Genomic DNA, 56,155 nt, shown 5'->3' on the forward strand with positions numbered 1-56,155 from the left:
TCCACCGCCAGGCGGCCCAGGCAGATCACGTCCAGCGCGCGGCCCTGGGCAAATTCAGTCGTATTCTTCATGGCATTGTTTCCTTATGACAGTTGCACGATGCGCTGCTCGCGCCACGACACGGTGGCCGCTTCGGCCAGTTCCAGGGCTTTCAAGCCATCGTGGACGGTGGTGCGCAGCGCTGCGCCATGGGCAAAGGCGTCGAAAAAGTGCGCCATTTCGCTGGCGTAGGCGGCGCGGTAGCGTTCCAGGAAAAAGTCTTCCGGCTTGTCCACGCTGACGTTGACGGCACCATAGGCCGTCACTTCCGTCGGTTTGTGGTTGCCTGCCTGCAGCATGCCGGCGCTGCCCAGCACTTCGAAACGCTGGTCGTAGCCGTAGGCGGCGCGGCGCGTGGTGTTGATCTGGCACAAACGTCCCTTTGCCGTGCGGATGGTCACAGCCGTGCAGTCGAGATCGCCCGCCGCGCCGATGGCCGGGTCGACGAGGCAGCTGCCCGTGGCATGCACGCTGACGGCTTCATCGTCGAGTATCCAGCGGAAGATGTCGAAATCGTGGATCAGCATATCCTTGAAGATGCCGCCCGACACCTGGATGTAGCTGACGGGCGGCGGGCCCGGATCGCGGCTGGTGACGATGAGCATCTCCGGCGTGCCGATCTCGCCCGCCGCGATGCGCTGCTTGACGGCGGCAAACGTGGGGTCGTAGCGGCGCTGGAAGCCGATCATGCACAGCACTTTTGCCTCCTTGACGGCGGCGGCGGCGGCGCGCGCGCGCTCCAGGGTCAGGTCGACGGGCTTTTCGCAAAAGATGGCCTTGCCGGCGGCGGCCGCGCGCACGATCAGGTCCGCATGCGTATCCGTGCTCGACGCGATCAGCACGGCCTTGACTGCCGGGTCGGCCAGCACAGTGTCCACGCTGGCGACGCTGGCGCCATGCAGGGCCGCCACTTCCGCCGCCGCGCCCGCATGCACGTCGACCACGTATTTCAGGCGCACGCCGGGCTGGCGTACCAGATTGCCGGCGTGAATGCGGCCGATGCGCCCGGCGCCGAACAATGCCACTTGAATCATTTCCATCTCCTTGATAGTCGGTATCGCTTGACCCGGAAATGCACACGTGTGCAAATCCGGGTTAAAAAAGTTAAAACAGGTGGATGACGCCCAGCATTACGCCGCTGAGCTTGGCACCCTTCTTGGTGGCGGCGAAGGCATTGCCGCCAAACGTGTAGTTGGCGTTCTTGTCGTTATTGGTTTGCGTGTAGTAGGCGTAGACGGTGCTGCGCTTGGACAAGTAATATTCGTAGCCCAAAGTCGCCTGCTTGGCGCCGCTGTCGTCGCCGCGCACCAGGGTGGTGGCCTTGATGGTTACGCTGCTGCCGTTGGGCGCGCTGCCCGACACGTCGCCTGCCACGCCGAAACGGCCGATGAAGGCACCGCCGCCCGCCTTGTAGGCGCCCGTGATGGTGAAGTAGTCGCGCTGCAAGTCGCCGCCGGCCACGTCATACACCATGCGGTTCCAGGCCACGCCCACGTCGCCGCCGCCGAAGTTGTAATTGCCCACGGCGCGGAACATCTTTTCGCTGAAGCCGGGACGCAAGTCCTTGTGCTTTTCATAGCCGACGGCGCCCTTCACGGGACCGTTTGCGTATTGCACGATGCCCGAATAGATGCGGTCGCCGTTCGATGCCTCGTTTTCGCTGGCGCGGTAAATCGTGGCGCTGAATCCCTGTACCACGGGCGTGCGATAGCTGACGGCATTCGAACTGCGGCGGTTGAAGCCTTCGCCGCCCAGCTGCGAAATGTTGGCGTCATCCTGGATGCCTTCGCCCACGAAACGGTTGGTGTAGCCGTTGATCTGGCGGATCGGCGTGGCGAAGCGGCCCAGCGCGATGCGGCCATAGGCGGGGTTTTCCAGCCCGACAAAGGTATCCTTGCTATTGATGGCGCCCGTGCCATCGTCGAGCTTGGCATTGCCCTCGATCTGGAAGAAGGCCGTGTTGCCATTGCCCAAGTCTTCGCGTCCACGGAAGCCGATCTTCGAGGAATTGTCCGATACGCGCGATACCGACTCGCCATTCGGCGCCGTGGCCGAGCTCGACGTTTCGATACGGTCGAAGCCCGCGTGGATGCGGCCGTACACGACGACGCTCGATTCGGCCAGCACGCAACCTGGTGCGACCAGCAACAATACGGCGGCGATCTTGTTCAACTGCATGGTGCTCTTTTTCATCCCGTTTTTCATTTTGTCTCCTGCTTGTTTTTATGGTGGTGGATTACTCATGATGCTCAACAGCGTGTTGCCACTACATGCGTCCCTCGCCGGACGCCTGTCCTCCCTTTCAGTCAATGTGTTCAGGTACAGCGCGGCAAGGCCAGCGCCGCCAGTTGCGGATACAAGCGGGGGCCGCCCACCAGGATGGGGTTGCCCTTTTCCAGGCCGTTATCGGCCAGGAAATCATTGCAGCGCCCGCCCGCCTCGTTGACGAGCACGATGCCCGCCAGGCAATCCCAGGAATTGATGTGCGGCTCGAAATAGCCGATCAGGCGCCCGGCCGCCACGTAGGCGATCATCAGCGCGCCGGAACCGTTGCGGATGAACATGCCGCCCTCTTCCAGCACGTCGAGCAGGAAGGGCAAAAAGGTATCGGTGCCCACGCGGTGCGAAAAGCCCACGCCCAGCACGCCGCCCTGCAGGCTGGCCACGTCGTTGACGCGCAGCCGCGTTTCGCCCGCCTTCGCCGTCACATGCGCGCCTTGCCCCAGGCAGGCGTGGAACAGCTCGTCCGCATTCGGGTCGTATACGGCGCCGATGGCGGGCTGGCCGTCGACCAGTACGCCGATCGACACGCACCAGGCCAGCATGCCATTGACGAAACAGGCCGTGCCGTCGATGGGATCGATGACCCACACGCAGCGCGCGTCGGACGCGCCGCCGCCCCGCTCCTCGCCCACCACGGCGTCTTCCGGGAAGCGCTCGGCGATCTGCGCGCGCAGGAAATCCTCGACCATGCGGTCGGCGATGCTGACCATGTCCTGCAAGCCCTTTTCCTCGATCACCAGTTCCGTGCGGCGCTGGAACATGCCCAGCGCGATCTCGCCCGCCTGGCCGATGATGTGCCGGGCGTAGGCATAGCGTTCCAGGGTCGCCGCGTCGGCCAGTACCGCTGCCTGTGTCATATCTGTCATGCTTGTCCTCCAATGATGGCTGCGCCATGTTCGTGTACGGTCATGGCGACCGATGTGCCTTGCGTGAAAACCTGGCTCAAGTCGTGCGAGACGGCAAACAGTTCGCCGACCGGCGTCTCGAGCGTGTATTGCATTTCGCGTCCCAGGTAAGTGGCGCGCGCCACGCGCACCACCATGGCGCTGTCGGGCTGCGCGGGCGACAGCAGGATCGCTTCCGGACGCACGGCGAAACTCGCTTCGCCGCTGCGCTGGCTGCGGCATGGCAGGCGCAGCCGCAGCTTGCCCATGACGCAGACGGCCTTGCCGTCGGCCACCGACTCGATCACGCCATCGACGATGTTGGCATTGCAGATGAAATCGGCGACAAACTTGTCGGCCGGCGACTCGAACAGCTCGTGCGGCGTGCCCTTTTGCGCGATCACCTGGCGGTTCATGACGATGATCTGGTCGGAAATGGCCAGCGCCTCTTCCTGGTCATGCGTGACGTACACGGCCGTCAAGCCCAGCTTGACCTGGATGTCGCGGATCTCGTCGCGCACGCGGCGGCGCAGTTTCGTGTCGAGGTTCGACAGCGGCTCATCCAGCAGCAAGACCTTGGGCTGCAGCACTAGCGAACGGGCCACGGCCACGCGCTGCTGCTGGCCGCCCGACAACTCGTTGGGGAAGCGCGCGGCAAAGTCGGCCAGGCCCACCAGGCGCAGGCTTTCCTGCGCCCGTTCGATGGCGCGCGGCTTGGTCTCGCCCGAGACGGTCAAGCCGTAGCACACGTTGTCGAGCACCGTCATGTGCGGAAACAGCGCATACGACTGGAACACCATGCTGACGTCGCGCTCGGCGGCGGAAGTCAAGGTGACGTCCTCGCCGGCCAGCAGGATGCGCCCGGCGCTGACGCGTTCCAGGCCCGCGATCAGGCGCAGGGTGGACGTCTTGCCGCAGCCGCTGGGACCCAGCAGGGTGACCATGGTGCGCGGCGCGATCGTGAACGACACATCGTTCACGGCCAGGGCCTTGCCGTAGCGCTTGGTAACACCATCGAATTCCAGCGCGGCAAGCTCTGTTGCTTGGGTAGTAAAGTGGTTCATGCGTAGCTCTTTTCCAGGTTGGGAACGGCGGCCGGCAGCGTTTTTTCGGCGCTGATGCGGCGAAGGCGGCGCTTGCCGACCAGCAAATGGATCAATTGGATGCACAGCAGGATGATGACGATCAGCACCGTGGCATAGGCGATGGCCGTGCCGTAGTTGCCGTTCGACACCAGGCCGATGATGTAGGACGTGGCCATGTCGTAATCGGCGCTGACGAGGAAGACGACGGCCGAGATCGACGTGATCGAACGCACGAAGCCATACACGAGGGCCGAGGCGATGGCCGGGCGCAGCAGCGGCAGGATGACCTTGCGCATGGTGGTCCAGCTGCTGGCGCCCAGGGTGATCGACGCCTCGTCCAGGCTGCCGTCGAGCTGGCGCATGGCGGCGATGCCCGTGCGCAATCCCATCGGCATGTTGCGGAAGACAAAGCACAGGATCAGAATCGTCGCCGTGCCCGTCAATTCGATCGGCGCCGAGTTGAACGCCAGGATGTAGCTGATGCCGATGACGGTGCCGGGAATGGCAAAGCTGAGCATGGTGCCGAACTCGAACGCGCTCTTCAGGGCGAATTGCTGGCGCACCAGCAGCCAGGCCGACAGGATGCCGACAAAGGCCGTCAAGGGCGCGGCGATGGCCGAAATCGTCAGGGTGGTGAACAGCGACGGCCAGGCCTGGCCCGTCCAGTGCCAGCCGGAAGCGCCCGCCGTGATGCCGAAGGCGTCGATGTAATGGCGCAAGGTGAAGGCATTGTCCTGGCCCCAGTTATTCACGAAGCCGCCCGCCACCACGGTGCCGTAGATCAGGGCCGTGAAGGCGAACCATGGCAGGGCGATGGTCCACAAAGTGGTTTTCAGGCGCGGGTTGAGCGAAGCGTGGCCGCCGTGGTCGGCCTTGCCCGTCACCGTCACATACGATTTCTTGCCCAGCCACAGGTTCTGAATGAAGAAGGCGCCCACGGCAAACGTCAGCAGCACGATGGCCAAAGTCGCCGCGCGGCCCTGGTCGTTCGAGGCGCCCACCACGGAAAAGAAGATCTCCGTCGACAGCACGTGGAAGTTGCCGCCCAAGACCATCGGGTTGCCGAAGTCGGCCATGCTTTCGATAAAGCACAGCAAGAAGGCATTGGCGATGCCGGGACGCATCAAGGGCAAGGAGACCTTGACGAAGGTTTGCCAACTGCTCGCGCCCAGGGTACCCGACGCTTCTTCCAGCGAGGGGCTGACGCCTTCGACCACACCGATCAATGTCATGAAGGCGATCGGCGCAAAGGCCAGCATCTGCGACAGCCACACGCCCGTCATGCCGTACAGCCAGCGGCTTTGCTCGATGCCAAACAACTCGCCGACGAGGCCCGTGATGGCGCCGTTGCGGCCGAACAGCAAAATCAGGGCCAGGCCCAGCACGAACGGCGGTGTGACGATCGGCAAGATGGTGATGGCGCGCATGGGGCGTACCCAGCGGCCATTGGTGCGCGTCACCAGCAGGGCGAACACGAGACCGAGGAAGGTGGCCGAGACGCCCGTCAGCAGGGCCAGCGCCAGGGTGTTCCAGGCCACGCCGCAGCGGCCGGGACCGGCCACGCAATTGAGGCTCCAGATGCCGGGGTCCGCCAGGCGGCGCGCCAGGGCGGCGGCGCCCGTGCCGCCATCGTCCAGGGGCTGGCCGGCGCTGACGAGGATCAGCGCGACGGGGAACAGCACGAACAGGGAAATGAGGCAGATGATGAGGCCGATGGCGCCGGCCACGAAGGCGTCGCCGCGGCACACGCCGCAGGCGGCGGCGCCCGAGGTGAGCAGGAACAGCAGGCACAGCGCCAGCAGCAGCGCGCCGAAACCGAGGCCGGTGCCGGCGGCCAGCGGCCCCCAGCCCAGCCATGCCAGCCACAGCAAGCCGGCGCCGCCGAGGGCGATCTGGCCCAGGCCCAGGGTCTTGCGGTGGGGATTGGCGGCCACCAGCGCGGCGCTGGCGGCGATCAGGGCAAAGAACACGCCCAGCGGCCAGGCGCCGAACGACAGCACGTGCAGCACGGCCGGCGCGCCACGTTCACTGAAGAACTGGCCGTCGCGCAGCCATTCGCCGGCGAACAGTCCCGCTTCCTGCTGCTGCCAGGGCAACAGGCACAACGCTGCCAAAGCGGCCAGCAGCCAGCCGTAAAATATCTTTTTCATGAGTTTCATCCAACTATGAACGTCTGAAATTCTGTTGCGCGGTGCGCCCTGTTTTCCAGACGTTTTGAACAATTGATATAGGTTTAACGCCTGCCAAAACTGTAGCGAGCGGCAGTGAGTTGCGGCCGAGACGCGCAGCTGTGCGCTAGCACAGTGAGCATCGCAGGCTGCAAATCGCGACGCGCAGTAAGTTTTGGCGCGCGTTAATTGCCGGCAGAATAAATCTGCGTGGTCCAGCGTTGCAGCAGGCGCTTGCGCGTGTCCGACGCGCCATACTTGGCGAAGTCGTAGTTGATGGTCTTGATGTTTTCCAGGCGCGGCGAGGCGGCGGGAATGGTGGCGGCCGCGTTGGACGGGATCTGGAAAGCCAGCGCCTTGACGGCTTCGCTCTGCACGTCGGGACGCAGGGCGAATTCATAGAATTTCTTTGCCTGTTCCATGTTTTTCGCGCCCTTGACGATGCTCATCGAGCCGATCTCGTAGCCCGTGCCTTCGCAGGGCGGCAAGACCTTCACGGGAAAGCCGGCCACGGTGAGTTTCATCAGGTCATGCATGAAGCCGATGGCCACGCCCGCTTCGCCGCGCCCCACGTCCTCGCCCGGCGCCACGCCCGCGTTCGGGTATTTGCTGACGTTCTGGCCCATTTTCGCCAGGAAATCGAAGGCTTCCTCTTCGCCGAACAGCTGCACCACGGTGGCCAGCGCGTTGTAGGCGGCGCCCGAGGAGTTCGGGTTGGCCATCTCGATCTCGCCCTTGTAGGCGGGCTTGACGAGGTCTTTCCAGCATTGAGGCGGCGGCAGGTTTTTCTTCTTCAGCACGTTTTCATTGTAGGCCAGGCCCAGGATGCCGATATAGATGCCGACGGTGCGGTACTTGGCCGTCTCGGCCTGCTTGAGCGCCCACGGCTGCAGCTTGGGCAGGGTGGGCGACTTGTATTCTTCCGTATAGCCTTCGGCGGCGGCCTGCAGGTGCGGGTCGCCCGTGCCGCCCCACCAGATGTCCGATTTCGGGTTCGACGCTTCGGCGCGGATCTTCGCGTAGGCTTCCCCGGCGCTCTTCCTGATCATCGATACCTTGATCTTGCTTTCCGCCTCGAAGCGGTTCTTCATCAACTGGCACCATTCCATGTCGGCCGAGCACAGCACGGACAGGCGTTCCTCGGCGGCCATGGCCGTCATCGGCAGGGCCAGGCTTATAGCAATCGCAACATTGCGCATCTTCATCGTCTCACTCCAAGTTCGTTGTCGTTGTGGTACTTCAGACCGCACCGCTATCTTGCGGTGTCACTGTCCCGGGATGTGCTTTGTAAGGCCTTGCACTGCATTGCACACGTGTGCACACCTTACCACCAGCCGATTTTGACTGTCAACAAGAATCTCGGCAGGCGTGCGGCGTGGCGTTTTACCGACAAAAAAAGCCGCCAGCTGGTTGCAGCTGGCGGCTTTCGGATGCTCCGGGATCAGAGGTGTGTTACTGCCAGGCTTCCTTGCCCGCGCGCGGCTTGCCCACCATCAGCAAGGCGCCCAGGGTCAGCACGGCCGCCAGCGACAGGTAATAGCCCACGTACTGCAGACCATAGTTGGTGGCCAGCCAGGTGGCGATGTACGGCGCCAGCGAGGCACCGAGGATGCCCGCCAGGTTGAACGTCAACGAGGCGCCCGTGTAGCGCACTTCGGGCGGGAACAGCTCGGACAACATCGTGCCCAGCGGTCCGTAGGTCATGCCCATCAAGCCCAGGCCGACAGCCATGAAGACGGTCACTTCCCACGTCACGCCCGAACCGAACATCGGCGCGAGCACCAGGCCGAAAATGGCGATGGCGACGGAGACCCAGATCAGGGTGGCGCGGCGGCCGCGGCGGTCGGCCAGCACGGCCGAAAACGGAATCGTCAGGGCGAAGAACAGCACGGCAAACAGCTGCACGACGAGGAATTCCTTGCGCGTGAAGCCCAGCTTGGTCGTACCCCAGCTCAGCGCGAACACCGTCATCAGGTAGAACAGCACGAAGGTGGCCAGGGCGATGATGGTGCCCAGGAACAGCATGCGGCCATGCTGGCGGAACACGGTGGCCACGGGCAGCTTGACGACTTCGTTCTTGTCGATGACTTTCTGGAAGTCCGGCGTTTCCGTGATCTTCAGGCGCACGTACAGGCCGACGATGACCAGCAGCGCGCTGGCCAGGAACGGGATGCGCCAGCCGTAGCTGAAGAACTGCTCATCGGTCATGGTTTCGCTCAGCAGCAGGAAGATGCCGCCCGACAGGAAGAAGCCGATCGGCGCGCCCAGCTGCGGGAACATGCCGTACCAGGCGCGTTTGCCCGGTGGCGCGTTCTCGGTTGCCAGCAGCACCGCGCCGCCCCACTCGCCGCCCAGGCCCAGGCCCTGGCCGAAACGGCACAGCGCCAGCAGCAGCGGCGCCAGGGTGCCGATGGCGGCATACGTCGGCAGCAAGCCGATGATGACGGTGGAGATACCCATGGTCAGCAAGGCCGCCACGAGAGTGGCCTTGCGGCCGATGCGGTCGCCGAAGTGGCCGAACACGGCCGAACCGATGGGGCGGGCGAAGAAGGCGATGGCGAACGTGGCCAGCGACTGCAGCACGGCGGCCGACGGGTCGCCGGCGGGGAAGAACAGTTTCGGGAACACCAGCACGGCGGCGGTGGCGTAGATATAAAAGTCAAAGAACTCGATGGTGGTGCCGATCAGGCTGGCGAACAGCACCGTGCCGGGGGAATTTTTCTTGGGGGGGGTGCTCATTTACTGCGCTCCTTGGGGAGGGTGTCTAAAGGCCATTCTCTGGATGTTTTTTCAGGCAGCAGCACAGCACGTTGTCTAGGCGCGCGGTTCACATATCATAGCTGTGCGCGGGCGTATTTGCTGCGAAATTGCTATTAAATTCGCAAACAAATTCCACGCCACAACACGCCGTTGTTAACGGCAGACAACGGTGTACCAACGCGCGCTAACGCGCCGTGATCAGTGCTGATTTAGAGAAACAACGGTCGTGCGCCATCCGGTTACCCGGGGCACGGCAGGAAAGGCGTCAGGGGATGGGCGACGTGTATCAGGCCCGGCGTATCGCCAGGCATTCCGTACCAGACCCGCGCGTCGGCATCGCGGCATCGGTCATTTGTGGTGAATCCTTGCCTGCGGCCCCTCCGGGTGGAGCGGGCCGGCGATGATCGCGCTGCATCACGAAGGATGCGGTTGATCTTGCTGTAAGCGGCTTATCATACGCGCAGTGCTGCGGTGCGGCAAGAAGTTGTGATGGAGCATGTACGGTGGTGTCGGCTTACGCTGCGCTAAGCCGACCTACGCCCACCTATACTGACCTACGCATCGATCAATGCAAAAGTCTGCTCGATCTCGCGGCTGTCGAGCGGACGCACCAGGCGCGCCACTTCCTGGCCATCTTTCAGGAAAATCAGGGTCGGCCACAGTTTCACGCGGAATGAGCGCCCCAGCGCGCGGCCGGGGCCGTCTTCCACGCGAATATGCGCTACCGCGGGGTGCTGCGCCAACGCGGCGGCCAGCGGCGCCTCGGTGGCGCGGCAGTGGCCGCACCAGCCCGTGCCGAATTCCAGCAGGGCCGGCCCCGCCAGGGCGTCGATCTCGGCGCGCGTCGGTTGTGCTACGGAATATGTGTCGTTCATCATGCCGCCCTCCTTGTCCGCTCAGACCACTTTCACGCGCAGTTCGCCCAGGCCATCGATGGCGCCCACCAGCTCGTCGCCGCGCTGCACGGCCGCCACGCCGGCCGGCGTACCCGTGTAGATCAGGTCGCCCGGTTGCAAGGTGAAATAGGTCGACAGGTCGGCGATGGTTTCGGCCACGTTCCAGATCAGCATATCGATGCTGCTGCTTTGACGCAGCTCGCCATTCACGTGCAGGGTGATGGCGGCATGCTGGACGTCACCTGCCTGCGCGGCCGGCGAGATGGGGCCGATGGGCGCCGAGTGTTCGAAGGCCTTGCCCGTGTCCCATGGACGGCCCAGTTTTTTCGCTGCGCCCTGCACGTCACGGCGCGTCATGTCCAGGCCGATCGCATAACCCCACACGTGGCTCAGCGCATCGGCCGCGCCGATATCGCTACCGCCCTTGCCGATGGCCACCACCAGTTCCATCTCGTGCTGGAAATCCTGCGTCTGCGCCGGATACGGCAGCTCGCCCGTCGTGCCGGCTGGCACGGGCAGCACGGCGTCAGCCGGCTTCATGAAGAAAAACGGCGCCTCGCGGCCCGTGTGGCCCATTTCCTTGGCGTGCTCGACATAGTTGCGGCCTACGCAATAGATGCGGTGGACGGGGAAAGTATCAACGCTGCCGATGACGGGAACGCTGGGCTGGATCGGTGCGGGAATGACATACGACATGAAAACTCCTGATCGGCACGATAAAAGGCGGCAATGAAAAAGGGACACCGCAGTGTCCCCCACGCAGTGTCCCCCATTTTACGACAACGTTACTTCAGCAGTCCCGAGCGGCTCGGGTCCGGCATGCGGATGGCGACGATGAAGGAAATCAGGCACATGACGGTCACGTACCAATAGAAATACTCTTCCACGTGCCAGGCCTTGAACTGCAGCGCCACGTATTCGGCCGAACCGCCGAACATCGCGTTGGCGACCGCATACGACAGGCCCACGCCCAGCGCGCGCACTTCGACAGGGAACATTTCCGCCTTGATCAGGCCGCTGATCGACGTGTAGAAGCTGATGATGGCCAGCGCGATGATAATCAGGCCGAACGCCGCGTACGGGCTGGAAATATCCTTCAAGGCATGCATGATGGGCAGCACGCACAGGGTGGCCAGGCCGCCGAAGAACAGCATCGAGGTGCGGCGGCCGATGCGGTCGGACAAGACGCCGAACACGGGCTGCAGAATCATGTAGACGAGCAAGGCGCAGGTCATGACGGCGCTGGCCGTCTTGGTATCCATGCCGGCCGTGTTCACCAGGTATTTCTGCATGTAGGTGGTGAACGTGTAGAACACGAGCGAACCGCCGGCCGTAAAGCCGAGCACCGTGATGAAGGCGCGCTTATGCTTGAGCAAGCCGCGCAGGCTGCCCGCGTCCTTGTCCTTGCGCTCGCTGGCGGTGGTCGTTTCCGTCAGGGATTTACGCAGGTTCAGCGAGACGAGGGCCGCCAGGGCGCCAAACACGAACGGGATGCGCCAGCCCCAGGCGCGCAATTCTTCCAGGGTCAGCAGTTGCTGCAAGACCACCAGCACCAGCAAGGCCAGCAGCTGGCCGCCGATCAGGGTCACGTACTGGAACGAGGCGAAGAAGCCGCGCTTGCCCGATTCCGACACTTCGCTCATGTAGGTGGCGCTGGTGCCGTATTCGCCGCCCACGGACAGGCCCTGGAACAGGCGCGCCACGAGCAGCAGGAACGGCGCGAAGGCGCCGATGGTGTCATACGTCGGCAGGACGGCGATCATCAGGGAGCCGCCGCACATCATCAGCACGGAAATCATCATCGACTGGCGCCGGCCGTATTTGTCGGCGATGCGGCCGAACAGCCAGCCGCCCACGGGGCGCATCAGGAAGCCGGCGGCAAAGATGCCGGCCGTCTGCAGCAGCTGCGTGGTCGAGTTACCGGAAGGGAAGAAGGCGTGCGAGAAATACAGCGCGCAGAACGAGTAAATGTAGAAGTCGAACCATTCGACCAGGTTACCGGAAGAAGCGCCAATGATGGCCTTGATGCGCTGCTGGGAAGTCAGCTGCGCAACGTCATGCGGAGTATCGTGGGATGTCATATCAATCTTCTTGTTCGTGTGAAAAAGCCAACGCCAGCCAGGTTGCCCGGGCTGGTTTTGCATCATACGCCCTTGATCAGGGTCAAAAAGCCGGCCGGCATACGGGTTAATACGTATCGCCGGCAACTATTTTTCGCCATCAGGCGCATGGAATCAGACCCGTTCCAGCACCAGCGCGATGCCCTGGCCCACGCCGATGCACATCGTACAGAGCGCATAGCGCCCGCCCGTGCGATGCAGCTGGTTGACGGCCGTCATGGCCAGGCGCGCACCGGACGCGCCCAGCGGGTGACCGAGGGCGATGGCGCCGCCGTTCGGGTTGACGCGCGGATCGTCGTCGGGCACACCCAGCTGGCGCAGCACGGCCAGGCCCTGGGCGGCAAACGCTTCGTTGAGTTCGATGACGTCGAAGTCGGCCAGGCTCAAACCCGTCATGGCCAGCACTTTCAGGGTGGCGGGCGCGGGGCCGATGCCCATGATGCGCGGCGCCACGCCGGCCGTGGCCATGGCCACGACACGGGCGCGCGGCGTCAAGCCAAAGCGGGCCGCGTTTGCCTCGTCGGCCAGCAGCAGGGCCGCCGCGCCATCGTTGACGCCGGATGCGTTGCCGGCCGTAATCGTACCGTCCGCGCGCACGACGGGTTTCAGTTTGGCCAGGGTGTCCAGCGTGGTGGCGCGCGGATGCTCGTCGCGGGCGACGACGATGGGATCGCCCTTCTTCTGTGCAATGCTGACGGGGCAGATTTCGCTGTCGAACACGCCAGCCTGCTGCGCCGCCAGGGCCTTGACCTGGCTGGCCAGGGCAAACGCATCCTGGTCCGCGCGGCTGATGCCGAAGTCGCTGGCCACGTTTTCCGCCGTTTCCGGCATCGAATCGACGCCGTACTGCGCCTTCATCAGCGGATTGATGAAGCGCCAGCCGATGGTCGTGTCCTCCATTTTCATGCCGCGCGAAAAGGCGCTGTCGGCCTTGCCCATGACGAACGGCGCGCGGCTCATGCTTTCCACGCCGCCGGCGACCAGCAAGCCCGCTTCGCCGCTCTTGATGAAACGGGCAGCGCTGCCGATGGCGTCCAGGCCCGAGCCGCACAGGCGGTTCAGGGTGGCGCCCGGCACGCTGTCGGGCAATCCCGCCAGCAAGGCGGCCATACGCGCCACGTTGCGGTTGTCCTCGCCCGCCTGGTTGGCGCAGCCGTACAGCACGTCCGTGACGGCCGTCCAGTCCACATTGGGGTTGCGCGCCATCAAGGCGCGGATGGGCACGGCGCCCAGGTCGTCGGCGCGCACGCCGGACAGGCCGCCGCCGTAGCGGCCGAAGGGCGTACGCTGGGCGTCGCAGATGTATGCGTGGGTCATGTTCTTTCCTCCAAGAAAGTGTATTGATGGTGAGTTAGCGCGCGTCCGTCAGCGGCACGGCCGTCAAGGCTTGTAACTGTTCAAAACTCAGGCCATCGGCCAGTTCGACGACGGTGGCGCCGGCGGGTCCCAGGTCGAACACGGCCAAGTCGCTGTAGATGCGGCTCACGCACCCGATGCCCGTCAGCGGATAGCTGCAGGCCTGCACCAGCTTGCTTTCACCGCCCTTGGTCAGCAATTCCATCATGACCCAGGTTTTTTTCGCGCCGATGGCCAGGTCCATGGCCCCGCCCACGGCGGGGATGGCGTCGGGCGCGCCCGTGTGCCAGTTGGCCAGGTCGCCCGTGGCGGACACTTGAAACGCGCCCAGCACGCAGATGTCCAGGTGGCCGCCGCGCATCATGGCGAAGCTGTCGGCGTGGTGAAAATAGCTGCCGCCCGCCAGCAGGGTGACGGGCTGCTTGCCCGCGTTGATCAGGTCGTAATCTTCCTCGCCCGGTGCGGGCGCGGGGCCCATGCCGATCACCCCGTTTTCGCTGTGCAGGATGATCTCCGCGCCGGCCGGCAAGTGGTTCGCCACCAGGGTCGGCAAGCCGATGCCCAGGTTCACGACGGCGCCTTCATGGATGTCGGCCGCCACGCGGGCCGCCATTTGATCTCGATTCCATTTATTCATGTTGATTTTCCTCAGGCTGCTTTGAAGCCGGCGGGGCCGGTGGCCGTGCGCGGCACTTGCACGATGCGCTGCACGAACAGGCCCGGCGTGATGACGTGTTCGGGGTCGATGCTGCCCAAGTCAAGCACCTCGTGCACGGAAGCAATGCTGACCTTGGCGGCCATGGCCATGATGGGACCGAAGTTACGCGCCGTCTTGCGGTAGGTCAGGTTGCCCCAGCGGTCGCCCTGCTCCGCCTTGATCAGGGCGAAGTCGGCGTGGATGGGCGACTCGAACACATACATGCGCCCGTCGATCTCGCGCGTTTCCTTGCCCTTGGCCAAGTCCGTGCCATAACCGGTGGGCGTAAAAAAGCCGCCGATGCCGGCGCCGGCGGCGCGGATGCGCTCGGCCAGGTTGCCCTGCGGCACCAATTCCAGCTCCAGCTTGCCCGCGCGGTACAGGGCGTCGAAGACGTGGGAATCGGCCTGGCGCGGGAACGAGCAGATGATCTTGCGCACCTGCCCGTTTTTCAGCAGGGCAGCCAGGCCCGTGTCGCCATTGCCCGCATTGTTGTTGACGATGACGAGATCGCGCGCGCCCTGGGCGATCAGGCCGTCGATCAGCTCGGCCGGCTGGCCCGCGCCGCCGAAGCCGCCAATCATGACGGTGGCGCCATCGTGGATATCGGCCAGCGCATATAGGACGCTGGAACGCAGTTTGTCGATCATTGCGGTCTCCTCCCAATCAAACTCATTAGTCATTTGTTCGTATATCGAACAAATATTCGCATTTAGAACTTATTCGTGAGAATATGCCTGATCGGGGCGCTTGTCAATTTGCCGTTTTCGCCAGCGCCATGGCTATAATTGCCACCTTGCCCCATTGGAATTGCCATGACCGCACGCAGCCGCACCTCCCTTTCCACCGAAGAAACCGTCGATGCCGACGGCGCGCCGCGTCCCGGCGACAGCTATGTGCAATCGTTCGCGCGGGGCCTGGCCGTGCTGCGCAGCTTTGGCGCGGAGGCGCCGCAACAGACCTTGAGCGAAGTGGCGGAACGGGCGCAGCTGACGCGCGCGGGCGCGCGGCGCATCCTGCACACCTTGCTGCATCTCGGTTACGTGGAAGCGGATGGACGGCTGTTCCGTTTGACGCCCAAGGTGCTCGACCTCGGTTACGCCTATCTGTCATCCTTGCCCGTGTGGACGCAGGCACAGCCGCTGCTGGAAGAATTGATGCAGACCTTGCGCCAGTCGTGCTCGGCCACCGTGCTCGACGGCGACGACATCGTGTATGTCGTGCGCCTGTCCGCGCACCGCACCATGTCGATCAACCTGGGCATCGGCAGCCGCCTGCCCGCCTACTGCACCTCGATGGGCAGAGTGTTGCTGTCGGGCCTGGCGCCCGACGCGTTGCGCGAACGGCTGTCGAAGATGGCGCTGCTGAAGATCACGCCGGCGACCAAGGTCGATATCGATGTCTTGATGGAAGAGATTGCGCAAGTGCGGCGCCAGGGCTGGTGCCTGGTGCAGGAAGAGCTGGAACAGGGCCTGATCGCCCTGGCCGCGCCCGTGTTCGACCGGGCCGGCAAGGTGGTGGCGGCGATCAACGTCAGCGGCCAGACGGCGGGGCCGTCCGTGGCGCACCTGCTGGAACACAGCCTGCCGAAACTGCTCGACACGGCCCGCCGGGTCAGCGCCCTGGTGCGGGTGCAGCAGTGATTATTTCCTGAATTTGGCGCACAAGTCCGGGCGCGGCTGCGCCGGCATCGTTTGCGTCAGGTCGAACGTGCCCTGGTAGCCGGCGACGCCCTGTTCCAGGTAGCCGATGCTGCGCAGGTTCAGTTGCGGGTCGGCCAGCTTCAGCCAGCGGGGCACGCCGATATCCTTGCGCACATGCGCATTGCCGGCGATCAACACCACGTCGCGCGGCGCCTGGTCGCGGATCAGCTTGGCCATCCAGATATCGCGCGCCACCTGGGCGTTGACGACACCGTTGATCATCATGTCGGGCAGCATATTGCAGCGGGCCGCCTGGGCTTCCTTCTTTTGCCCTTCCAGAATATCGGCCGGCACGGGCGCGGCCAGGTACGTGGCGACCATGGCGGGCGGCATGGACCACTGGATACCGTCGCGCACGATGCGCGAGGCATCGGCCGGCGACAGGTTGCCGGCGACCAGGGTCAGCTGGTAGCTGATGACGAGGTCCAGCACGGGCCGGTACAAGCTCCAGTCCCAGCGCGGCTGTTCCATCACGCGGATGATGCAGTCGGGGTCGGCGCATTCGCGCGCGGCGCGCGTCAGCAAGGCCTGGTTTTCGCGGTCGAACTGCTCCATGACGATCACGGGACGCCAGCCGGCCGCCAGCCGGCGCTGCAATTCCGCGACCCTCAGGCGATGGCCTTGCGCATTGTCATGCACTTCGCCGAGCAGCAGCACTTGCGGATTGGGCAAGGTGTCGGCCACGGGCGCGGGAGGGGGCGGGGCTTCCTTCTTCAGCAAGCCGCCGCAGGCGGACAGCGCCAGCACGCTGCACAGCAGGGCGGCGCGCGCGCCGGCGCGGAAAATCACGGTCTTCATGTAAGCAGTATCCAGAGTGGCGATGCGCCAGATTGTACCGTCTCAGGCCGGCGCGGGTGCCTTGCGCCGCTCCAGCACTTCAAAGAGAAGCATGCCGGCCAGCATGGCGCCGGCAAACAACCACGCCTTCGGCTGGCCGGCCAGCAACGACACGAGGGCGGGACCGGGACAGAAACCGGCGAGGCCCCAGCCCGCGCCAAAGGCCAGGCTGCCCAGCAGCAAACGCCGGTCGATCCGGCGCGCCGCGGGCAATTGCATGGGCTCGCCCAGCAATGACTTGCTGCGCCGCCGCGCCAGCCAGAAGGCCGGCAAGGCCACGCCGATGGCGCCGCCCATCACCAGCGCCAGCGATGGGTCCCAGGCACCGGCCAGGTCGAGGAAACCGAGCACCTTGGCCGGGTTGGCCATGCCGGAGACGATCAGGCCCAGTCCAAAGACGAGGCCGCTCAACAGGGAAAGGATGAGCTTGCTCATAGGTGACGCAACAGATACACGGTGAGGAAACCGGCCGCCATGAAGGCACACGTGGCCGCCAATGAACGCGGTGACAGACGCGACAGGCCGCACACGCCGTGGCCGCTGGTGCAGCCGGCGCCGTAGCGCACGCCCACGCCCACCAGCAAGCCCGCCGCGATCAGGGCCGGCGTACCGCCGTCGATCTGCACGGGCGGCAAGGCTCGCCACAACTGCCACAGCAGGGGCGTGCCGATCAGGCCGGCGAGAAAGGCGATGCGCCAGCCCAGGTCGCCACTGCGCGGGCGCAGCAAGCCGCCGACGATGCCGCTGATGCCGGCGATGCGGCCATTGAACAAGATCAATAGTGCCGCCGCCAGACCGATCAGCATGCCGCCGGCCAGCGCGGCCCATGGCGTGAAGTGCGGCCAGTCGATAGTCATGGCAGGATCAGTCGGCTTCGTCGTTGAACGGGGCGCGCGGCGCGCAAAATTGCGCGTACAGCACTTGCAGCACGGCCAGCACGGGCGCGCTGGCGACGCGGTAATAGATCTGCTTGCCGTCGCGCCGCGTGGCCACCAGCATCTCTTCGCGCAGCACGCCCAGCTGCTGCGACAGGGTCGGCTGGCCGATGCCCACTTTTTGCTCGAGGTCGCTGACGCAATGCTCGCCCTGCGATAGCTGGCACAGCAGCATCAACCGGTCGGCATTGCCCATGGCCTTGAGCAGCGAGCTGGCCTTGTAGGCCGAACCCCGCATGGCGTCGAGGTTGTATTCGGCGTGTTGTGTTGCGACTGTCTCCATCGTGCCCTCCCACAGGCGGTCATATTGAATAGCGTGCGATAAACAATATACTAATCAATATATTGTTTTCCTGCTGGCGATTCGCACAAAAAAACAACAGTGTTTTTCGGCGATAGCGTGCTTATGCAAAGTGTGCGGCAGCGATCATGCTTACGCTATCAAAATGACAAATATTCGTAATAAAGAGGAAATAAGCGTATCAAAAATGTCACGATCTATGCTGTAATGGGAGAACAGCAGAAAAATCATGATACGCCCCCGTACAGGCGAATTGTCCGTCCATGCGCTAGCCGGTTTCGGCTGCGCCGCGCGGTGAACAACAGGGAGAGCACGATGAGAATCTATCAGCCGTTATGCGTGGCCTTGCTGGCGCTGTCGGCCAGCACGGGGAGCATGGCGGCAGTCAGCGACACGACGGCCGGCAAGCAGGAAGCCGGCGAACGCGTGACGATCGATGAAAGCATCAGCTTGAATAACAATCCTGGCTGGGAAACGCCGGACTTGCCGTATGCACGCCTGCTGGCCAGCAGCACCACGACGGCGGCACCGCACTGGAGCAGCAGTGGCGCGCGCCATGCGGCCCTGGCACCGCCCAGGCCCATGACGGCCGCGACCGCACAGCAAACCAGCGTACCGGCCGCCGTGCCGGAAGCGAGCATGTACTCGATGCTGCTGGTGGGATTGGGCCTGGTGGCCTTGAGCCTGCACGGCGAAAAACAGGAAAAATTCGACAACTGACGGCGCCTGCGCTGGCAAGTGCGCTGCTGCAAAACATTCCGCCTGGTGCGGAATGTTTTTTGATGGCGTCCTCATTTATCGAGCAGGCGGCAGACCCGTTCGATATTCCCCACCGGAATGCCCGACTTCAGGGCGCGCGCGATGCAGCCCGCCTTGTCCGGGCCCGAGGCGGAAATGAGCACGAAGGCCGTCACCACCGCGCTGATGGCGACGAGCACGATCAAGACGCCCTTGACGATATCCCAGTTCATGGCGTCTCAACAATGTCATACGTAAAATCATAATAATGCTTGTCCTCCTCGATGCGGATGACCAGGCTGCCGGTGAGTCCTTGCAACTGGCCCGTGCCCGTATCGGGCACCACCGTCACGGACAAGGCGGGCGCGCCGCGCGTCATGCTGCCGCTGTGCTGCAAATAAAAACTGCCGTGGCGCCCGTCCAAAGTGCCTTCCACCCGTTCCAGCGCCACATAGCCTGCCGAACCGGTCACGCTGGCACGCGCGCTGAGCATCTCGCCCTGCGCGCTGGCGTCGAGGGCGCCGTGGTAGCGCTTGGCTAGCGACAAGCGTCCCAGCCCCGACTGCGTGGCCGTGTCAGACAAGGCTTCCGGACGGATGATGACGTCGAATGTCCCTGAAATGCAAGGCATCAGTGCTCCTTGGTAAATGAGGATATGGCTGCCGCATCCGCTCCGTTCAGCAGCGCATATAATTTTTGCATGGTGGCCCAGTTGCGCGAGGTGACGCCGTCGCCCAGCAGCACACCCAGCGCCGCCACCACCTTGCTGGCCAGCACGCCATCGGGACACCAGGCATACGCGGCCCAGCGGCCCAGCGCCAGCGCTTCGGGCTGCCACGACTGCTGCAGGAGCGGCGTCAGGCGCTGCACGTCGGCCGGATTGTTCAGCACCAAGGTCAGCAGGCGTGCCGCATCGGTCGCCGGCGCCAGGGTGTTTTGTTCGACCAGTTCGGCAAACTGGCTGGCCGACAGCACCGTCACCCTGGCCGCCACGCCCAGTTTCAGCACCAGCGCTTCCTCGATGCGGGCAGCGGCCTCGGCCGGCGCCACCGCCCCCCCGTCATACACGACGTTGCCGCTGTTGAGTACCGTACGCACCTGCGCAAAACCGAGGTCGCCCAGCAGCTTGCGCAGGTCGGCCATGGCCACGCGCTTGGCGCGACCCACATTGATCCCGCGCAAAAGCGCCACTTGCTGACTGTTTTCTATCTGTGCCATGTCATCTCCTTGACTATGCCTGGCTGCTGGTGCTTTCCGGCAACGGCGTCACCGTGGGCAAGCGCAGCAGGAACGTCGCGCCCTGCCCCAAGGTGCTGCTGACCGTGATGGTGCCGCCAAACTGCTTGGCAATCAAGTTGAACACGATATTCAAGCCCAGTCCCGTGCCGCCCTGCCCGCGCCGCGTGGTGACAAACGGATCGAACACGCGGTCGAGCATGTCGGGCGCGATGCCGCGGCCGTTGTCGCGCACCTGCATGGCGATCGCGTCGCCGTCGCGGCGCACGCCGATATGGATATTGCCCGCCGTGTCCGCATCGAAGGCGTGCTCGACGCAGTTCAAGACCAGGTTGGTCAGCACCTGCGCCAGCGCACCCGGATAGCTGTCGAGCATGATGTCAGGCGGGCAATCGATATCGATGCTGATGCGCGTCTTTTTCAGGGTCGGCTGCAGGCTCGAGATCACCTCGCCGATATAGTCGCGCAATTCAAACAAACGGCGCGCCTCGCTGACCTGGTCGACGGCGATCTGCTTGAAGCTGTGGATCAGGTGTGCGGCCCGGTAGGCATTGTTCATGATCAGCCGCGCGCTTTCGCCGGCCGTTTCCAGGTAGCGCACGATGTCGGTCTTCTTCACGCTGCCGCCAGCCACCGCCGCGCTGATGTTATCGGTGGCTTCCTTCAGCACCGAAGCGCTGGTCAGCGCGATGCCGACCGGGGTGTTGATTTCATGCGCCACGCCGGCCACCAGGCTGCCCAGCGAGGCCAGGCGTTCCGACTGCAGCAACGATTCCTGCGCGCGGCGCAGCTCGTCCATGGCCTGCGCCGTTGCCTGCTGCGAACGGCGCGCCATGTCTTCCGCCTCGCGGCTGCCTTCGATGATGGACTTGAGCTTGCGCTGCACGGCATTGAAGCCGCGGATCACGTCGCCCAGTTCGTCGCGCCGGCTTTCCGGCAGCTCTTCGACCTCGTCGCTGCCGCGCGTGGCCAGGTCGAACAAGCCGTCGCGTAACTGCTTCAGGGGGTCGAAGACGATGCGCAGGCTCAGCGCCAGGGCGCCCACGAGGATGATGTCAAGCAGCAACACTTCCAGTACCTTGCGCCGCACTTCGCTGCGCAAGGCCGCATCGATCTGCGCGCGGCTGAAATTGACGATGACCTTGCCGACGATCACCGGCTTGCCGCCCGAGGCCGCCGCCACGGCGTCGCGGAACACCAGCGGCGCCTCGACGGGCGTGCCGCCCATGGCCACGTCCGCCTCAAGCGGCACCAGCGTGCCGGCCGCGTCGCGCACTTCGCCGGCGAACAAACCGACCGAGGCGTCATAGACGCGGATGCCGACCAGTTCCGGCGGCAGCATTTCGGCCGCCACGATGCTGTCGACCTTGGATTTGTCGAGGTCCCACAGGGCGGACGGCAAGCTGGTCTGCAAGCGCGTGAGCACGCCGCTGCGCAGGCGCGCGCTGCCCGATTCGAGTTCCTTGCTCAAGGTATATTGGGTATAGCTGCCGGAAATGCCCAGCACCAAGGTGACGATCACGACAAAAAGCAGGGTCAGCCGGACTTGGATACTCACCATCAATCAACACTCCCCGGGCCAGGCCAGCCGCCAGCCCGCGGCGCGGGCGCAGATACGTCAGCAATGCAAGGGCCTGATTCAAATGTACGGTATGACATGCTTATTGGCAAGATTTACAGCATTCCCAGTTTCGATAGAGACTTTGATGCAGGTTGAGACATTGCGTCATGGCAATGGTAATATCCCGCAATCATCTAAGGAGTCGTCATGGCGGTCACGCATCAACATCTACCCCTGGAACAAGTTCGTCCCGGCATGATCTTGTCGGATGTCTTGCTCGATGCGCATGGACAAGTGCTGTTGCCGCAAGGCGCGGTATTGACGGAAAACATGCTGGCTCTGATGCCCCGCCACAACATCGACATGCTGCCGATCCAGGCGCCGCCCCCGTCGCCGGAAGAAATCGCCGCGCAGCAGGCGGCCGACAGCGAACGGCTGGCCTACCTGTTCCGCAAGCATGACCCGGACGATCCCCTCGATGCGGCCACCACCTTGCTGCGCAACTATGTCACGGCTTACCGCCTGGGCACGGGAGAGGCCGCATGAGCATCCAGCTGACGCTCGACGATATCGTCGCCCACCTCGATGACCTGCCTTCGCTGCCCGCCGTCGTCATGGAACTGCTCAACAGCATAGACCAGGAAGACGTCGATATTTCCGTGCTGGCCAAAAAAGTGTCGTATGACCAGGCGCTGACGGCAAAAACCCTGCGCCTGGCCAACTCATCGCACTATGGCCTGCAAGTGAAGGCCACCACCATCCAGCAGGCGATCACTTACCTGGGCTTCCAGACCACGCGCAGCCTGATCACCTCGGCCGCCATCACGGGCTGCTTCCCGGAAGGCCGCTGCCCCGGTTTCGACGACAAGGCCTTCTGGCGCCATTCGGTGGCGACGGCCGCCTGCGCCAAAGTGCTGGCGCGGCAGATCCGTTTCAACCAGGATTACGCATTCACGGCTGGCTTGCTGCACAACATCGGACGGCTGGTGCTGGTCAGCAGCTTTCCCGCGCACTACGCGCAAGTCATCGCACACCAGGCCGCGCACGATTGCAGCCTGCTCGAAGCGGAGCAGGCCGTGCTGGGCGTGGACCACGTGCAGGCGGCCGTGGCCCTGGCCGAACACTGGAATTTTTCCGACACCATGCGCCTGGCGCTGGGCAACTACCTGCAGCCGGAAGCGCCGGGGGCAGGCTTTCTCGCGTCGCTGATCCACGTGGCCCATGCGATTGTCTGCGCGCTCGACCTGGCGCAGGCAGGCGACGACATGGTGCCGCGCGTCTCGCCGGTGGCCTGGGATGCGCTGGGCCTGGGCGAAGACGCGTATCTGCAGCTGTTCCGCGAAACGGAACTGCGCTACGACGAAATCACCTCGGCACTGCTGAGCTAATCAAGATCCTCACAAGGCCACAAACGCAAACGGCTCTCGCTGCGAAGCGAAAGCCGTTATCGGTACTGCGATACATCCATGTTACCCGGTCCATGCTGCCCGGTCCACGCCAGCCTGTTGCCGCCAGCAGCTACGCAAGCGGCACAGTCAGCGCGCAACCGCCACATCAGTGCGCGTAATTCGATTCTTGCGCATCACCGCGGTCTTCCGCTTTTGGACGGCCCTGGGCGTCGGACAGACGATACTTGGTGCGGCGGTCGCCCATCAAGTCGCGCAGGTCGCGGATGCTCATGCCCGTCACTTCGTGCATGCGGATCAGCAGCGAGGCGCCGACCGGCAAGCGGTGGTGGCGGATCTTGCTGATGACCGGTGGCGCCACTTCAAGCAGGCGCGACAGGGCTGCATCATTCTTCAGCTGCATCTTGCTCAGCAGAATATCCAGCAGGTGGTTCGGGTTGTAACTCTCTTGCGATGCTAATGCATGATGTGCCATGATTTTTCCTCGTCTGGTGAATGTAGAAAATAATGCCGATATGAACTTAAGGCTGGCTTAGAGTGTTTAAATAAACGTCCTTCCAACTGATTCAGCCTTCCCCGCCTTTTTCCTTATCGCACTGCCCGCACAGGACTCGCACAGCCACGCCCGGCCAACGTACGCAACTTGCCGCGTGAGTAAAAGCACTGCAACCCACCAAAATGAATTGCATATAAGACAATATACTAGTCCAAACACGCAGCATCTGCGCCTCGCGCAAACTTCCTGATTGTTAAATATCAATCAATCTGCTGGTTGGCTTGGCAACGATGCTATTTCAACACATTAGGATGCCAGCGGGCGCACACAAGGCTTTGCAGCAACTTGTTACAAATCAATGGTGCCGTACAGCAATAAATGCTTTTCAGCATCGCCGTTCCGGGCGCCTTGTTCACACCGCAACCTTGCCGGCAAGATCAGCACGACATGGCCCGTGCCGGCGATTTACGCTAAACTATGGCCTGAACTTGCAGCGAGCCTGCCACCGGGCAGCCAGAGGCGCCCGGCCGGTCATCCACCGCGCCCAACCCTGAGCGGCCCCCTGCGCCGCAGCATCCTGCCCACCCATCTTGTTTGCCGCCACATTTACCGATAAGCGCCCGACTCCATGCAGAAAAAAGTATTCATTAAAACCTTCGGCTGCCAGATGAACGAGTATGACTCGGACAAGATGGCCGACGTGCTGGGCGCCTCCGATGGCCTGGTGCGCACCGACACGCCGGAAGACGCCGACGTCATCCTGCTCAACACCTGCTCCGTGCGCGAAAAGGCGCAGGAAAAAGTGTTTTCCGACCTGGGCCGTCTGCGCGAGCTGAAACTGGCCAAGCCGCACCTCCTGATCGGCGTGGGCGGCTGCGTGGCCTCGCAGGAAGGCGACGCCATCGTCAAGCGCGCGCCGTATGTCGACATGGTGTTCGGCCCGCAAACCCTGCACCGCCTGCCGCAGATGATCGAACTGCGCCGCGCCAGCGGCGATGCGCAAGTGGACATCAGCTTCCCGGAAATCGAAAAGTTCGACCACATGCCGCCGGCCAAGGTGGAAGGCGCTTCGGCGTTCGTCTCCATCATGGAAGGCTGCAGCAAATATTGCAGCTACTGCGTCGTGCCCTACACGCGCGGCGAGGAAGTGTCGCGCCGCTTCGAGGACGTGCTGACGGAGGTGGCGGGCCTGGCCGCCCAGGGCGTCAAGGAAATCACCCTGCTGGGGCAAAACGTGAATGCCTACCGGGGCGCGATGGAAGGCGGCGAGATCGCCGACTTCGCCCTGCTGCTCGAATACGTGGCCGACATTCCCGGCATCGAACGCATGCGCTTCGTCACCAGCCACCCGAAGGAATTCACGCAGCGCCTGATCGACGCCTACGCGAAGATCCCGCAACTGGTCGACCACCTGTACCTGCCCGCGCAGCACGGTTCCGACAAGATCCTCGGCGCCATGAAGCGCGGCTACACGGGCCTCGAATACAAGTCCATCATCCGCCGCATCCGCGCCGTGCGCCCGAACATGGCCATTTCGTCCGACTTCATCGTGGGCTTTCCTGGCGAGACGCAGGCCGACTTCGACGCCATGATGAAGCTGATCGCGGACGTGGGCTTCGACAACAGCTACAGCTTCATCTTCAGCAAGCGCCCCGGCACGCCGGCCGCCAGCCTGGAAGATGACACGCCGCACGAGATCAAGCTGGCCCGGCTGCAGCAGCTGCAGGCGGCCATCGACGCCAATACGCGCAAATACAGCCTGGTCATGGTGGGCACGGTGCAAACCATCGTCGTCGAAGGCCGCTCCAAAAAGGATACAGACGATAGCGAGCTGCAAGGCCGCACCGAGAACAACCGCGTGGTCAATTTCGACGCCGGCCCGGACGGTTTGCAATTGATCGGCCAGCTGGTCGACGTGCGCATCACCGAAAGCCACTCCTACACCCTGCGCGGCGAACTTGTCGCCAGCGCCCCTGCATTGAAAAGAGCCAGTTGAAAACCAAAGCCCCGATACAGCCGCATTACTTCATCCCCGAGCCGCTCGACAACACGCGCCTGGCGCATTTGTGCGGACCGCTCGATGAAAACCTGCGCCAGATTTCCGCCGCCCTCGACGTGACGATTTTCCGCCGCGGCGAGAAATTCATCGTCGGCGGCAGCAACGCCGAGCGCGCCGTGGAAATCCTCGAACAGTTCTACGCCATCGCCAACAAGGTCGTGCCGCTGGAAGAAGTGCAACTGGCCCTGGTGGAACAGCGCGCGGGCCTGTCCGCCGCCTCGGAACACCACGCCAACGCGCCTGCCAGCACTTTTGTGGAACCGGACATCGCCAGCCCCGTGCTGAAAACGCGGCGCTCCGACCTGCGCGGACGCACGCCGCACCAGATCGCCTATTTGCGCGACATCCTCGAGCACGACATCAGCTTCGGCGTGGGTCCGGCCGGCACGGGCAAGACCTACCTGGCCGTCGCCTGCGCCGTCGACGCGCTCGAGCGCGACGCCGTCAAGCGCATCATCCTGACGCGCCCCGCCGTCGAAGCGGGCGAGCGCCTGGGCTTTTTGCCGGGCGACCTGGCGCAAAAGGTCGACCCCTACCTGCGCCCCCTGTACGACGCGCTGTACGATTTGCTGGGCTTTGACCGCACGCAGAAGCTGTTTGAAAAACAGGTGATCGAGATCGCCCCGCTGGCCTACATGCGCGGGCGCACCCTGAACCACGCGTTTGTCATCCTCGACGAGGCGCAAAACACCACCGTCGAACAGATGAAGATGTTTTTGACGCGCATCGGCTTCGGCAGCAAGGCCGTGGTGACGGGCGACGTGACGCAGGTCGACCTGCACAAGAGCCAGACAAGCGGCCTGATCGACGCCGTGCACGTATTGAAAGACGTGCGCGGCATCGGCTTCACGCAATTTAACAGCACCGACGTGGTACGCCATCCGCTTGTCGCGCGCATCGTCGACGCTTATGAAACGGCGCAGGCGGCCAATGCCGACGCCGCCCACCTGCCCTCCTTATTGAAACCAGCCGCCGCCAAAAATGTCCGAAAAAAATAAACTGTCCTTGTCCGTGCAATACCCGGATGCCCGTCTGGAAACCCTGATCACGCGCCCGAAAGTGCGCCGCTGGGTCAAGGCGGCCCTGTTCGCCCCGGCCGAATTCACCATCCGCTTCGTCGACGCAGAAGAAGGCCGCAGCCTGAACCGCGACTACCGCGAAAAGGACTACGCCACCAACGTGCTGACCTTCGCCTACAACGAAGGCGAAGAATTAAGCGACGACGAGCCGACGCGCGCCGACATCATCCTGTGCACGGACGTGCTGGAAAAGGAAGCGGCCGAGCAAAAGAAGAGCGTGGAAGAACACACGGCCCATCTGATCGTGCACGGCGTGCTGCATGCGCAGGGCTACGACCACATGGATGACGAGGAAGCTAGCGAAATGGAAGGGCTGGAGACGGAGATCCTGGCCAAACTCGGCATTGCCGATCCGTACGCGGACCCAAAATAAACCGCGCAGATTGGGGCGGTCGGTAGGTCGGGTAGGTCGGGTTAGCCCGCAGGGCGTAAGCCGACAACATCCGTCAACGTAACCGGAGCACCACAGTGTCAGATTACGCTGCGCTAATCTGACCTACGTACAAATAGCGCCAACGCGCGCACACAAGGACATACTATGGGCACTTGGGCCACTGACGCCTTCGGCAACGACTACGCCATGGATTGGGCGCAGGATTTGCACGAATATAAAACACTGGAACTGGTCGAGACGACGCTCGACAACGTCATCGACAGCACGGAAGCGGAACTGGAAGCGCCGTTCGCCGCCGAGGCGCTGGCCGCGCTGGAAGTGATCGCACGCCTGCTGGGCAAGCCGGGCGAGGACGACCCGGCCACGGCCGAGGTTGACGAATGGGTGGCCGCCTGCAGGAAGAAGGTCACGCCGCCGCTGCTGGAAAAGGCGCGCCTGGCCTTCGACAAGATTACGGCCGAAGCGTCGGAACTGCGCCAGCTGTGGCAGGACAGCGAACACTTTGCCGACTGGCAGGCCGACGTGGCGCACTTGCGCGCGCGCGTGCTGGGCCCGGAAGCGGCGTAAAAGATCGCGCAACGGCGCACTTCAACGTATTAAATTTGCATCAAAAGCGGGGAAATCCGGTATTCCCCCACTTTTGGTGTATCCTATATCCCTTCGCAACAACGGCTCACGCCTCCTATGCCCGAGCACCCTAGTGGCGTCAGAACTGACGTCAAGCCCCACCGGTCACTGTTTGAACGCCTGACCGCACTCATTTCCCCCGAGCCAGAGAACCGTGCAGAATTGCTCGAAGTTCTACACGATGCGCATGAACGCAAGCTGATCGACGCCGACGCCCTGTCGATGATCGAAGGCGTGTTCCAGGTGTCGGATCTCTGTGCGCGCGACATCATGATTCCCCGTTCGCAAATGGATGTCATCGACATCAGCAAGCCGATCGAGGAATGGATGCCGGAAGTCCTGTCCACCGCCCACTCGCGCTTCCCCGCGATCGAAGGCGAGCGCGACAAGGTCATCGGCATCCTGCTGGCGAAAGACTTGCTGCGTTATTACGCAGAAGAAACTTTCGACGTGCGTGACATGCTGCGCCCCGCCATCTTCATCCCCGAATCGAAACGCCTGAATGTGCTGCTGCGCGATTTCCGCGCCAACCACAATCACATGGCCATCGTCGTCGATGAATACAGCGGCGTCGCCGGCCTGATCACCATCGAAGACGTGCTGGAACAGATCGTCGGCGATATCGAGGACGAATACGACTTCGACGAAGCCGAGGACAATATCCTCTCGCTCAAGGAAGGCCAGTTCGGCCCCCGCTGGAGGGTCAAGGCGCTGACCGAGATCGAACAGTTCAACGAAGAAGTGGGCAGCCACCTGGTCGACGACGACGTCGACACCATCGGCGGCCTCGTGTCGAAGTACCTGGGCCGCATGGCGCACAAGGGCGACATCTTCGACTTGGGCAATTTGCGCTTCGAGGTGCTGCGCGCCGATGCGCGCCAGGTGCACGTGCTGCTCGTCGAGCGCCTGCCCAATGTGCCGGAACTGGAACTCTGACATGCGCGTGCTGTAAATGCGTTTCAGACGCGCCGACCCCAACGCCCCCGCCAAACCGCCCCGCAGCACCTGGGCGCGCATGCTGACTGCCGCCGTCGCCGGCGCCGTCGCCGTGCTGGCGTTCGCCCCTTTCGGCTACTGGCCGCTGCAAATCCTCAGCCTGGGCGTGCTGTTCTACCAGGTGCTGCGCGCGGCAAACGTCAAGGCCGGTGCACTGATCGGCTGGGCCTACGGCTTCGGCTGGTGCGCGGCCGGCACGCACTGGCTGTACATCTCGATGCACCGCTATGGCGACATGGCCGCGCCGATCGCCGCCATCGCCGTGGCCTTGCTGGCCCTCTTGATGGCCATCTACGTGGCCCTGGCCATGGGCGTGGCCGCCTGGCTGCGCCAGCGCTGGGTGCTGTCCCTGCCCGCCATGACCTTGCTGGTGCTGCCCGCCACGTGGACCTTGTTCGAATGGACGCGCGGCTGGCTGTTTACGGGTTTCCCGTGGCTGGCCACCGGCTATGCCCACAATACCAGCCCGCTGGGCGGCTTTGCCCCCATCGTCGGATCGTACGGCCTGGGCTGGCTGGCGGCGCTGTCGGCCGGCGCCCTGCTGCTGCTAATCCACCCCTTGCACCGCACGCGCTGGAGCGCGCTGGGCGGCGTCATCGCCCTGTACGCGGCCGGCGTTGGCTTGCAATACGTGAACTGGACCCACCCGGTCGGGCGCCCCATCACCGTGCGCCTGTTGCAGGGCAATGTGCCGCAGCAGCAGAAATTCGACCCCGGCTTCGTGCTGGGCGCCCTGCAGATGTACCAGAGCGCCATCACCAGCGCGCCGGCCGACCTGATCGCCACGCCGGAAACGGCCGTCACCGTGCTGCCGCACCAGCTGCCGCCCGGCTATCTCGATAGCCTGGCGACGTATTCACAGCAGACGGGCAGCACGATCCTGGTCGGCATGCCCGTGCTCGACGAGCAACAGCGCTTCTACAATGCGGCCGTGGGGATTTCCCCCAACGGCGCGGGCGGTCCCTACTACCAGTACCGCAAGCACCATCTGGTGCCGTTCGGCGAATTCGTGCCGCCCGGCCTGCACTGGTTCGTCGCCATGATGGCCATCCCGCTGGGCGACATGGGCCGCGGCGCCGAGGTGCAGGCGCCGCTGCAGGTACGCGACCAGCTGGTGCTGCCGAATATCTGCTACGAAGACTTGTTTGGCGAGGAAATCGCCGGCCAGCTGGCCAGCGCCCACCGCCACGGCAAGCAGTCGGCGTCCGTGCTGCTCAATATCTCGAACCTGGCCTGGTTCGGTGACTCGATCGCCATCCCCCAGCATCTGCAGATTTCGCAGATGCGCAGCCTGGAAACGGGCCGCCCCATGCTGCGCTCGACGAACACGGGCGCCACCGCCGTCATCGACGGCAAGGGCGTGGTGCAAAGCCTGCTGCCGCCGGAACAGCAAGCCACGCTGGCGGCCAAGGTGCAGGGCATGGGCGGCATGACACCATACATTCTGTACGGCAACAAACTGGTGCTGGCCCTGGCCGCGCTGGCCCTGCTGACGGCCTTCCTGCTGTCGCGCGCAGCCCGCCGTGGCCGCGCCGCGCAGCAATAAGCGGCCGATATTGCCCGAAGAGTCACAGTGGGCCCGTAAAAACCGCTAAAATTAGCAAAACCCCGGCCCGGACGCGCTTGTTAGCGGCGTGCGGGCTTCAAGCAAACCTTAACAGCGCGCAGTCTCCCGCGCGGCGAACTCATACGATGCTCACATTTCAACAAATTATCCTGACCTTGCAAACCTATTGGGACAAGCAAGGTTGCGCCCTGCTCCAGCCTTACGACATGGAAGTCGGCGCCGGCACCTTCCACACCGGTACCTTCCTGCGCGCGATCGGCCCGGAACCGTGGCGCGCCGCGTATGTGCAGCCGTCGCGCCGCCCGAAAGATGGCCGCTATGGCGAAAACCCGAACCGCATGCAGCACTACTACCAGTATCAGGTCGTGTTGAAGCCGGCGCCGGAAAACATCCTCGACCTGTATCTGGGTTCGCTGGCCGCGCTGGGCCTGGACCTGAAGCAGAATGACGTGCGCTTCGTCGAAGACGACTGGGAAAGCCCGACCCTGGGCGCCTGGGGCCTGGGCTGGGAAGTCTGGCTGAACGGCATGGAAGTGACCCAATTTACCTACTTCCAGCAAGTGGGCGGCCTCGATTGCAAGCCCGTGCTGGGCGAGATCACCTACGGCATCGAACGCCTGGCCATGTATCTGCAGGGCGTGGAAAACGTGTATGACCTGGTGTGGACAGAGTGGGAAGAAAACGGTATTACGAAAAAACTGACCTACGGCGACGTCTTCCACCAGAACGAGGTGGAGCAATCGACCTACAACTTCGAGCACGCGAACACGGACCTGCTGTTCGAACAGTTCGGCAACTACGAAGCGGAAGCGAAGCGCCTGATCGAACTGCAACTGACCCTGCCCGCCTACGAGAAGATCATGAAGGCCTCGCACAGCTTCAATATGCTCGACGCGCGCGGCGCCATCTCGGTGACGGAACGCGCCGCCTACATCGGCCGCGTGCGCACCCTGTCGCGCCTGGTGGCGCAAGCGTATTACGACTCGCGCGAGCGCCTCGGTTTCCCGATGCTGCCCGCCGCAGACCAAGCCGCCGCCTAATTCGAGCCTCTACACCGCCGTACCTGACAAGAACACCATGAACCAAACACTGCTCATCGAACTGCTGACCGAAGAACTGCCGCCGAAAGCGCTGGCCAAACTGGGCGCCGCCTTCACGGCCGGTATCGTCAACGGCCTGAAATCGCGCGACTTCCTGGAAGCCGACAGCGTCGCCACCAGCTACGCCTCGCCGCGCCGCCTGGCCGTCTCCATTACCAACGTGCGCGAAGTCTCGCCCGACAAATCGATCCGCGAAAAAGTCCTGCCCGTCTCCGTGGCGCTGGACGCGAACGGCAACGGCACGCCGCCGCTGGCCAAGAAACTGGCCGCGCTGGGCTTCCCCGATCTGACGGTGGCCGAGCTGGAACGCGCCGCCGACGGCAAGGCGGAAAGCTTCTTCTACACCTACACGGCGCCGGGCAGCCAGCTCGCCACGGGTGCGCAGGCCGCATTGACGGAATCGGCCGCCAAGCTGCCGATTCCAAAACTGATGAGCTATCAGCGTCCGGACGGCACCACCGTGCAGTTCGTGCGCCCGGCCCACAGCCTGATCGCCCTGCACGGCATCAATATCCTGCCGTTGACCCTGCTGGGCTTGACGGCCGGCCGCACCACCCTGGGCCACCGCTTCCTCACCGACGGCGAACCGATCATCATCGCGCACGCGGAAAACTATGCGCCGTCGCTGATTCTCAACGCCAGCGTCATTGCCAGCAACGAGGAACGCAAGGAGCGCATCCGCGCCCAGCTGCTGGACAAGGCCGGCGCCGACCAGGTGCTGATGCCCGAAGCGCTGCTCGATGAAGTCACGGCCCTGGTCGAATGGCCGGTCGTGTATGAGTGCCACTTCGAGGAAGAATTCCTGGCCGTGCCGCAGGAATGCCTGATCCTCACGATGCAGACGAACCAGAAATACTTCGCGCTGACCGACAGCGAAGGCAAGCTGCGCTCGCGCTTTTTGATCGTCTCGAACATCGAGACGGACACGCCCGAGCACATCATCGGCGGCAACGAGCGCGTCGTGCGCCCGCGCCTGTCCGACGCCAAGTTCTTCTTCGAGCAGGACAAGAAGAAGACCTTGGCATCGCGTCTGCCGCTGCTGGCCAACGTCGTCTACCACAACAAGCTGGGCACGCAAGCGGCCCGCACAGAGCGCGTCAAGTCGCTGGCCGGCGCCATCGCCGCCAAGCTGGGCTACGACGTGGCGCTGGCCGAACGCGGCGCCCTGCTGGCCAAGGCCGATCTGCTGACCGACATGGTGGGCGAATTCCCCGAACTGCAAGGCATCATGGGCACGTACTACGCGCGCCATGACGGCGAACCGGAAGAAGTGGCGCTGGCCGCCTCCGAACACTACCAGCCGCGCTTTGCCGGCGACAGCCTGCCGTCCACCGCCACCGGCACCGCCGTGGCCCTGGCCGACAAGCTCGAAACCCTGGTCGGCATCTGGGCCATCGGCCTGGCGCCGACGGGCGACAAGGACCCGTTCGCGCTGCGCCGCCACGCCCTGGGCGTGCTGCGCATGCTGCTGGAAAAACGCCTGCCATTGTCGATCCAGGGCTTGCTGGCGGACGCCGCCGCGCAGTTCGCGTCGGTGCCCGGCTTCAAGGACCCCGTCGCGGATGTGACCACCTTCATGCTGGACCGCCTGCGCGGCATCCTGCGCGAGCGCGGTTTCTCGCCGAATGAAATCGAAGCCGTCGTGGCGCAGAATCCCGACCGCCTGGACGACATCGTGCAGCGCCTGGAAGCCGTGCAGGCGTTTGCCGCGCTGCCGGAAAGCGCCTCGCTGGCAGCGGCCAACAAGCGCATCACGAACATCCTGAAAAAGAACGAGGAAGCCGTGAGCCAGGTCGCCGCCGGTGGCGTCAACGTGGCGCTGCTGCAGGACGAGGCGGAGAAAAAACTGGCCGCCGCCGTCTCGCGCGTGCAGCCGGAAGTCGACGCGGCCTTTGCCAAGGGCGACTTCACCAGCACCCTGCAAACCCTGGCGCAGCTGCGCGATGACGTCGATGGCTTCTTCAACGACGTGATGGTGATGGCCGAGGATGTCGCCCTGCGCAACAACCGCCTGGCCTTGCTGTCGTCCTTGCACGGCATGATGAACCGCGTGGCCGACATTTCCAAGCTGGCGGCATAATGGGCACTCCGGCGCTGAAACTGATTATTCTCGACCGCGACGGCGTCATTAATCATGACTCGCCGGACTTCATCAAGTCGCCGGCCGAATGGCTGCCCATCCCCGGTTCGCTCGAAGCGATAGCCCGCCTGAACCAGGCCGGCTATCGCGTCGTAGTCGCCTCGAACCAGTCCGGCATCGCGCGCGAATACTTCGACATGACGGTGCTCAACGCGATCCACCAGAAGATGCACACCCTGGCGCAGCAGGTGGGCGCCGATATCGACGCCATCTTCTTTTGCCCGCATGCGGGCGCGGACAATTGCGACTGCCGCAAGCCGAAACCGGGCATGTTCCATGAAATCTCGCAGCGTTACAACACCAGCCTGCGAGGCGTGCCCACCGTTGGCGATTCGCTGCGCGACCTGCAGGCCGGCTTCATCAGCGGCTGCGTGCCCTACCTGGTCTTGACGGGCAAGGGCGAAAAAACCAACGAGACGGGTGGCCTGCCGCCCGGCACCCAGGTCTTCCCCGACCTGGCCGCCGTCGTGAACCACCTGCTCAAGGCGCCCGCCGCACCGGCGCCCACCGTGGCATTCAGTATCTAATCTTCGGAGAACCGCATTGCGTAATATTTCCCTGTTCCTGCGATCACTGCTGTTCATGATCATCATGATCGTGGCCACCATCGTCTGGGCCTGCGTGTGCTTTTTTGCCGCGCCATTGAGCTACAACAAGCGCTATTGGGTCACCTCGCGCTGGAATGTGTTTATCCTGTGGTGCGCCAAGGTCATTTGCGGCATCCGCTATGAAGTCAAGGGCGCCGAGAACTTCCCGGACGCGCCGGCCATCGTGCTGTCGAAGCACCAGTCGGCATGGGAAACCATCTTCTTGCTGCCAAGCCTGCCCCGTCCGCTCGTGTATGTGTTCAAGAAGGAGATCCTGTACATCCCCTTCTTCGGCTGGGCCATGGCGCTGCTGCGCATGATCCCCATCGACCGCAAGCAGGGCAAGCATGCGTTCAAGAGCGTGGTCGCACATGGCAAGCGCCGGCTGGCCGATGGCCAATGGATTATCATGTTCCCTGAAGGTACCCGCATTCCCGTGGGCCAGGCGGGCAAGTACAAGAGCGGCGGCACGCGTCTGGCCATCGCCACGGGCGCCGTGGTGGTGCCGATTGCGCATAATTCAGGCGAGTGCTGGCCCAAGCAGTCATTCCTCAAACGCCCGGGACTGATCACCGTCTCGATAGGCAAACCGATTTCGCCGGAAGGGCAAACCCCGGACAGCATGATGCAACAGGTGGAAAATTGGATAGAATCAGAAATGCGCGTCATTTCGCCTCACGCCTACAACGCTGGCTAGACGGCATCAGCGCGGTCATCCAGGAGCCGACACTGCGCCAGCAGATGAAGACCATCAAGGTCGGCGACCAGCAACTGGATTTGTTCGCGCATGACGTCTCGACCAGCACGCCCCCGGCGGTGCGCCCCACGGCACCGCCAGCGCCGCCCGTGGCCCCACCGGTAGTGGCGCCAGCGCCGCCCATCGTTCGCCCTGCCCCGCCTCCCCTGCCTTCCCCGCCACGCTCCGCCGATGGCCCGCCGCTGCGCCAGCTGCAGCTGGGCAGCCACCTCGTCGAATTCGCCCTGCGCCGCTCCACGCGCCGTTCCATCGGCTTCATGATCGACGATAACGGCTTGCGCGTCACGGCACCCAAGCGCGTCACCTTGGCCGAAATCGACAACGCCATCCGCGCCAAGCAAGGCTGGATCGTCTCGAAACTGCTGGAACGGGGCGAGCGCAAGGTGCAGCGCCAGCAGCGCCCGCCCGTGGCCTGGGTCGATGGCGCCGTGCTGCCCTACCTCGGTGGCGAGATCACCTTGCGATTGCACCAGGCGCCGCGCCACCGCGCCAGCTTTCAGCGCGATACCAATGAACTGCACGTGTGGGTCACGCCCACGGGCAGCGAGCAGCAATTGAAGGAAAAAGTGAAGGGCTGGTTCCAGCACGAGGCGCGCCAGCTGTTCGAAGCACGGCTGGACCTGTATGCGGACAAGCTGGGCGTGCGCTACGATTCGCTGTCGCTGTCGTCGGCCGGCACGCGCTGGGGCAGCTGCACCATCGAGCGCAAGATCCGCCTGAACTGGCGCCTGATCCACTTCGCCCTGCCGCTGATCGATTACGTCGTGGCGCACGAACTGTCGCACCTGCTGGAAATGAACCACAGCCCCCGCTTCTGGGCCACCGTGGAATCGATCTATCCCGATTACGATGGGGCCAAGCAGGCGCTCAGAAAACGCTCGCAGGAGTTGCCGGTGCTGTTCGCGTAAACGATATTGTTGGCCACGACTGTCGGATTACGCGCCCTGCGCTAATCCGACCTACCTTCATCATGGCAGCAGTCGCGTAGGTCGGATTAGCGCTAGCGCGTAATCCGACAACATTCTTGGCCGCGCCGCCGTCACCGCAGCAGCGGTTGAATCGCCGCGATGGTGCGTGGCGTGGCGCCCCGGTGCTGGTTGGCAAAGGCCAGCGCCTTTTGACCCATCGACGATAAACGCGCGGTATCCTGCAGCAAGGCAGATGCCTGCGCCATCAGCGCATCGGCATCCGCCACCAGCGCGGCGCCGCCGGCGGCAATCGCCTGCTCGGTGACCAGCGCGAAATTGAAGGTGTGCGGGCCGATCAGCACGGGCTTGCCCAGGGCCGCCGGTTCGATCAGGTTTTGCCCGCCCAGCGGCAGCAGGCTGCCGCCGACGAAGGCGCAATCGCAGGCAGCGTAATACGCGAACATCTCGCCCATGGTATCGCCCAGCAGCACCTGCGTGCCCGCCGCCACCACATCGTCCTGCGCCAGGCCGGACCTGCGCTGCACGGCCAGGCCGTGCGCCGCGATCAATTTTTCCACCTCGTCGAAGCGCTGCGGGTGGCGCGGCACGATCAGCAGCAGCGCATGCGCCGGCAAGCTGGCGCGGATATACGCATCGAGGATCAGCTGCTCTTCGCCTTCGCGCGTGCTGGCGCACAGCAGCACGGGGCGGGCACCGATGGCGCCGCGCAGCCAAGCCCCCGTCGCCAGGGCCGCCTCGGGCACGACGACGTCGAACTTGATGCTGCCCGTGACCACCACATCCTGCACGCCCAGCTGGCGCACGCGATCGGCATCGTCCTGCGTCTGCGCCGCCACCAGGGTGATACCGCGCGCCGCATCGGCAATCAGCTTGCCCAGACGCTGCGCCTTGCCCAGCGAACGCTGCGACAAGCGCGCGTTGGCCAGCACCACGGGCACTTTGTAGCGAGTGCATTGGTGGATCAGATTCGGCCACACTTCCGTCTCCATCAGGATGCAGATGCGCGGGGTGAAATGGCGGATGAAACGGGCCGGCATGGCGCCCGTGTCGTAGGGCAGATAGCTTTGCACGAGGCGCGCGCCGTGTTTGGCGAACAGCGCCTTGCCCGTCGCACGCCCCGTCGGCGTCATGTGCGTGAGGACGATGCGGCACCTGGGCCAGGCGGCCAGCAGCGCATCGATCAGCGGCTCGGCCGCGCGCGTCTCGCCGACGGAGACGGCGTGCAGCCAGATGGTGTCTGTAGCCGTTGTCGGCTGGCGGCCGTAAAAGCCCAGGCGCTCGCCCCAGTGCTGGCGGTAGCCGGGTTCCTGGCGTCCGCGCAGCCACAGCCGCGCCAGCACCAGGGGCAAGGCCAGCCACCAGGCAAGGGTATAAAGAAGTCGCATGATTGTTGAATGTTAAGGTCAGGCGGTTGAAGTCAGGCGGGAGGATGTTCGGTCAGCAGGCGTTGTGCCGCGGCCAGCACTTCCGGCACGCCGGGCGGCGCACCCTTGTCGCCCAGGTTGATGATGTTCGGCGACCAGTTGCCTTCCGTTTTCCACAGCGGAGAATCGGCATAGATTTCCACCGTCGGGCGCACGAAGGCGGCCGCGATATGCGTCAGGCCCGTGTCGACGCCGATCACCAGCGCCGCGTGGCGCGCCAGCAGGGTGGCGTCGTCCATCGACAGTTTCGGCAGCACGCGGGCGTTCGGCAGACCGGCCGCCAGTTGTTCGGCTTCCGCCTTTTCCCTGGGCGAACCCCAGGGCAGCAAAATCGGCATCGGCGCCAAGGCACGGCCCAGGGCGATCCAGTTTTCCGGCGCCCATTTCTTGGCGTCGCGCGCCGTACCGTGGAAATACACGCAGTAGGGAGCTTCGCCCATCCAGTCCGGGCGCGGCTCGTTGCGCGAGACTTCCGGCAAGCCGAAATCGGCCGGCGTGTCGATCGTGTAGCCGAGTGCAGCGGCAGCGACCAGGCGGCCGCGCGCTACCGCATGCGTGCGCGGGTCGAGCGGAATGCTTTTGGTGTGGAACAGGCGCGAGATGCCTTCGTAGCCGGAGCCTTCGCTGCCATTGGCCAGGCCGACCTTCTGTCCGCCCGGCGCCAGGCGCGCGGCGCCCATGATGATGCCCGTCTTGAGCAAGCCCTGGGTATCGAACACATAATCGTAGCGCGTCTGGCGCAGGCTGCGGAAGAAAGCGGCGATTTCCGCGCGCGTCTCTTTCTTGCCCAGGCTCTTGCGCCAGCGCCGCAGCGCGAACGGGAAAATGGTATTGACGCGCGCGTTCAGGCGCACCAGGCTGGTGTAGCCCTCTTCAACCACCCAGTCGATGGTCGCGTTCGGGAAATGGCGGGCGATGTCTGCCACCATCGGCAGGTTATGCAGCACGTCGCCCAGCGAGGACACGCGCACCAGCAGGATTTTCAAGGGCGCCTGTGCGCCAGGTTGAGCGGCCATGCTGTCAGAACGGCAGCACGGCGTCAGGCTTGGCGGCCAGGATCACGCTCTTGAACTGTCCCTGGATGCGCGCCAGGGCTGCCGGCGTTTCCGCTTCGAAGCGCATGACGATCACTGGCGTGGTGTTCGACGAGCGGGCCAGGCCGAAGCCGTCCGCGTATTCCACGCGCAAGCCGTCGATGGTGATGATCTGTTCATTGCCGGGGAAGACGGCGTCGCGGCGCAGCACGTCCATCAGCGCGACGTTCTCGCCCTCCTTCAGTTCCAGGTGCAGTTCCGGCGTGCTGTCGGACTGCGGCAGGGAATTCAGCAAAGCCGACGGATCCGCTTCGCGCGTGAGGATTTCGAGCAGGCGCGCGGCCGAATACAGGCCGTCGTCGAAACCGTACCAGCGGTCCTTGAAGAAGATATGGCCGCTCATTTCGCCGCCCAGCGGCGCACCCGTCTCGCGCAGCTTGGCTTTCACCAGCGAGTGGCCCGTCTTGTACATCAGCGGCACGCCGCCATGCTTGCTGATCCACGGCGCCAGGTGGCGCGTGCATTTCACGTCGTACAAAATCTGCGCGCCAGGGTGGCGGGTCAGCACGTCGGCCGCGAACAGCATCATCTGGCGGTCAGGGTAGATGATCTGGCCATCCTTGGTGACCACGCCCAGGCGGTCGCCGTCGCCGTCGAAGGCGATGCCGATTTCGGCATCCGTCTCGGCCAGGCAGCGGATCAGGTCCTGCAGGTTTTCCGGGTGCGCCGGGTCCGGATGGTGGTTCGGGAAGTGGCCGTCGACTTCGCAGAACAGTTCGATGACTTCGCAGCCCATGCCGCGGAACAGGTCGTCCGCGAACGCGCCGGCCACGCCATTGCCGCAGTCGACGGCGATCTTGATCGGGCGCGCCAGCTTGACGTCGCCCAGGATGCGCTCCAGGTAGGCGGCGCGGATATCGTGCGTGGCATAGGTGCCCGGCTTGGCACTGGCGCTGCCGTCGTGCGCGACAATGCTGTGGTACAGCGCCTGGATCGCTTCGCCGTGGATCGCCTCGCCGGCCAGCACCATCTTGAAGCCGTTGTAGTCGGGCGGATTGTGGCTGCCCGTGACCATGATGCCGGAGCGCGTGTCGAGCACATTCGTGCCGAAGTAGACCATCGGCGTGGCCACCACGCCCAGGTCGATCACGTCGACGCCCGCCGCTTGCAAGCCCTGCGCCAGCGCCGCCGTCAATTCCGGTCCCGACAGACGGCCATCGCGGCCGATCACGACCCGCTGCTCGCCCTTGGCCAGGGCGGCCTGGCCAAATGCCTGACCGATCTTGTGGGCCACGCCGGCATCGAGGGTTTTAGCGATGATGCCGCGAATATCGTAGGCCTTGAAGATCGTTCTGGACAATGGGAGCATGGTGTGGCCGGTATAAGTAGGGTCAATAAGGTGCCTGGCAAGGTGCAGCGCGCGGCTGGCGGCTTGCCACTACGCCAAGAGTATACCGAATTATACGCGCAGCAGATCGATCGACTTGCCCGATTCCACCCACTGCCTGACCCACAGCGGCTGACGGCCACGGCCTGTCCATTGCTCGGCCGCATTCTCAGGATGACGGTAACGCACCGCGACTTTGCCCGTGCGCGGGTGCAAGCCATCGAGTATCAGCTGTTTCAGCGGAATGCCGGCTTGCTGCGCGATGGCCATGATCTGTTCGCGCGCCTTGTTCAAGTCTTGGCGCTCGCGGCTGTTCAATTCCTGTTTGACATTATCTTCCAGTTTGCGCAATTCCAGCATCGTCATCGTAGACAGATCCATTGGTACATCCTTTATATTCATTTAAATAATAAAATCACGTGGAATATACTACATTGCATAAATATCTGTGCACCAACGCATAATCCATCATCAATTGAATCACGGCCCTCGATTTATTTGGCGGGCCAACATTAAGATTAAATGAAGAATATACCGGAAGCCCGCATGAAAAATGAATAACCATGAATCAAATGGCATTCCCGCGTGCCTGAACGGCATGCAGGCGGATTATTACTCCTAGCATGCAGGCGGATTATTACTCCTATATGGCAGCGTGATACGGCAGCGTGACATACCGCTGAATCAAATTCCCATGCGGCATAATCGGCGCCCGCGTTTTTCTTCCCGCCGGCCATGCGCGCAATCGGGCACCTGCCAGAAATGCCCCAACGCCAAAGGGCGGGCATGCTTATAATGCAGGCGCGTAGTTCACTTCACCCCGGCACATATGAAAACTTACTTTATCGGCGATCTGCAAGGCTGTCATGCACAAACCGTCGAATTGATCGAACGGATCCAGGCGGCAGCGGGCGGTCCGTACCGCCTGCTGTTCGCGGGCGACTTGATCAATCGCGGCCCGGCCTCGCTGGCCACCCTGCGCCACGTGCACGCCCTGGCGCAGCAAGGCCTGGCCGACAGCGTCCTGGGCAACCATGACTTGCACTTGCTGGCCGTGGCCAACGGCATCCGGCCCGAGCATGCGTCCGACACCCTCGCCGACATCCTCGATGCACCCGACCGCGAGGAGTTGATCAACTGGCTGCGCCAGCGGCCACTGGCACTGGAACACGATGGCCATGTGCTCGTGCATGCGGGCTTGCTGCCGCAATGGAGCGCGGCCCAGGCCCTGTCCCTGAGCGGGGAGGTATCCGCCATGCTGCGCAGCGACGATTGGGTGGCGTTCCTGCGCACCATGTACGGCAACGAGCCGGCCGCCTGGCGCGACGACCTGCAGGGCGCCGACCGGCTGCGCTGCATCGTCAACGCCATGACGCGGCTGCGCTTTTGCACGCCGGACGGCGTGATGGATTTCAAGATGAAGGAAAGCGGCAGCCCGCCGCCAGGCTCCGGCCTGCTGCCCTGGTTCAACGTGCCGGGCCGGCGCAGCGCCGGCGACACCATCGTCTTCGGCCACTGGTCGGCGCTGGGACTGCTACTACGGCCGCACCTGATCGGACTCGATAGCGGCTGCGTCTGGGGCGGGAAACTGTCGGCCGTGTGCCTGGAAGACCGCTCGCTGCTGCAAGTCGACTGCCCCGCGTTCCAGCAGCACGGCGGCAAGCAGTAAGCGCCAAGCTTGGCGCGCATATGCTTAGTCGAAATCGGTCGTTGGCCTTGCCGCGTCTGGCCCGTATGATGGAGCTTTTGCCTTTGCGATCCCATGCATCCTGATACCGACAGACTGGCGCGCTGGCTGCTCGGCAGCCTGGAACTCGACACCGCCGTCCTGCATGTGGGCCAGTACTGCGGCCGCTGGCGCGCTTCCACGGCGGGCCGGGAACTGGGCAGCTTTCACCTGGTGCTCGATGGCCATTGCTACTTGCACCTCGACGGCGCGGCGCCCATTGCGCTCGGCCCGCGCGACGGCGTCTTCCTGCTGCGCGACTTGCCGCACTTCCTCAGTCCCCACAGCGATCCGCTGCAGGCGGCGAGCGCGCAAGCGATGCTGCCGCTGCAAACGCCCACGCAGCAGCCGGCGACGGCGCTGGCCTGCGGCTTCTTTCAATTTCGCGGCGCCCTCTCCGCGCTGATCGTCGACTCGTTCCCGCCGTATCTGCTGATACGCGGCGACGCGCCCGCCTTCAGCGCCGCCGCCGCGCTGTTCGACCTGATCCTCGCCGAAGCAGGCGGCGATCCGGAGCAACCGTCGCCGCTCATCGCGCGCCTGGTCGAGCTGCTGTTCTTTTACCTGATCCGCCATGTGGCGCAGGGCGAGCAGGTGGCGGCCGGCCTGCTGTCGCTGCTGCACCAGCCCGCATTTTCGCCACTGCTCGAACGCATGCTCGACGCCCCTGCCGACGACTGGTCGATCGAGAACATGGCCAAGGCAGCGTGCATGTCGCGCGCCAGCTTCTGCAAGCATTTCGCCAGCGCCAGCGGCCACTCGCCGGCCCAGTTCCTGCTCCTGCTGCGCATGAAGATCGCCGCGCGGCGTCTGCACGACGGCGTCTCCGTCGAACGCGCCGCCGAACTGGTGGGCTACCGCTCGCACGCCGCCTTTACGCGCGCCTTCAAGCGGGTCACGGGCGAGCAGCCGGGCGCCTACCGGCGCGACCAGCGATTGCGCCAGCTGGCCAGCTAAGAGCCTGCCGGAATCAAGGATCACACAATCGCAGACGAACGAGCACAAAAGGACGACGCTGACGTCTGTTGCGTGCACGGCATGGCCGATATAATGACCGGGTGACTTACTAACTTAGCAAGGTACCCCATGTCCCGTCTGACGCTGCACACTCTCGATACCGCCCCGGCCGACAGCCGCCCCTTCGTGGAAAAGGCCATCGCCAACAATGGCTTCCTGCCCAATCTGATCGGCGTGCTGGCCAATGCCCCGCTGGCACTGGAAACCTATCTGACCGTCTCCGGCATCAATGCGCGCGCCAGCCTGACCCTGATGGAGCGCGAAGTGGTGCAGATCACGGCCGCGCGCATCCATGGCTGCGATTTCTGCATCGCCGGCCATAGCGCCATCTCGCTGAAAAAAGCGGGCCAGACACCGGACACGGTGCGCGCCCTGCAGCACGGCCAGCCGACGGGCGATACGAAGCTCGACGCCGTCGCCGCCTTCGCCACGGCCGTCATCGCCACGCGCGGCGCCGTCAGCGACGCCGAATATCAAGCCTTCCTGGCCGCCGGCTACAACGAACAGCAGGCGCTCGAAGTCGTGCTGGGCATCAGCCTGGCCACCCTGTGCAATTTCTCCAACAGCCTGGCCGGCACGCCCGTCAATCCGCAATTGACGCCCTACCTGCCTGGCGCCGTCTGACATGGCGAACCTCACTCACTGGCTGCACATGCATGCCGACCAGCTCGACCAATCGCCGGAGCTGGCTGAAACCGTATTGCCGGCATTGGCCGGCGACAAGCTGCTGGCCATCGGCGTGCCGCAGGAACACGGCGGCGCGGGCGGCGACGTGCGCGACGCCATCGACGCCATCGCCAAGGTGGCCGGGCAATCGGTGACGGCAGCCTTTGTCTTCTGGGGCCAGCGCTGCTTTATCGAATTCCTGCTGCAAAGCGAGAACCGCGCACTGGCCGAGCGCCGTTTGCCCGGCCTGCTGGCCGGCACGCAGGCAGGCGCCAGCGGTTTGTCGAACGCGATGAAATTCTTGTCCGGCATCGAGCAGCTGCAAATCACGGGCGCGCGCCACGATGACGGCTTGCTCGTCAACGGCGGCCTGGCCTGGGTGACCAACTTGCGCAAGGCCGGCTTTGTCGCGGCAGCCGCCGTGGCGCCCGACGACGGCGCGCCGCCCGTCATCGTCGCCTTCGACAGCGGCACGGCGGGCGTCAAGCGCAGCGATGACCTGGACCTGATTGCCCTGCGCGGCAGCAATACGGCTTCCGTCAAGCTGGCGCAGGTGCACATCCCCGCCGCGGACATCATCAGCGACAACGCGCCGGCCTGGCTGCCGCAGGTGCGCCCATCGTTCCTCGGCATGCAGTGCGGCCTGTCGATCGGCCTGGCGCGCGCCAGCCTGGCAAAGGCGGCGCAAATCTCGGCCGGCTCGCGCAACCAGCTCACGCCACGCATCGAAGCGCTGCAAGCGACACTGGAAAGCGCCGTCGCCACCTTGCTGGCCGGCGTGCACGACGGCCGCTTCAAGACGCAGGCGCCGGCCATGTTCCGCCTGCGCATACAGCTGGCCGACGTGCTGCAGCAGGCGCTGATGCTGGAACTGCAAGCCATGGGCGGGCGCGCCTACCTGAACGCCGAACAGCAGGGCTTTGCCCGCCGCTGGCGCGAATCGTCGTTCATCCCCATCGTCACCCCCAGCCTGACGCAGTTGCAATCGGCCTTGCAGCTGTTCGACAGCCAGCAGGCGGCAGCGGGAGCCCCGGCATGAGCGTTGCTGATTGGGCCTTGCAGGCGCAGGACCTGAGCTTTTCCTATGCGGGCAGCACGCCCGTGTTCCAGCACGTCTCGCTGGGTGTGCGCAAGTGCGAGATCGTCTGCCTGCTGGGCGGCAGCGGCTGCGGCAAATCGAGCCTGCTGCGCGTGCTGGCCGGCCTGCAGCCGCCATCGACGGGCGCCATTCAATTCCTCGATGCGCCCATGCGCGAACCGGACCCGCGCAGCGCCCTCGTGTTCCAGCAGGCGAGCCTTTTGCCCTGGCTGAACGTCACGGGCAACGCGGGCTTCGGCCTGGACTTCAAGCACCAGCCGCAGCTCACGCGCGCAGCGCACGAGGCGCGCGTGGCGCAAGCCATCGAAGCCGTCGGTTTAAAGGGGCGCGAAAAACTGTATCCGTCCGCGCTGTCGGGCGGCATGGCGCAGCGCGTGGCGCTGGCCCGCGCGCTGGCGCGCGAACCGGAACTGCTGTTCGCCGACGAACCGTTTTCCGCCCTCGACGCCATCACCCGCGCCGAGATGCAGTCGCTGCTGGTCGACGTGGTGCACCGCTGGCACACGGCCGTGCTGCTGGTCACGCACGACATCGACGAAGCCATCCTCGTCGCCGACCGCATCCTGCTCATGGGCGGTAAGCCGGGCAACATCGTGCGCGAATGGCCCGTCGCCATCGACCAGCCGCGCATCGGCCACAGCGCCGACGTGATCGCCCTCAAGATGGACATCCTCGACGCCCTGCAGGCGCTGCAACAGCAAGATCAGGCCCACGCCGCCCACTAATGCACTTTACTGGAACCTTCATGTCCCTCCCACACGATAACAAACCCCTGCATATCTGCGCCTCCTCCGATTGCGACTGCGGCCTGACGCGGCGCGACTTCCTGCGCATGTCGGCCCTGGCCACGGCCAGCGTCGCCTCTCCCCTGCTGTTCGCCGGCGACGCCATGGCCCAGCAAGGCCCGAAAGGCGATGACCAGCCCGTCAAGATCGGCTACCTGCCGATCACCGACGCCACCCCGCTGCTCGTCGCCCACGCGCGCAAGCTGTTCGAGGCGGAAGGCTTGCAGGCGGAAACGCCGCGCCTGTTCCGCAGCTGGGCGCAGATCATCGAAGCGTTCGTCGCCGGCCAGGTCAACGTCATCCACCTGCTGTCGCCGGCTACCCTGTGGGTGCGCTACGGCGCCAAGTTCCCCGCGAAAGTCGTCGCCTGGAACCACGTCAACGGCTCCGCGCTGACGGTGGCCAACGAGATCAACAAGGTCTCCGACCTGGGCGGACGCACGGTCGCCATCCCATTCTGGTACTCGATCCACAACATCCTGCTGCAGCAGATCCTGTCCTCGAATGGCCTGACGCCGGTCACGCGCGCGCGCAACGCGGCCATCAAGCCGAATGAAGTCAATCTGATCGTGCTGGCGCCGGCCGAAATGGTCTCGGCCCTGGCCAGTAAGTCGATTGCCGGCTACATCGTGGCCGAGCCGTTCAACGCGGCGGCGGAAAACGCCGGCATCGGCAAGATTCTGCGCTTCTCGGGCGACGTGTGGAAAAACCATGCGTGCTGCGTCACCTTCCTGTCCGAGCGCGACATCAACACGCGCCCAGAATGGGCGCAAAAGGTCACCAACGCCATCGTCAAGGCGCAGTTGTGGACGCGTTCGAACCAGGTCGATACGGCCAAGCTGCTGTCGAACGTGGGCGAGCACCGCTACACGCCGCATCCGCTGCAGGTGCTGACGAAGGTGCTGGCCACCACCGATTACGCCGCCTATGAAAAGCAGGGCCTGATCGTGCACAAGAACTGGCAGCAGCGCCGCATCGACTTCCAGCCGTATCCATTCGCCTCGTACACGGAAGAACTGGTGCGCGCCATCGGCCGCACCAAGGTCGAGGGCGATACGCGCTTCCTGGCGAATCTCGATCCGAAGTTCGCCGCGCGCGACCTGGTCGATGACCGTTTCGTGCGCAAGGCCATCACGGCAGTCGGCGGCCCGGCCGCCTTCGGCTTGCCGGCCAACCTGCTGCGCAGCGAAACCGTGGCGGTCTGACGATGGCAAGCAAGTTGTTCACGAAGTTCGGCCTGCCCCTGGTGGGGCTGGCCTGTGCCTTGCTGTTGTGGTCCGTGGGCGTGACGGCGCTGGAGAAATCCACGCCGATCGCCACCGCCTTCGCGCCCTTGCCCACAGCGCTGGCGTTCAGGGAAATGCTCGGTGGTTCGGATATCTGGCTGCACGTGGTATTGAGTCTGCAAAGGGTGGCCGTGGGCCTGGGGCTGGCCATCATCATCGGCGTGCCGCTCGGCGTGCTGGTGGCCATGTCGAAGAGCTTTTCCGGCGCGGCCATGCCGCTGTTCCAGCTGCTGCGCATGATTTCGCCGCTGTCATGGATGCCGATCGCCGTGATGGTGCTCGGCGTCGGCGACGCGCCCGTATACTTCCTGCTGGCGTTCGCGGCCGTCTGGCCGATTTTGCTCAATACGGCGGCCGGCGTGGCGCGGCTCGACCCGAACTGGCTGCTGCTGGCGCGCAGCCTGTCGGCCACGCGCAGCGAGATCGTCTTCAAGGTGATTTTGCCGGGCATCACGGCCGATATCCTGACGGGCGTGCGGCTGGCCATCGGCATCATCTGGATCGTGCTGGTGCCGGCGGAAATGCTGGGCGTATCGGCCGGCCTCGGCTACTTCATCCTCGACACGCGCGACCGCCTCGCGTATTCGGAGCTGATGGCCGCCATCGTGCTGATCGGGATGTTAGGCTTCATCCTCGACTACCTGGCCCGCGCCGCGCATGCGCGCTGGCTGCACGTCAAAAACTAGGCCGCCTTTTCCAGCGGCAGCGCAGCGGCCACGGCCGCCTGCGTTGCCGCCGCCAGCTCACGCCGGTGCGCGTCGGCCGTCGCCACTGGCGCCAGACAGGTCAGGCGCGCCGTGATCGGCGGGCCGCTCAGGATCGCCACCATGCTTTGCGCAAAGCTCATGTCGCCGATGAAGTCGACGGCGTGATGCAAGGCCCCCTTGTCATCCACGTACACGAGCGCGAACGGCTGCACCGGCACTTGCGCGTCGATGGCCGCCTCGAACAGGTTGGCGTGAAACGGCAGGATCTGCCCTTGCGCGGCGGTCGTGCCTTCGGGGAAAAACGCAATGCGTTCGCCCGCCGTCAATTTGTCCACCAGGCCCTGGAAGATCAGGCGCAGGTCGCGCTTGCTGCCGCGCGAAATGAAGATGGTGCCGGCGCGCCCCGCCAGCCAGCCGAGGATAGGCCAGGCGCGGATTTCCGCCTTGGCGACGAAACGGCAAGGGTGGACGGCATTGATGACGAAGATGTCGAGCCACGAGACGTGGTTCGCCACCATCATCGCATGGTCGAGTGCCGGCACGCTGTCCGCCGGCTGCGCCACGTGCACGCCGCAGATGTCGAGCAGCTGCGTCGACCAGCGGCGGATGCGCCGGTTGCGCCCTTCCAGGTCCAGCCAGGGAAAGAGCACGGCGCTCTTGGCCATGCCGCAGCTCAGGTGAATGGCGATGCGCGCGAGGCGGTAGGTAAGCAGAAGTTTCAAATGACACCAAGGTTGGAAGCAAAGCCATGCAGCTGCGTAGGTCGACTTGGCAGCGCCCGCGAGGCGCTGCGTAAGCCGACAGGAGCCGCCATGGACTTGTCGGATTACGCGTACCGCTAATCCGACCTACGGCTCCGATACAAAAAATTAGCGCTGAAACGCCACCTGTCCGGCAACGATGGTCGCCTTGACGATGCCGCTCAGCTCATAGCCGAGGAAAGGCGTGTGCTTGCCCTGGCTGGCCAGCGACGCCGACGACACGGTCCAGCGCGCGGCGGGATCGAAGACGCAGATGTCGGCCGCTTCGCCCACGGCCAGGCTGCCGGCCGGGATGCCGGCGACACGCGCCGCATCGGACGTGACCTTGGCCACGGCGCGCGCCAGCGGACGCTCGCCCGTTTGCGGCTGGTTCAAGGCGTAGTCGTCGGCCCATTTCAGGGCCAGCGACAGCAGCAGTTCCAGGCCCGTGGCGCCGGGCGACGCTTCGCCGAACGGCAGCAGTTTTTCATCGTCGTCGACGGGCGTGTGGTCCGAGCACATGGCGTCGACCGTGCCGTCGAGCAGGCCGGCGCGGATCGCATCGCGGTCGCGCTGGCTGCGGAACGGCGGCGTGACGCGCGCGTTCGGATCGAAGAAACCGATGTCGGCGTCCGTCAGGTGCACATGGTGCACGCCCACGTCGCAGGTGACGGGCAAGCCTTCGGCCTTGGCGGCGCGGATCAGTTCCAGGCCCGCCGCCGACGAGATGCGGCACAGGTGCACGCGCGCGCGGCTGGCGCGCATCAATTCGAAAATCGTGTGCAGGGCGATGGTTTCGGACATCACGGGCACGCCGGACAAGCCCAGGCGCGACGCCAGCGGGCCGCTGTGGGCGATGCCGCCACGGCCGATGTGCGGGTCTTGCGGGCGCAGCCAGACCGTGTAGCCGAAGGTGTTCGCGTATTGCATGGCGCGCAGCAACACGGTGGTGTCCTCGATCGGCTCTTCCGCCTGCGCGAAGCCGATGCAGCCCGCTTCCGTCAGTTCCGCCATTTCCGTCAGCGACTTGCCCTTCAAGCCCATGGTCAGCGCGCCCAGCGGGTGCACGTGGGCCTTGTTCTGCGTCTTGGCGCGGTATTTCAGCATCTCCACCAGGCCCGGCTCATCGAGCACGGGATCGGTGTCGGGCGGGCAGACCAGGCTCGTGACGCCGCCTTGCAGCGCCGCCTGCAGTTCCGATTCCAGGGTCGCCTTGTATTCGTAGCCCGGCTCGCGCAGGCGCGCGGACAGGTCGACCAGGCCGGGGGAAACCACCAGGCCGGCCGCGTCAAACGTGGTGTCGGCCTTGAAGCCGGCCGGGGCGCTGCCCACGGCCAGCACCTTGCCGTCGGCGATAAACAGGTCTTGCAAGCCATCGATGCCGTTGGCAGGGTCGATCAGGTGGCCGTTCTTGATATGTAGTGTCGTCATGCTCGCTTACTCGTCCTTGGGCTATCAGCCCTGATTACCAGCCAAAATACTCATTACCGCCATGCGCACGGCGATACCGAAGGTCACCTGCGGCAGGATCACCGCCTGCGGACCGTCGGCCACGGCCGAATCGATTTCCACGCCGCGGTTCATCGGGCCCGGATGCATGACGATGGCATCCGGTTTCGCCAGTGCCAGGCGCTCGGGCGTGAGGCCATAGCTCTTGAAGTATTCCTGCGCCGACGGCAGCAGCGCGCCGCTCATGCGTTCATTCTGCAGGCGCAGCATGATGATCACGTCCACGCCCTTGAGGCCTTCATCCATATTGGTGAAGGTGCGCACGCCCATCTGTTCCAGGCCGCCCGGCAGCAGGGTGTGCGGGCCGATGGCGCGCACTTCGGGCACGCCCAGCGTGGTCAGCGCGTGGATGTCGGAACGGGCCACGCGGCTGTGCAAAATGTCGCCCACGATGGCCACCGTCAGGTTGGTGAAATCCTTCTTGTAGTGGCGGATCGTGTACATGTCGAGCAAGCCCTGGGTCGGGTGCGCGTGGCGACCGTCGCCCGCGTTGACCACGTGGACGTGCGGCTGCTTGGTGTCGATCAGGTGCTTGGCGATCAGGTAGGGCGCACCCGACTGCGCGTGGCGCACGACGAACATGTCGGCATGCATGGCCGACAGGTTGTCGATGGTGTCGAGCAGCGATTCGCCCTTGCTGGCCGACGAGGCCTGGATGTTCAGGTTGATGACGTCGGCCGACAGGCGCTTCGAGGCGATTTCGAAGGTGGTGCGGGTGCGCGTGGAGTTTTCAAAGAACAGGTTGAAAACGCTCTTGCCACGCATCAGCGGCACCTTTTTCACGTCGCGGTCGGAAATGCCGACGAACGAGGAAGCCGTGTCGAGGATATGGTTGACGATAGACTTCGGCAAGCCTTCGATCGTCAGCAGATGTTGCAGTTCGCCGTGTTTATTCAGTTGCGGATTAAGCATGGTTGTTATCTATGGTGAGCGTGAATTTTCCATCGTCGGCTTGCTTCAGGACCAGGGCCTGGCCCGGCGGCACGGCAGTGAAGGCGGCCACGAAATCGGCGGCCACCGGCAGCTGGCGTTCGCCGCGGTCGACCAGGGCCGCCAGCATGATCTTGGCCGGGCGGCCATAGTCGAACAATTCGTTGATGGCCGCGCGCGTGGTGCGGCCCGTGTACAGCACGTCGTCGACCAGCAGGATGGTGGCGCCGGCCACGTCGAAGCTGATTTGCGTCGGCTTGACGTCCGCATGCAAGCCCTTCTGGGCAAAGTCGTCGCGGTAGAAGGACACGTCGAGCACGCCCAGGCGGTCGAGCAGATTCAGATCGCGCGCCAGGCGTTCAGCCAGCCAGGCGCCGCCCGAATGGATGCCGACGATGGCCACGTTGGGGATGCCCGCCAGGCCGCTCCGCACCTGCTGCAGCAAATCTGCATACAGGGCCTCGGCGTCGAGTTGGGAAGGATTCGCAGGATGCGGCATAGAGTTCTTAATCATTCAGGGAGGGAGTCTAGGGTCAGATTAATAATTCGCGTCGAAATACTGTTGCAGGATGATGGCGGCGGCGCGGTCGTCGATGACTTCGCCGCGCTTGGCGGCGATGACGGCCGAGGAATAGCGCTCGTCGACCAGTTCCACGGGCAGGTTGAAGCGGCCATGCACCTGGTTGGCGAAACGGCGGCAGCGCGCGCTCATCTCGTGTTCCGTGCCATCGGGGTGGCTGGGCAAGCCCACCACGATGCGGCTGGCGCCCCACTCCCTGATCAGGTTATCGATGGCGGCAAACTTCGGCTCGTTCGCCGTGGCCGTGATCACGCTGAGCGGCTTGGCCTGGCAAATCATGGTATTGCCGATGGCCACGCCGATGCGTTTCAAGCCAAAATCGAAGGCAAGGATGGTGTCGATGGCGTCACCGCTCATGCGTGGCCAGCCTCGCTCGCCAGCATGAGGGGATCGATACCGAGCAACTTGATGGCCGCCACGTAGCGCTGTTCGATGGGGAAATCGAACAGGATATCGGCCGAGGCGCCTACCGTCAGCCAGCCGTTGCGGCCGATCTCGTCTTCCAGCTGGCCCGGGCTCCAGCCCGAGTAGCCGATCGAGACGAGCATGCGCTCGGGGCCATCGCCCTTGGCGACGGCTTCGAGCACGTCGATCGAGGTGGTAAACGCCACTTCATCGGTCACCGTCAGCGACGAGGAATAACGCGCGCCCGGCGTGTGCAGCACGAAGCCGCGGTCATCCTGCACGGGGCCGCCGAACATGATCGGCTCGTTGATGATGGGCGTGTCGCTGCCAGCCTCGAGTTTCAGGTCGATGCGGTCGAACAGCACTTCCATGGTCATGTCGGTGGGTTTGTTGATGACGACGCCCAGCACGCCGTTTTCATTGTGCTCACACACGTACACGACCGTGCCGCCGAAGATCGGATCTTGCATGGCCGGCATCGCAATCAGGAAATGGTTCGCCAGATTCAGGGTGGAGGATCCGGTCGCGGCCGGCTCTCCCACACCCTGCATCAGACGATGTCCTGGTAGAGTCTGGTCGATTTTACTCTTTTTCATACGCGATGCTCTCTCTGTGGGCTTGCTGGCAAGTCTCGCTTACCCCGCTATCGTACGCCCGGCGCAAGCGGCCGCATATCTTGGGCGGCGCGCACCGTGGTGCCAGGCGTTATTCTTGTTATGTTATAAATTAATGATCAATTCGCTATGCCTGCAGGCGCATTTCAATGCCAATTGTAAAATTGATTGCAAAATCGCTGTCGCACATAAAGTACCGCGAACATACCCGCTAGTTTACACTGAATTGCCGCCGCAGCGACGCCAAAGGCGCGACGCGAGCGGCCATAAAGCCCTGTTGACGGCAAAAAATCGCCTATCTTTGACCTTGAACACGCGAAATAATGACAATTAAGACTTCCCTGGTGTGGTTCCGCCGCGATCTGCGCGCGTTTGACCATGCTGCACTGCATCACGCCCTGCGTCAAAGCCAGGCCGTGCATTGCGTCTTCGTATACGACACCGCCATCCTGGCAGCCCTGCCGCGCCGCGACCGGCGGATCGACTTCATCCATGCCAGCGTGGCCGAGCTGGCCGCCGAGCTGCGCCAGCTGGGCGGCGACCTGATCGTGCTGCACGCGGACGCGGCCGAGGCGATTCCGCGCCTGGCCGCCGAATTGAACGCCGACGCCGTCTTTGCCAACCACGACTACGAACCGCAGGCGATCGCCCGCGACGCCACGGTGGCCGCCGCGCTCACGCACAACGCGCGCCTGTGGTTCAGCTTCAAGGACCAGGTCATCTTTGAAAAGGACGAGGTATTGACGCTCTCGGCCAAACCCTACACCGTCTATACGCCGTATAAAAATGCCTGGCTGAAGAAAATGCGCGCCGAACCCGCCTGCCTGGCGCCGTTCGCTATCGAACCGCATGCGGCCAGCCTGGCGCCGCCCCGCGCCGGCACGCCGTCGCCCCTGCCCAGCTTGGGCGAACTGGGGTTCGAGGCCAGCAACCTGGCCGAACTGGCCATCCCCACCGGCATGTCGGGCGCCAGCGCGCTGTTCGAGGATTTTTTGCCGCGCGTGGCCCGCTATGACGTGGCGCGCGATTTTCCCGCCCTGAAGGGACCGTCCTACCTGTCCATGCATTTGCGCTTCGGCACCGTGTCGCTGCGCTATCTGGTGCGCACCGTGGTCGATCTGATGGACCGGGGCGGCGGCGGCGATGGGGCGCCCGTGTGGCTGGCCGAACTGATCTGGCGTGATTTCTACGCCATGATTTTGTACCAGAACCCGCACGTGGAAGGCGGCGCCTTCAAACCGGCCTACGACGCCATCGCCTGGGAAACGGGAGCCGAGGCCGATGCCGCCTTTGCCGCCTGGTGCGAGGGGCGCACCGGCTATCCGCTGGTCGACGCGGCCATGGCGCAGCTGAACCAGACGGGCTATATGCACAACCGCCTGCGCATGGTCACGGCCTGCTTTCTGATCAAGGATCTGGGCATCGACTGGCGCCGCGGCGAAGCGTATTTCGCGCTGCATCTGAACGACTTCGACCTGGCCTCGAACAACGGCGGCTGGCAATGGGCGTCGTCGTCCGGCTGCGATGCGCAGCCCTACTTCCGCATCTTCAATCCCATCACGCAGTCGGAAAAATTCGACGCCGGCGGACGCTTCATCCGCCGCTACCTGCCGCAGCTGAAGGCGCTGGGCGACAAGGAAATCCACGCGCCCTGGCTGGTGCCGCGCATGCTGCTCGAGCAAAAAAACATCGTGCTGGGACGCGACTATCCGGAACCCATCGTGCAGCACGACGAGGCGCGCAAGGAGACCCTGGAGCGCTATGCCGTGGTGAAGGTGGTGGGGTAAGCAGGTAATTGATTGGCATTACGGTGATGTCGGGTTACGCTGTCGTAAAGAGCGCAGGTCGGATTGGCGGGGCAAGGCCCCGCGTAATCCGACAACATCGTTGGCGCTTGTGACGGCGTCGTGTTACACCACGCCGTCGGCCAGCAAGCGTCCCACCTCGGCCAGCAATTCCTCTTCCTGGAACGGCTTGCCGAAATACGCATTCACGCCCAGTTCGAATGCATGCGCGCGGTGCTTGTCGGCGCTGCGCGAGGTGATCATGATGACGGGGATGGCGCGCGTCTTGTCGTCGCTGCGCACATTGCGCGTCAAATCAAAACCGTCCATGCGCGGCATTTCCACGTCGACCAGCAGCAGCGCCGGCATGGCGGCCGGTTCCAGCGCATGCAGCTGCTCCAGCGCATCGAGGCCATCCTTGGCCAGCAGCACCTGGTAGCCTTCGCGCTCGAACAGGCGCTGCATCACGCGGCGCACCGTCAGTGAATCGTCGACCACCATCACGCGCACGGCTGGCACGGCCAGCACGCTGGAAGCGGCGTGCTGCTCGCGGCTGGCCAGCGCATATTGCGACAGCAGTTCCGGATGGTGCTCGAGGTGCTGCGCCAGCGCCACCGGGTTGAGGATCAGCACGATGTCGCCCGTGCCCAGCACCGTGGCGCCGGCGATGCCCGGCATGCGCGCCAGTTGCGGACCCACGTGCTTGACCACGACCTCGCGGTTGCCCACCACGTCATCGACCTGCAAGGCCAGCCTGTCATTGCCATTCCGGAGCAACAGCACCGGCGCATGGCGCTGCGTGGCCTGCTCCGCCGGCGTCTCGCCCAGCATGGCCGACAGGTGATGCAGCGCCAGCGACTGCCCGTGCGACTCGATGCGCCCGGCCGCTCGCACCTGCTCCAGCTGTTCGCCTTTCAGGTGCAGCACCTGCTCGACCAGCACCGACGGCAAGGCATACGTCTTGCCGTTCGCCGCCAGCAGCACCACCTGGGTGACGGCCAGGGTCAGCGGCAGGTGGATGGTGAAGCGCATGCCCAGGCCCGCCTGCGTCTGCGTTTCCACGCGCCCGCCCAGGGCCAGCGCTTCGGAGCGCACGATGTCCATGCCAAAACCGCGTCCTGCCAGTTCCGTCAGGCTGTCGGCGGTGGAAAATCCGGGCGTGAAAATCAGCTCGGCCGCCTGCGCGTCGCTCAAAGGCGCATCCGTCGGCACCAGGCCGGCGCCGTGCGCCTTGGCGCGGATGCGTTCCAGGTCCAGCCCCGCGCCGTCGTCGGAAAAAGCGATCGCCACTTCATTGCCCTGCTGGCTGACCTGCACCAGCAGCTCGCCCGTCTCGCTCTTGCCGGCGGCCAGGCGCGCATCGCGCGGCTCGACGCCGTGCACGATGGCGTTGCGCAGCAGGTGTTCGAAGGGCGCGGCCATGCGTTCGAGCACGCTGCGGTCGATTTCCACGCCGCCGCCGCGGATGTCGAGGTTGACGCGCTTGTCGACTTCCTTGGCGCTTTGCCGCGCCACGCGGAACAGGCGTTCGGCGATGCTGGCAAACGGCACCATGCGGATCTGCATCAGGTCGCGCTGCAGCTCGCGCGTCAGCCGCGCCTGCAGCACCAGGTCGTCCGTCACCGCATCGACGCTGTGGCTGAGGTTTTCATGAAACGAGGCCACGTCGTTGACGCTTTCGGCCATCATGCGCGTGAGTTCCTGCAGGCGCGTAAAGCGGTCGAATTCGAGCGGGTCGAATTCGCGCTCACTGCCGACGGCCATGCGCGAAGCGATCTGCGATTCGGCCTGCATTTCCACTTCGCGCAACTGGCGCCGCAGGCGCGCCAGGTTATCGGAAAACTCGGACAGCGAAGCGCCCAGCACGCCCACTTCATTTTCCATCTTCGAGCGCGTGATCGACACTTCGCCGGCCTGGTTCACCAGGCGGTCGAGGATATCGGCGCGCACGCGCACCAGCGCCGCCTTCGGTTCGGCCACCGGGGTGTCTTCCATGCCCGGCAAGGGCAGCAGCGGTTGCTGCAGCTGCTCGAACAGGTGCAGCGCATGGTCGTAATGGGCCAGCAATTCGTCGAAAGCTTGCGGCGTGGCGGTGCCCGCGTGCAGCATGTTTTCGATATGCGTCTCGATTTCATGCGCATGCTGGCCCAGGCGCATGGCGCCGGCCATGCGCGCGCTGCCCTTGACGGTGTGCAGGGTGCGCAGCAGCATCTGCGCCTGGCCGCTGTCGTGCGGCTGCTGCTGCCAGCTGCGCAGCGCCTCGCCGATCTGCGGCAGCAGGTCGGCGCCCTCTTCCAGGAAGACGGACAATAAATCGAGGTCGAGTTCATCGCTGATGCCGGCGCTCGCCGCCAGCAGCGCGGCCGCATCGGCCGGCATGATGGCCGGTGCCGGCGCTTCCGGCGCCGCATGTTCCAATGGCGGTGCGTGTTCGAAACCGGCATCGAACAGGTCGTCGCTGGCGCCGCTCTCCTGCGTCGGCGCCTGCGCCTGCGCCGGCGCCCGCACTTCGGCCAGCGGCTCGGCAGGCTGCGCCGGCGTACCGACGATGCTGGCGTAAGCGTCCGCAAACAGGGCGTCAAGGCGGTCTTCCTTGCTTTCGCCAGGCGCCGCCGTCAAGGCGCGCCACAGAGTGTTGAGCGCTTCGATCATGTCCGGCTGCGTTGGCGCCAGGTCGCCCAGCGCGAACGCCTGCAGCATTTGCCCGATGCGATGCGTGGCCTGCT

General features: G+C 64.3%; 56 protein-coding genes (1 of these 56 cut by a window edge). 23 read left to right on the forward strand and 33 right to left on the reverse strand.

All coding sequences use genetic code 11. The annotated features are described in order from the left end of the window. Positions 1–83: 83 nt before the first annotated feature. The 13 genes from iolG to JAB8_RS15005 form a co-directional block, all read right to left on the reverse strand. Positions 84–1,073 carry an inositol 2-dehydrogenase gene (iolG, locus tag JAB8_RS14945; protein WP_083287742.1) on the reverse strand — a complete coding sequence of 330 codons (990 nt, stop codon included), beginning with the start codon at positions 1,071–1,073 and terminating at the stop codon, positions 84–86. Between the two features lie 70 nt (positions 1,074–1,143). After that, complete coding sequence (locus tag JAB8_RS14950; protein ID WP_083287339.1) at positions 1,144–2,244, reverse strand: porin; 1,101 nt, start codon at positions 2,242–2,244, stop codon at positions 1,144–1,146. 110 nt (positions 2,245–2,354) lie between these two features. Then, positions 2,355–3,188, reverse strand: coding sequence for an inositol monophosphatase (locus JAB8_RS14955; RefSeq protein ID WP_070290420.1), 834 nt, complete (start codon positions 3,186–3,188; stop codon positions 2,355–2,357). Then, positions 3,185–4,270: an ABC transporter ATP-binding protein gene (locus tag JAB8_RS14960; protein WP_070220974.1), complete on the reverse strand. Its 1,086-nt coding sequence runs from the start codon at positions 4,268–4,270 to the stop codon at positions 3,185–3,187. The genes JAB8_RS14955 and JAB8_RS14960 overlap by 4 nt, the downstream gene beginning before the upstream one ends. Beyond that, on the reverse strand, positions 4,267–6,441 hold the full coding sequence (locus JAB8_RS14965; protein WP_254679523.1) for an iron ABC transporter permease: 2,175 nt from the start codon (positions 6,439–6,441) through the stop codon (positions 4,267–4,269). The genes JAB8_RS14960 and JAB8_RS14965 overlap by 4 nt, the downstream gene beginning before the upstream one ends. 203 nt (positions 6,442–6,644) lie before the next feature. Next, the gene (locus JAB8_RS14970; protein WP_099410802.1) at positions 6,645–7,664 is read right to left on the reverse strand and encodes an ABC transporter substrate-binding protein; all 1,020 of its coding nucleotides are present in this window, start codon (positions 7,662–7,664) and stop codon (positions 6,645–6,647) included. Positions 7,665–7,911: 247 nt separating this feature from the next. After that, entirely contained in the window at positions 7,912–9,198 is a 1,287-nt protein-coding gene (locus JAB8_RS14975) for an MFS transporter (RefSeq protein ID WP_070290424.1), read from the reverse strand. A 575-nt stretch (positions 9,199–9,773) separates the two neighbouring features. Then, a complete protein-coding gene (locus JAB8_RS14980; protein ID WP_121670421.1) occupies positions 9,774–10,097 on the reverse strand; it encodes a thioredoxin family protein in 324 nt (107 codons plus the stop codon). An 18-nt stretch (positions 10,098–10,115) separates the two neighbouring features. Beyond that, positions 10,116–10,811: a fumarylacetoacetate hydrolase family protein gene (locus JAB8_RS14985; RefSeq protein ID WP_070290426.1), complete on the reverse strand. Its 696-nt coding sequence runs from the start codon at positions 10,809–10,811 to the stop codon at positions 10,116–10,118. An 89-nt stretch (positions 10,812–10,900) separates the two neighbouring features. Beyond that, the gene (locus JAB8_RS14990) at positions 10,901–12,196 is read right to left on the reverse strand and encodes an MFS family transporter (protein ID WP_070290498.1); all 1,296 of its coding nucleotides are present in this window, start codon (positions 12,194–12,196) and stop codon (positions 10,901–10,903) included. Between the two features lie 153 nt (positions 12,197–12,349). Then, positions 12,350–13,552: a 3-oxoadipyl-CoA thiolase gene (pcaF, locus tag JAB8_RS14995; protein WP_070290427.1), complete on the reverse strand. Its 1,203-nt coding sequence runs from the start codon at positions 13,550–13,552 to the stop codon at positions 12,350–12,352. Positions 13,553–13,586: 34 nt separating this feature from the next. After that, positions 13,587–14,228 (reverse strand): 3-oxoacid CoA-transferase subunit B, encoded by a 642-nt coding sequence (locus JAB8_RS15000; protein WP_070290428.1) that lies wholly within the window; start codon positions 14,226–14,228, stop codon positions 13,587–13,589. Between the two features lie 11 nt (positions 14,229–14,239). Beyond that, a complete protein-coding gene (locus JAB8_RS15005) occupies positions 14,240–14,938 on the reverse strand; it encodes a 3-oxoacid CoA-transferase subunit A (protein WP_070290430.1) in 699 nt (232 codons plus the stop codon). Positions 14,939–15,103: 165 nt separating this feature from the next. Here JAB8_RS15005 and JAB8_RS15010 point away from each other — a divergent pair, with 165 nt between their 5' ends. Continuing rightward, entirely contained in the window at positions 15,104–15,931 is an 828-nt protein-coding gene (locus tag JAB8_RS15010; RefSeq protein WP_083287744.1) for an IclR family transcriptional regulator C-terminal domain-containing protein, read from the forward strand. Here JAB8_RS15010 and JAB8_RS15015 read toward each other — a convergent pair whose 3' ends face one another. Genes JAB8_RS15015 through JAB8_RS15030 form a run of 4 tightly spaced genes read right to left on the reverse strand, consistent with a single transcriptional unit; the run spans position 15,932 to position 18,046 of the window. Then, entirely contained in the window at positions 15,932–16,789 is an 858-nt protein-coding gene (locus tag JAB8_RS15015; protein ID WP_070290432.1) for a ChaN family lipoprotein, read from the reverse strand. 42 nt (positions 16,790–16,831) lie between these two features. Beyond that, the gene (locus JAB8_RS15020) at positions 16,832–17,263 is read right to left on the reverse strand and encodes a YeeE/YedE family protein (protein ID WP_070290434.1); all 432 of its coding nucleotides are present in this window, start codon (positions 17,261–17,263) and stop codon (positions 16,832–16,834) included. Beyond that, the gene (locus JAB8_RS15025; RefSeq protein WP_070290436.1) at positions 17,260–17,685 is read right to left on the reverse strand and encodes a YeeE/YedE family protein; all 426 of its coding nucleotides are present in this window, start codon (positions 17,683–17,685) and stop codon (positions 17,260–17,262) included. The genes JAB8_RS15020 and JAB8_RS15025 overlap by 4 nt, the downstream gene beginning before the upstream one ends. A 7-nt stretch (positions 17,686–17,692) precedes the next feature. Beyond that, positions 17,693–18,046 (reverse strand): metalloregulator ArsR/SmtB family transcription factor, encoded by a 354-nt coding sequence (locus JAB8_RS15030; RefSeq protein ID WP_034746789.1) that lies wholly within the window; start codon positions 18,044–18,046, stop codon positions 17,693–17,695. A gap of 333 nt (positions 18,047–18,379) precedes the next feature. Between JAB8_RS15030 and JAB8_RS15035 the strand changes: the two genes are divergently transcribed. Further along, the gene (locus tag JAB8_RS15035; RefSeq protein ID WP_139143058.1) at positions 18,380–18,784 is read left to right on the forward strand and encodes a PEP-CTERM sorting domain-containing protein; all 405 of its coding nucleotides are present in this window, start codon (positions 18,380–18,382) and stop codon (positions 18,782–18,784) included. A 71-nt stretch (positions 18,785–18,855) separates the two neighbouring features. Here the strand turns inward: JAB8_RS15035 and JAB8_RS15040 are convergent, their stop codons facing one another. The 4 genes from JAB8_RS15040 to JAB8_RS15055 are packed head-to-tail and all read right to left on the reverse strand — an operon-like array spanning position 18,856 to position 21,599. Then, on the reverse strand, positions 18,856–19,035 hold the full coding sequence (locus tag JAB8_RS15040) for a hypothetical protein (RefSeq protein ID WP_070220996.1): 180 nt from the start codon (positions 19,033–19,035) through the stop codon (positions 18,856–18,858). Beyond that, positions 19,032–19,433: a DUF3224 domain-containing protein gene (locus JAB8_RS15045; protein WP_070290440.1), complete on the reverse strand. Its 402-nt coding sequence runs from the start codon at positions 19,431–19,433 to the stop codon at positions 19,032–19,034. Before JAB8_RS15045 ends, JAB8_RS15040 begins: the two co-directional genes overlap by 4 nt. After that, positions 19,433–20,020 carry a DUF1697 domain-containing protein gene (locus tag JAB8_RS15050; protein ID WP_070290442.1) on the reverse strand — a complete coding sequence of 196 codons (588 nt, stop codon included), beginning with the start codon at positions 20,018–20,020 and terminating at the stop codon, positions 19,433–19,435. Before JAB8_RS15050 ends, JAB8_RS15045 begins: the two co-directional genes overlap by 1 nt. 13 nt (positions 20,021–20,033) lie before the next feature. Next, entirely contained in the window at positions 20,034–21,599 is a 1,566-nt protein-coding gene (locus tag JAB8_RS15055) for a HAMP domain-containing sensor histidine kinase (protein ID WP_070290444.1), read from the reverse strand. A 207-nt stretch (positions 21,600–21,806) separates the two neighbouring features. Here JAB8_RS15055 and JAB8_RS15060 point away from each other — a divergent pair, with 207 nt between their 5' ends. Together JAB8_RS15060 and JAB8_RS15065 are read left to right on the forward strand one after the other, a co-directional pair. Beyond that, complete coding sequence (locus JAB8_RS15060) at positions 21,807–22,145, forward strand: hypothetical protein (protein WP_070221004.1); 339 nt, start codon at positions 21,807–21,809, stop codon at positions 22,143–22,145. After that, positions 22,142–22,987, forward strand: coding sequence for an HDOD domain-containing protein (locus JAB8_RS15065; protein WP_070290447.1), 846 nt, complete (start codon positions 22,142–22,144; stop codon positions 22,985–22,987). The genes JAB8_RS15060 and JAB8_RS15065 overlap by 4 nt, the downstream gene beginning before the upstream one ends. A gap of 166 nt (positions 22,988–23,153) precedes the next feature. Here JAB8_RS15065 and JAB8_RS15070 read toward each other — a convergent pair whose 3' ends face one another. Further along, a complete protein-coding gene (locus tag JAB8_RS15070; protein ID WP_034746769.1) occupies positions 23,154–23,480 on the reverse strand; it encodes a hypothetical protein in 327 nt (108 codons plus the stop codon). 649 nt (positions 23,481–24,129) lie between these two features. Between JAB8_RS15070 and miaB the strand changes: the two genes are divergently transcribed. The 11 genes from miaB to JAB8_RS15125 all read left to right on the forward strand — a co-directional run bounded on the left by miaB (position 24,130) and on the right by JAB8_RS15125 (position 35,715). Next, positions 24,130–25,497: a tRNA (N6-isopentenyl adenosine(37)-C2)-methylthiotransferase MiaB gene (gene miaB, locus JAB8_RS15075; RefSeq protein WP_070290450.1), complete on the forward strand. Its 1,368-nt coding sequence runs from the start codon at positions 24,130–24,132 to the stop codon at positions 25,495–25,497. Next, a complete protein-coding gene (locus JAB8_RS15080; RefSeq protein WP_034746759.1) occupies positions 25,494–26,558 on the forward strand; it encodes a PhoH family protein in 1,065 nt (354 codons plus the stop codon). The genes miaB and JAB8_RS15080 overlap by 4 nt, the downstream gene beginning before the upstream one ends. Then, positions 26,542–27,012: an rRNA maturation RNase YbeY gene (ybeY, locus tag JAB8_RS15085; RefSeq protein ID WP_070290452.1), complete on the forward strand. Its 471-nt coding sequence runs from the start codon at positions 26,542–26,544 to the stop codon at positions 27,010–27,012. The genes JAB8_RS15080 and ybeY overlap by 17 nt, the downstream gene beginning before the upstream one ends. A gap of 165 nt (positions 27,013–27,177) precedes the next feature. Then, complete coding sequence (locus JAB8_RS15090) at positions 27,178–27,600, forward strand: DUF4259 domain-containing protein (protein ID WP_070290454.1); 423 nt, start codon at positions 27,178–27,180, stop codon at positions 27,598–27,600. A gap of 117 nt (positions 27,601–27,717) precedes the next feature. After that, the gene (locus JAB8_RS15095) at positions 27,718–28,596 is read left to right on the forward strand and encodes a transporter associated domain-containing protein (protein ID WP_034746750.1); all 879 of its coding nucleotides are present in this window, start codon (positions 27,718–27,720) and stop codon (positions 28,594–28,596) included. 16 nt (positions 28,597–28,612) lie between these two features. Continuing rightward, the gene (gene lnt / locus JAB8_RS15100) at positions 28,613–30,202 is read left to right on the forward strand and encodes an apolipoprotein N-acyltransferase (RefSeq protein WP_070290457.1); all 1,590 of its coding nucleotides are present in this window, start codon (positions 28,613–28,615) and stop codon (positions 30,200–30,202) included. A 146-nt stretch (positions 30,203–30,348) separates the two neighbouring features. Further along, on the forward strand, positions 30,349–31,263 hold the full coding sequence (gene glyQ, locus JAB8_RS15105; protein ID WP_070290459.1) for a glycine--tRNA ligase subunit alpha: 915 nt from the start codon (positions 30,349–30,351) through the stop codon (positions 31,261–31,263). 37 nt (positions 31,264–31,300) lie between these two features. Beyond that, positions 31,301–33,403 (forward strand): glycine--tRNA ligase subunit beta, encoded by a 2,103-nt coding sequence (gene glyS, locus JAB8_RS15110; RefSeq protein ID WP_070290461.1) that lies wholly within the window; start codon positions 31,301–31,303, stop codon positions 33,401–33,403. Then, a complete protein-coding gene (gene gmhB, locus JAB8_RS15115) occupies positions 33,403–33,990 on the forward strand; it encodes a D-glycero-beta-D-manno-heptose 1,7-bisphosphate 7-phosphatase (protein WP_083287342.1) in 588 nt (195 codons plus the stop codon). The genes glyS and gmhB overlap by 1 nt, the downstream gene beginning before the upstream one ends. A 16-nt stretch (positions 33,991–34,006) precedes the next feature. Beyond that, on the forward strand, positions 34,007–34,747 hold the full coding sequence (locus tag JAB8_RS15120) for a lysophospholipid acyltransferase family protein (RefSeq protein ID WP_034746739.1): 741 nt from the start codon (positions 34,007–34,009) through the stop codon (positions 34,745–34,747). Between the two features lie 44 nt (positions 34,748–34,791). Then, positions 34,792–35,715 (forward strand): SprT family zinc-dependent metalloprotease, encoded by a 924-nt coding sequence (locus tag JAB8_RS15125; RefSeq protein ID WP_070221020.1) that lies wholly within the window; start codon positions 34,792–34,794, stop codon positions 35,713–35,715. Positions 35,716–35,846: 131 nt separating this feature from the next. On the opposite strand, the gene waaA is transcribed toward JAB8_RS15125, so the two are convergent. The 4 genes from waaA to JAB8_RS15145 form a co-directional block, all read right to left on the reverse strand. Then, on the reverse strand, positions 35,847–37,121 hold the full coding sequence (waaA, locus tag JAB8_RS15130; protein ID WP_070290462.1) for a lipid IV(A) 3-deoxy-D-manno-octulosonic acid transferase: 1,275 nt from the start codon (positions 37,119–37,121) through the stop codon (positions 35,847–35,849). 32 nt (positions 37,122–37,153) lie between these two features. After that, the gene (gene waaC, locus JAB8_RS15135) at positions 37,154–38,176 is read right to left on the reverse strand and encodes a lipopolysaccharide heptosyltransferase I (protein WP_070290465.1); all 1,023 of its coding nucleotides are present in this window, start codon (positions 38,174–38,176) and stop codon (positions 37,154–37,156) included. A gap of 4 nt (positions 38,177–38,180) precedes the next feature. After that, positions 38,181–39,563 (reverse strand): phosphomannomutase/phosphoglucomutase, encoded by a 1,383-nt coding sequence (locus tag JAB8_RS15140; RefSeq protein WP_070290467.1) that lies wholly within the window; start codon positions 39,561–39,563, stop codon positions 38,181–38,183. Positions 39,564–39,653: 90 nt separating this feature from the next. Next, positions 39,654–39,962 carry an H-NS histone family protein gene (locus JAB8_RS15145; protein ID WP_070290469.1) on the reverse strand — a complete coding sequence of 103 codons (309 nt, stop codon included), beginning with the start codon at positions 39,960–39,962 and terminating at the stop codon, positions 39,654–39,656. Between the two features lie 448 nt (positions 39,963–40,410). Here JAB8_RS15145 and JAB8_RS15150 point away from each other — a divergent pair, with 448 nt between their 5' ends. The 7 genes from JAB8_RS15150 (at position 40,411) to JAB8_RS15180 (ending at position 46,846) form a co-directional block, all read left to right on the forward strand. Then, entirely contained in the window at positions 40,411–41,250 is an 840-nt protein-coding gene (locus tag JAB8_RS15150) for a symmetrical bis(5'-nucleosyl)-tetraphosphatase (protein WP_070290470.1), read from the forward strand. A 93-nt stretch (positions 41,251–41,343) separates the two neighbouring features. Continuing rightward, positions 41,344–42,264, forward strand: coding sequence for an AraC family transcriptional regulator (locus tag JAB8_RS15155; RefSeq protein ID WP_070222108.1), 921 nt, complete (start codon positions 41,344–41,346; stop codon positions 42,262–42,264). Positions 42,265–42,393: 129 nt separating this feature from the next. Then, positions 42,394–42,948, forward strand: coding sequence for a carboxymuconolactone decarboxylase family protein (locus JAB8_RS15160; RefSeq protein ID WP_070222110.1), 555 nt, complete (start codon positions 42,394–42,396; stop codon positions 42,946–42,948). A gap of 1 nt (position 42,949) precedes the next feature. Next, a complete protein-coding gene (locus JAB8_RS15165) occupies positions 42,950–44,029 on the forward strand; it encodes an acyl-CoA dehydrogenase family protein (protein ID WP_070290472.1) in 1,080 nt (359 codons plus the stop codon). Then, positions 44,026–44,814, forward strand: coding sequence for an ABC transporter ATP-binding protein (locus JAB8_RS15170; RefSeq protein ID WP_070290473.1), 789 nt, complete (start codon positions 44,026–44,028; stop codon positions 44,812–44,814). Before JAB8_RS15165 ends, JAB8_RS15170 begins: the two co-directional genes overlap by 4 nt. A gap of 20 nt (positions 44,815–44,834) precedes the next feature. Beyond that, entirely contained in the window at positions 44,835–46,079 is a 1,245-nt protein-coding gene (locus tag JAB8_RS15175; protein WP_070290474.1) for an ABC transporter substrate-binding protein, read from the forward strand. A gap of 2 nt (positions 46,080–46,081) precedes the next feature. Continuing rightward, positions 46,082–46,846 (forward strand): ABC transporter permease, encoded by a 765-nt coding sequence (locus JAB8_RS15180; protein WP_070290475.1) that lies wholly within the window; start codon positions 46,082–46,084, stop codon positions 46,844–46,846. On the opposite strand, the gene JAB8_RS15185 is transcribed toward JAB8_RS15180, so the two are convergent. From JAB8_RS15185 to JAB8_RS15210, 6 genes are all read right to left on the reverse strand, one after another. Continuing rightward, positions 46,843–47,589, reverse strand: coding sequence for a lysophospholipid acyltransferase family protein (locus tag JAB8_RS15185; RefSeq protein ID WP_070290477.1), 747 nt, complete (start codon positions 47,587–47,589; stop codon positions 46,843–46,845). The two genes, JAB8_RS15180 and JAB8_RS15185, sit on opposite strands and share 4 nt — an antisense overlap. Positions 47,590–47,736: 147 nt before the next feature. Continuing rightward, positions 47,737–49,038: a dihydroorotase gene (locus JAB8_RS15190; protein WP_070290478.1), complete on the reverse strand. Its 1,302-nt coding sequence runs from the start codon at positions 49,036–49,038 to the stop codon at positions 47,737–47,739. A 24-nt stretch (positions 49,039–49,062) separates the two neighbouring features. After that, entirely contained in the window at positions 49,063–50,028 is a 966-nt protein-coding gene (locus tag JAB8_RS15195; RefSeq protein ID WP_034746695.1) for an aspartate carbamoyltransferase catalytic subunit, read from the reverse strand. Then, on the reverse strand, positions 50,021–50,545 hold the full coding sequence (gene pyrR / locus JAB8_RS15200; RefSeq protein ID WP_070222125.1) for a bifunctional pyr operon transcriptional regulator/uracil phosphoribosyltransferase PyrR: 525 nt from the start codon (positions 50,543–50,545) through the stop codon (positions 50,021–50,023). The genes JAB8_RS15195 and pyrR overlap by 8 nt, the downstream gene beginning before the upstream one ends. A 39-nt stretch (positions 50,546–50,584) precedes the next feature. Next, entirely contained in the window at positions 50,585–50,983 is a 399-nt protein-coding gene (gene ruvX / locus JAB8_RS15205) for a Holliday junction resolvase RuvX (RefSeq protein ID WP_254679524.1), read from the reverse strand. Then, entirely contained in the window at positions 50,980–51,582 is a 603-nt protein-coding gene (locus JAB8_RS15210) for a YqgE/AlgH family protein (RefSeq protein ID WP_070222127.1), read from the reverse strand. The genes ruvX and JAB8_RS15210 overlap by 4 nt, the downstream gene beginning before the upstream one ends. A gap of 386 nt (positions 51,583–51,968) precedes the next feature. Here JAB8_RS15210 and JAB8_RS15215 point away from each other — a divergent pair, with 386 nt between their 5' ends. Continuing rightward, positions 51,969–53,432, forward strand: a complete 1,464-nt coding sequence (locus tag JAB8_RS15215; RefSeq protein WP_070290480.1) for a deoxyribodipyrimidine photo-lyase — start codon at positions 51,969–51,971, stop codon at positions 53,430–53,432. A gap of 123 nt (positions 53,433–53,555) precedes the next feature. On the opposite strand, the gene JAB8_RS15220 is transcribed toward JAB8_RS15215, so the two are convergent. Continuing rightward, positions 53,556–56,155, reverse strand: partial view of an Hpt domain-containing protein gene (locus tag JAB8_RS15220; RefSeq protein WP_070290482.1) — the 3' portion only. It continues 2,617 nt past the right edge of the window; only the last 2,600 of its 5,217 coding nucleotides appear in the window; its start codon lies off the right edge, out of view — the gene reads right to left on this strand; it ends in the stop codon at positions 53,556–53,558.

The sequence above is a fragment of the Janthinobacterium sp. HH106 genome (assembly GCF_001758725.1).
In the GTDB taxonomy this organism is placed as follows: domain Bacteria; phylum Pseudomonadota; class Gammaproteobacteria; order Burkholderiales; family Burkholderiaceae_D; genus Janthinobacterium.

Coding starts and splice junctions, on each gene's coding strand:
- iolG (WP_083287742.1), bottom strand. CDS start 1,073: ATGATTCAAGTGGCATTGTTCGGCGCCGGGCGCATCGGCCGCATTCAC.
- JAB8_RS14950 (WP_083287339.1), bottom strand. CDS start 2,244: ATGAAAAACGGGATGAAAAAGAGCACCATGCAGTTGAACAAGATCGCC.
- JAB8_RS14955 (WP_070290420.1), bottom strand. CDS start 3,188: ATGACAGATATGACACAGGCAGCGGTACTGGCCGACGCGGCGACCCTG.
- JAB8_RS14960 (WP_070220974.1), bottom strand. CDS start 4,270: ATGAACCACTTTACTACCCAAGCAACAGAGCTTGCCGCGCTGGAATTC.
- JAB8_RS14965 (WP_254679523.1), bottom strand. CDS start 6,441: ATGAAAAAGATATTTTACGGCTGGCTGCTGGCCGCTTTGGCAGCGTTG.
- JAB8_RS14970 (WP_099410802.1), bottom strand. CDS start 7,664: ATGAAGATGCGCAATGTTGCGATTGCTATAAGCCTGGCCCTGCCGATG.
- JAB8_RS14975 (WP_070290424.1), bottom strand. CDS start 9,198: ATGAGCACCCCCCCCAAGAAAAATTCCCCCGGCACGGTGCTGTTCGCC.
- JAB8_RS14980 (WP_121670421.1), bottom strand. CDS start 10,097: ATGATGAACGACACATATTCCGTAGCACAACCGACGCGCGCCGAGATC.
- JAB8_RS14985 (WP_070290426.1), bottom strand. CDS start 10,811: ATGTCGTATGTCATTCCCGCACCGATCCAGCCCAGCGTTCCCGTCATC.
- JAB8_RS14990 (WP_070290498.1), bottom strand. CDS start 12,196: ATGACATCCCACGATACTCCGCATGACGTTGCGCAGCTGACTTCCCAG.
- pcaF (WP_070290427.1), bottom strand. CDS start 13,552: ATGACCCACGCATACATCTGCGACGCCCAGCGTACGCCCTTCGGCCGC.
- JAB8_RS15000 (WP_070290428.1), bottom strand. CDS start 14,228: ATGAATAAATGGAATCGAGATCAAATGGCGGCCCGCGTGGCGGCCGAC.
- JAB8_RS15005 (WP_070290430.1), bottom strand. CDS start 14,938: ATGATCGACAAACTGCGTTCCAGCGTCCTATATGCGCTGGCCGATATC.
- JAB8_RS15010 (WP_083287744.1), top strand. CDS start 15,104: ATGACCGCACGCAGCCGCACCTCCCTTTCCACCGAAGAAACCGTCGAT.
- JAB8_RS15015 (WP_070290432.1), bottom strand. CDS start 16,789: ATGAAGACCGTGATTTTCCGCGCCGGCGCGCGCGCCGCCCTGCTGTGC.
- JAB8_RS15020 (WP_070290434.1), bottom strand. CDS start 17,263: ATGAGCAAGCTCATCCTTTCCCTGTTGAGCGGCCTCGTCTTTGGACTG.
- JAB8_RS15025 (WP_070290436.1), bottom strand. CDS start 17,685: ATGACTATCGACTGGCCGCACTTCACGCCATGGGCCGCGCTGGCCGGC.
- JAB8_RS15030 (WP_034746789.1), bottom strand. CDS start 18,046: ATGGAGACAGTCGCAACACAACACGCCGAATACAACCTCGACGCCATG.
- JAB8_RS15035 (WP_139143058.1), top strand. CDS start 18,380: ATGAGAATCTATCAGCCGTTATGCGTGGCCTTGCTGGCGCTGTCGGCC.
- JAB8_RS15040 (WP_070220996.1), bottom strand. CDS start 19,035: ATGAACTGGGATATCGTCAAGGGCGTCTTGATCGTGCTCGTCGCCATC.
- JAB8_RS15045 (WP_070290440.1), bottom strand. CDS start 19,433: ATGCCTTGCATTTCAGGGACATTCGACGTCATCATCCGTCCGGAAGCC.
- JAB8_RS15050 (WP_070290442.1), bottom strand. CDS start 20,020: ATGGCACAGATAGAAAACAGTCAGCAAGTGGCGCTTTTGCGCGGGATC.
- JAB8_RS15055 (WP_070290444.1), bottom strand. CDS start 21,599: ATGGTGAGTATCCAAGTCCGGCTGACCCTGCTTTTTGTCGTGATCGTC.
- JAB8_RS15060 (WP_070221004.1), top strand. CDS start 21,807: ATGGCGGTCACGCATCAACATCTACCCCTGGAACAAGTTCGTCCCGGC.
- JAB8_RS15065 (WP_070290447.1), top strand. CDS start 22,142: ATGAGCATCCAGCTGACGCTCGACGATATCGTCGCCCACCTCGATGAC.
- JAB8_RS15070 (WP_034746769.1), bottom strand. CDS start 23,480: ATGGCACATCATGCATTAGCATCGCAAGAGAGTTACAACCCGAACCAC.
- miaB (WP_070290450.1), top strand. CDS start 24,130: ATGCAGAAAAAAGTATTCATTAAAACCTTCGGCTGCCAGATGAACGAG.
- ybeY (WP_070290452.1), top strand. CDS start 26,542: ATGTCCGAAAAAAATAAACTGTCCTTGTCCGTGCAATACCCGGATGCC.
- JAB8_RS15090 (WP_070290454.1), top strand. CDS start 27,178: ATGGGCACTTGGGCCACTGACGCCTTCGGCAACGACTACGCCATGGAT.
- JAB8_RS15095 (WP_034746750.1), top strand. CDS start 27,718: ATGCCCGAGCACCCTAGTGGCGTCAGAACTGACGTCAAGCCCCACCGG.
- lnt (WP_070290457.1), top strand. CDS start 28,613: ATGCGTTTCAGACGCGCCGACCCCAACGCCCCCGCCAAACCGCCCCGC.
- glyQ (WP_070290459.1), top strand. CDS start 30,349: ATGCTCACATTTCAACAAATTATCCTGACCTTGCAAACCTATTGGGAC.
- glyS (WP_070290461.1), top strand. CDS start 31,301: ATGAACCAAACACTGCTCATCGAACTGCTGACCGAAGAACTGCCGCCG.
- gmhB (WP_083287342.1), top strand. CDS start 33,403: ATGGGCACTCCGGCGCTGAAACTGATTATTCTCGACCGCGACGGCGTC.
- JAB8_RS15125 (WP_070221020.1), top strand. CDS start 34,792: ATGAAGACCATCAAGGTCGGCGACCAGCAACTGGATTTGTTCGCGCAT.
- waaA (WP_070290462.1), bottom strand. CDS start 37,121: ATGCGACTTCTTTATACCCTTGCCTGGTGGCTGGCCTTGCCCCTGGTG.
- waaC (WP_070290465.1), bottom strand. CDS start 38,176: ATGGCCGCTCAACCTGGCGCACAGGCGCCCTTGAAAATCCTGCTGGTG.
- JAB8_RS15140 (WP_070290467.1), bottom strand. CDS start 39,563: ATGCTCCCATTGTCCAGAACGATCTTCAAGGCCTACGATATTCGCGGC.
- JAB8_RS15145 (WP_070290469.1), bottom strand. CDS start 39,962: ATGGATCTGTCTACGATGACGATGCTGGAATTGCGCAAACTGGAAGAT.
- JAB8_RS15150 (WP_070290470.1), top strand. CDS start 40,411: ATGAAAACTTACTTTATCGGCGATCTGCAAGGCTGTCATGCACAAACC.
- JAB8_RS15155 (WP_070222108.1), top strand. CDS start 41,344: ATGCATCCTGATACCGACAGACTGGCGCGCTGGCTGCTCGGCAGCCTG.
- JAB8_RS15160 (WP_070222110.1), top strand. CDS start 42,394: ATGTCCCGTCTGACGCTGCACACTCTCGATACCGCCCCGGCCGACAGC.
- JAB8_RS15165 (WP_070290472.1), top strand. CDS start 42,950: ATGGCGAACCTCACTCACTGGCTGCACATGCATGCCGACCAGCTCGAC.
- JAB8_RS15170 (WP_070290473.1), top strand. CDS start 44,026: ATGAGCGTTGCTGATTGGGCCTTGCAGGCGCAGGACCTGAGCTTTTCC.
- JAB8_RS15175 (WP_070290474.1), top strand. CDS start 44,835: ATGTCCCTCCCACACGATAACAAACCCCTGCATATCTGCGCCTCCTCC.
- JAB8_RS15180 (WP_070290475.1), top strand. CDS start 46,082: ATGGCAAGCAAGTTGTTCACGAAGTTCGGCCTGCCCCTGGTGGGGCTG.
- JAB8_RS15190 (WP_070290478.1), bottom strand. CDS start 49,038: ATGACGACACTACATATCAAGAACGGCCACCTGATCGACCCTGCCAAC.
- JAB8_RS15195 (WP_034746695.1), bottom strand. CDS start 50,028: ATGCTTAATCCGCAACTGAATAAACACGGCGAACTGCAACATCTGCTG.
- pyrR (WP_070222125.1), bottom strand. CDS start 50,545: ATGCCGCATCCTGCGAATCCTTCCCAACTCGACGCCGAGGCCCTGTAT.
- ruvX (WP_254679524.1), bottom strand. CDS start 50,983: ATGAGCGGTGACGCCATCGACACCATCCTTGCCTTCGATTTTGGCTTG.
- JAB8_RS15210 (WP_070222127.1), bottom strand. CDS start 51,582: ATGCAGGGTGTGGGAGAGCCGGCCGCGACCGGATCCTCCACCCTGAAT.
- JAB8_RS15215 (WP_070290480.1), top strand. CDS start 51,969: ATGACAATTAAGACTTCCCTGGTGTGGTTCCGCCGCGATCTGCGCGCG.